Origin of the sequence: Streptomyces sp. NPDC050147 (assembly GCF_040660195.1) — a bacterium.
In the GTDB taxonomy this organism is placed as follows: domain Bacteria; phylum Actinomycetota; class Actinomycetes; order Streptomycetales; family Streptomycetaceae; genus Streptomyces.
The window spans coordinates 227,649-285,319 of sequence record NZ_JBFALJ010000002.1 but is presented as its reverse complement, the minus strand read 5'-3'; the positions used below and the strand labels follow the sequence as shown (position 1 = coordinate 285,319).

Below are 57,671 nucleotides of genomic sequence, written 5' to 3'. Positions count from 1 at the left end.
ACAACTTCCAAAATCCGGACAAACCGATCCGATATAGATGGTTGCGAAACGGACGTGTTACACATCTAACGGTCAACGGCGTCCGCATTCCGGACAGATGGCCCAGGAAAACCAGTTGCGGCGAGCCGGGCGGGAGACGACTGACGGCCGACTCGTGGCCCCTTCGGAGGCGGTTTCGCGGACGCGCGTAGATGCGCGGAGAGTCGCGACCACCCAGGGGCGGGGGAGAACCGTCACCCCCGAAGTCTGGGCCAGCGTAGTGCCGCTGAGGGCCGCGCAAGGGGGTAACCCCCGCAGACGCGCGAGAGGCCGGCCCCCGCCCCTCCCTGAAGAGGGGCGGAAACCGGCCTCAGATGCCGAATTCGCCGAGTGTCAGCGCGACTTAGCCGTGCTTGGCACGCGAGGCGCTGCGGCCACGCTGCTTGGCGTCCAGGACGACCTTGCGGATACGCACGGTCTCCGGGGTCACCTCGATGCACTCGTCGTCGCGGCAGAACTCGAGGGACTGCTCGAGCGAGAGCTTGCGGGCGGGCACGACGTTCTCGGTCGTGTCCGCGGAAGCCGCACGCATGTTGGTGAGCTTCTTCTCCTTGGTGATGTTCACGTCCATGTCGTCGGCGCGCGAGTTCTCGCCGACGATCATGCCCTCGTACACCTCGGTGCCGGCCTCGGTGAAGATGACACCGCGCTCCTGGAGGTTGACCATCGCGAACGGCGTGACCGAACCCGAGCGGTCCGCGACGAGCGAGCCGTTGTGACGGGTGCGCAGGTCGCCGAACCACGGCTCGTGCCCCTCGAAGATCGAGTGCGCGATGCCGGTGCCGCGGGTCTGCGTCAGGAACTCCGTACGGAAGCCGATGAGGCCACGCGACGGGACGATCCACTCCATGCGGATCCAGCCGGAGCCGTGGTTGGTCATCGTCTCCATGCGGCCCTTGCGGGTCGCCATGAGCTGCGTGATGGCGCCGAGGTGCTCCTCGGGCGAGTCGATCGTCATGCGCTCGATCGGCTCGTACGTCTTGCCGTCGATCTGCTTGGTGACGACCTCGGGCTTGCCGACGGTCAGCTCGAAGCCCTCGCGGCGCATCTGCTCGACCAGGATGGCGAGCGCGAGCTCACCACGGCCCTGGACCTCCCAGGCGTCGGGACGCTCGGTGTCCAGGACACGGAGCGAGACGTTACCGATGAGCTCCTTGTCCAGACGGTCCTTCACCTGGCGGGCGGTGACCTTGTGGCCCTTGCCGCCCTTGCCGACGAGCGGCGAGGTGTTGGTGCCGATGGTCATGGAGATCGCCGGCTCGTCGACCGTGATCAGCGGCAGCGCGATCGGGTTCTCGGGGTCGGCCAGGGTCTCGCCGATCATGATCTCCGGGATACCGGCGATGGCGCAGATGTCACCGGGGCCCGCCTTCTCGGCGGGCTTGCGGGTGAGCGCCTCCGTCATCATCAGCTCGGTGATGCGGACGTTGGACTGCGAGCCGTCACGCTTGATCCAGGTGACGGTCTGGCCCTTGCGCAGCTCGCCCTGCTCGACACGGCACAGCGCGATACGGCCGAGGAAGTTGTCGGCGTCCAGGTTCGTGACGTGAGCCTGGAGCGGGGCCTCCTCGTCGTACTCCGGAGCCGGGACGGTCTCCAGGATCGTGGAGAAGAACGGCTCCAGGTTCTCGCTGTCGGCCGGGACGGTGCCGTCCTCCGGCTTGGTCAGCGAGGCGACGCCGTCACGGGCGCAGGCGTAGACGATCGGGAACTCGATCTGCTCCTCGTCCGCGTCCAGGTCCAGGAAGAGGTCATACGTTTCGTCGACGACCTCGGCGATGCGCGAGTCGGGACGGTCCGTCTTGTTGATGCACAGGATGACCGGCATCTTGGCCTGGAGGGCCTTGCGGAGCACGAAGCGGGTCTGGGGCAGCGGGCCCTCAGAGGCGTCCACGAGCAGGACGACCGCGTCCACCATCGACAGGCCGCGCTCGACCTCACCACCGAAGTCGGCGTGGCCGGGGGTGTCGATGATGTTGATGGTGATGACGTCGCCGCCATCCTTGGGGTGGTACTTGACGGCCGTGTTCTTGGCCAGGATCGTGATGCCCTTCTCACGCTCCAGGTCGTTCGAGTCCATCATGCGGTCGTCGAGGGACTCTGCCGCGTGCGCGGCGAAGGAGCCGGCCTGCTTGAGCATGGCGTCGACCAGCGTGGTCTTGCCGTGGTCGACGTGGGCGACGATGGCAACATTACGAATGTCATGGCGCGTGGGCATACGAGCTGCGCTTCTCCCGGGAAGAGTGGATTGGCGGCGCGTACGGTCCGGTACGCGTGCCCTGCCGGGCAGAACACGCCACGGCCTCACCCCAGTCTACGTCCCTCACGGGGAGGCAGCCTCCGCGGGGCCCTCGCGGGGGGTTTGACCTGGGGGTTTACCGCTCATTCGGCGCCGGTGGACCGTCCCTGCGGACGTGGGGTGTCTCCTGGCTGCCGGCGGCCTCGCCGGAGGGGATGTACCCGGAGGGAAGTACAGGGAGGAACAAGACTCAGGTCAATGGTGGGAACGACCTTGCCCGCCGGCGTGGCCGACGGGCAAGAGAGTTGAGGGGAATCTGAGCCTGACCTGCGGCGGAGCTACTTCGCCGCGGGCTTGGCGCCGGCCTTCAGGAACCCCATGTCCTCGTAGTTCGGTGCCTGGAATCCAAAAGCGCCCGCGTTCGCGAGGTTCGTGCGCGCCGCCATCAGCTGCGGTCGCTGATAGAGAGGAATCGATCCTGCTTCGGCCCAGATGCGGGCGTCCGCCTTCTTGACCAGGGCGCGGTTCTCGTCCTCGTCGAGCTCCCCCAGCGCCTGATCGAACAGTTGATCGATGTGATCCGTGCCGACCCGCGTGTAGTTCTGCTCGACGTTCAGCGAACCGTCCGCGGCCGGCACCGGCTTGGCGAAGATCGGGCGCGCGTCCGTGGCGGGGAAGGCCGTCGCGGGCCAGGAGTAGAGGGCGAGGTCGTACTGACCGGAAGCGATGTGGTCCTTGAAGTAGCTCTCGTCGGCGACCTTCGCCGTCTCCGTACGGACCCCGATCTTCTCCAGCATCCGCGAGATCCGGTCGGCCACCGTCCGCAGCGACTCCGAGCCGTCACCGGACGGCAGGACGAAGCGGAGGGCGAGGGGCTCGCCGTCCTTCGCCATCGGGCCGCCCGCCGCCGCGGTGGCCGCGGGCGCCGCGGTGCCCTTGGGGGCGTACGCGCCGGGCGCCCCGCCCTTCGCGGCCTGCCGGTCGGCACGCTTCTCGGCGCGCTTCTCTGCACGCTTCTCGGCGTGCTGCTTGGTGCGCCCGCCCGGGTCCTTCTTCTTCTCCTTGTCCGCCTCGCGCGCAGCCGTCAGGGACGCCGCCTGACGGGTCAGCGCCGCCTGCTGGTAGGCCGCCGCCGGAGCGGGGGCGAGCACCGAGGTGCCGCCGTCGCCCGGCTTCTCGTCGTCCTCGCCGACGACGTACGTGCCGTCGTCACCCGAGTCCTCCGCCGAGTCGGAGCCCGAGTCCGAGTTGGAGCCCGAGTCCGAGTTGGAGCCCGAGCCGGATTCGGCCTTCGACTTCTTGGCGCCCGCCTCACCCCCGGCCGTCTTCCCCTTCGGCTCCTTCAGCGGACCGCCCGGCGTCCACCCCGCGTCGGCCAGCAGCGCCCGTGCCTCGGCGGTGTCCTGGTCGCCGAGGGCCCCGCTGTTGTCCGCGTACGCCTGCTGCCCGGCGAGGGCCAGGTGGCTGCCGACCGGCTCGGCGGGCAGGCCGAGCGGCGTAAGGACCGCCTTGGCGAGCTCCTCGCGGTCGAGGGCCCTGGCCACCGCACGCCGCACCCGGTCGTCGGCCAGCGGGCCGTCGGTGCCGTTGAGGGCGAGCTGGGTGTAGGCCGGTTCGAGGGACTTGCGGACGGTGTAGCCCCGCAGGCCCGACTGTTCGGTGGCGTACTTCTTGATCGCCTTGTCGGTCCGCCGGCGGGCCTGCTGCTCGGTGTGGGCCGCCTCCTCGTCGGAGCCGTGGGCGACCGCCCAGGAGCGCAACGCCTTGGCAGGGGTCAGCCGCGCCTCGGGGCCGTGCGCGAGCGGACCCTGGGTGCCCTTGTCGCGGGCGGCGTTCGCGATGCGCCGGGCCTCGGGGCCGTCGATCTCGGCGAGGTCGACCTGGCCCTCGGCGAGCGCGGCGGCACGCTTCTCGCGCGGCACCTCGCGCAGGACCAGCTTGGAGAGTTTCGCCGGCCTGCCCCACCAGCGCGGATTGCGCACCAGCGTGACCTCGTCCGCCTTGCTGTCGAAGTCCTGCACGGCGAACGGACCCGCGCTCACCTTGAGCCCCCGCCGCGCACCGTCGTTGAAGGTGTCGGGAGTGCCCATGACCTCCTTCGGGTACAGCGGCGAGAACAGCGAACGCCAGTCCGCGTACGGCTTGTTGAAGGTGACGCGCACCTCCAGGTTGTCCGCGCCGCGCTCGATCTTCTCGACGCGGTCGTAGCCCGCGTTGCGCGCCGTCCAGTACGCGCTGTCCTTCCCGGACAGGGCGCGCTGCTGCGCCGCGAAGTCATCGGCCCCGATCTCCCGGCCGTCGCTCCACACCGCCTGCTGGTTGAGTTTGTACAGCACGACCTGCTTGGGCTCGCGCTCGACGACCTCCGCGGACTCCAGGAAGTCGGTGTTCCGCTGCGCCCTGCCCTGCGCGTCGAGGCGGAACATCGACGGCAGGACGGCTCCCGCGATCCGTGACGTGCCCGCGTCCGCGTCCGACTGGAAGGTGTTGAGGGTCTCCGGCATCGAGTCGACGGCCCAGTTCATGGTCCCGCCGTCGGCGACACGGTCCCGGGCCGCGGGCGCGATGTCCTGGTCGGCGGTCGGGGCGCCCGCCTCGTCCTGGGAGCTGCAGGCGGCGAGGGCGGGCAGGGCTAGCACGCCCGTGGCGAGGAACACGGCAGATCTCAGTCTGGCGCGGTCTGGGGACATGACGGGTACCTCCGGGGCTCGCCCGGCCGCCCGCTACCAGGACCGGGCCGGGTTTGATCACGTTTGGCGGTATATGGAGCTGATCACATCTATCGACCCACTGAAGGGGACGGGACCCGGCGCCCGGGAGCGACACGGCGCAGGGGCACCAGATCCCACTCGTGCGGCCCAACCGCGCGTGACCGAGCGTAACGAGGGCCTCGGCCCGCGCCCCGACGCACGGCCGGGGCGGCGGCGTACACCCCGGCGCATTTCAGCGCGTACGAGCCGGGAATCCCTGCACATCCCTTCACAAGCCGGGATGTGACGCGCGACACTCGCAGGCGCATGAACGTTGCCGCCGCACCCCTGAAGTGAGGGCAAGTCATGGCTCTGCACGATGATCTGACGGCTGTTCAGCGATGCGTCGACGATCTGGTCCGCACCGTCGGCAAGCTGGAGCAGCAGGTCGGCGTGGGTCCCCAGGGTGGTCTCGCCGGGATCGACGTGCGCCGCGTCCGCATGGACGCCGACCATCTGCGCGAGAGCTTCGCGCTCCTGCGCGCGGCCGCCCCGGTCTCCGCCGCCCCGCCGAAGCGGCCGGACCTGGTCACCATCCCCGACGCCCCGTACGACAGCTCTCTGTGGACGGACTCGGACGACGAGGGCCTGGGCGCGAGCGACCGGCATGCCCCTTGAGGCGCCGCGTCCGCCCTGAGCGCCGCCGACCTGAGGACCGCCGATCTGAGGACAAAGGAGTGGAGCCTCGTTGGCCACTGGCACGGAACCCCATCTGAAAAGCGGTCAGGATCCCGGCGGCGTGCGGGCGGCGACGCGCGCCGCGATCAGCGCTGCCCATCTGCGGACCGACCGCTGGTGGCTTGCGCCCGCCGCGACCGCCGCCGGCCTCTTCGCCTTCATCGTCTACTCGACGTGGCGGGCCTTCGCGAACGCTGACTACTACGCGGCGCCCTACGTCTCACCGTTCTACTCGCCGTGCCTGGCCGAGAACTGCGAGCCGATGCGGTCGGGGCCCAACTGGGAGATCTTCGGCAGCTGGTGGGGCCTGTCCCCCGCCCTCCTCACCCTGATCTTCCCGCTCGGCTTCCGCCTGACCTGCTACTACTACCGCAAGGCCTACTACCGCGGCTTCTGGGCCTCACCGCCCGCCTGCGCGGTCGCCGAGCCGCACAAGAAGTACTCCGGAGAGACCCGCTTCCCGCTGATCCTGCAGAACATCCACCGCTACTTCTTCTACGCGGCGGTCCCCGTGGCGGGAATCCTCACGTACGACACCGTGCTCTCCTTCCGAGATGAGCACTACGAGTGGGGCCACATGGGTCTCGGCACACTCGTCTTCCTGGTCAACATCGTGCTGATCTGGGCGTACACCCTCTCCTGCCACTCCTGCCGGCACATCGTCGGCGGCAAGCTCAAGCACTTCTCCAAGCACCCCGTGCGCTACCGCATGTGGCAGTGGGTCGGAAAGCTGAACGCCCGCCACATGCTGCTCGCCTGGGCCTCCCTGGTGAGCGTGGCGCTCGCCGACTTCTACGTGTATCTGGTCGCGTCCGGCGTCTTCGACGATCCGAGGTTGTTCTGATGTCTCAAGTGGAGCGGCAGCAGTGGGACGTTGTCGTGGTAGGAGCCGGAGGAGCGGGCCTGCGGGCCGCGATCGAGGCACGTGAGCAGGGCGCCCGTACCGCCGTGATCTGCAAGTCCCTGTTCGGCAAGGCCCACACGGTGATGGCCGAGGGCGGCATCGCCGCCTCCATGGGCAACGTGAACTCCGGCGACAACTGGCAGGTCCACTTCCGCGACACCCTGCGCGGCGGCAAGTTCCTCAACCAGTGGCGGATGGCCGAGCTGCACGCGCGCGAAGCTCCCGACCGAGTCTGGGAGTTGGAGACGTGGGGCGCCCTGTTCGACCGCACGACGGACGGGCGGATCTCCCAGCGCAACTTCGGGGGGCACGAGTACCCTCGCCTCGCGCACGTGGGCGACCGGACCGGCCTCGAACTGATCCGTACGCTCCAGCAGAAGATCGTCTCCCTCCAGCAGGAGGACGAGCGCGAATTCGGCGACCACGAAGCACGGCTGAAGGTCTTCCAGGAGTGCACGGTCACCCGCGTACTGAAGGAGGGCGAGCGGGTCAGCGGCACGTTCTGTTACGACCGCGAGACCGGCCGCTTCTTCGTCCTCGAGGCCCCGAGCGTGGTCCTGGCCACCGGGGGCATCGGCAAGTCCTTCAAGGTGACGTCCAACTCGTGGGAGTACACGGGCGACGGCCACGCGCTCGCGCTGCTCGCCGGGGCCCCGCTCCTCAACATGGAATTCGTTCAGTTCCACCCGACGGGGATGGTCTGGCCACCCTCGGTGAAGGGCATCCTGGTCACCGAGTCGGTGCGCGGCGACGGCGGGGTACTGCGCAACTCCGAGGGCAAGCGGTTCATGTTCGACTACGTACCGGACGTCTTCAAGGAGAAGTACGCCCAGTCGGAGGACGAGGGCGACCGCTGGTACGAGGACCCCGACCACAACCGCCGCCCTCCTGAGCTGCTGCCCCGCGACGAGGTGGCGCGCGCCATCAACTCCGAGGTGAAGGCGGGACGCGGCTCACCGCACGGCGGGGTCTACCTCGACGTGTCGACGCGCATGCCCGCCGAGGTCATCCGGCGCCGACTGCCCTCCATGTACCACCAGTTCAAGGAGCTCGCGGACGTCGACATCACCGCCGAGGCGATGGAGGTCGGGCCGACCTGCCACTACGTGATGGGCGGTATCGCGGTCGAGTCGGACACGGCCGCGGCCAAGCGCGTACCGGGCCTGTTCGCGGCCGGAGAGGTCGCCGGCGGCATGCACGGCTCCAACCGGCTCGGCGGCAACTCCCTCTCCGACCTGCTCGTCTTCGGGCGGCGCGCGGGGCTGCACGCGGCGCGGTACGCCTCCGGACTCACCGGCGTGGACACCAGGCCGGTGATCGACGACGTCCAGGTGGACACGGCAGCCGCCGAGGCACTGCGGCCGTTCAGCGCGGAGGGCCCCGAGGACGGGGCCACACCGGAGAACCCCTACACCCTCCACCAGGAACTCCAGCAGACGATGAACGACCTGGTCGGCATCATCCGCCGCGAGGCCGAGATGGAACAGGCCCTGGAGAAGCTGGCGGAACTGCGGGTGCGGGCACGGCGGGCCGGTGTCGAGGGCCACCGCCAGTTCAACCCCGGCTGGCACCTCGCACTCGACCTGCGCAACATGCTGCTGGTCAGCGAATGCGTGGCGCGGGCCGCCCTGGAGCGCACGGAAAGCCGCGGCGGACACACGCGGGAGGACCACCCGGGCATGAACCGCGCATGGCGCCGCGTGAATCTGCTCTGCCAACTCACCGACCCTTCCGGCGGGTTGGCGGCGACGGACCCCGTGCGCGGCCAGATCGACCTGGTGCGGGTCACCACCGAGCCCATCCGAGACGACCTGCTTGCACTCTTCGAGAAGGAAGAGCTGGTCAAGTACCTGGCCGAAGAGGAGCTTTTCGAGTGAGTACCGCTACACCGCGTCCTTCGAGCACGCCGGATCCTTCGAGTACGTCGTACGACGCCCGGTTCCGGATCTGGCGCGGGAACGTCGAGGGCGGTGATCTGCAGGACTTCAAGGTCGAGGTCAACGAAGGCGAGGTCGTCCTCGACATCATCCACCGCCTGCAGGCGACCCAGACCCCCGACCTCGCGGTGCGCTGGAACTGCAAGGCGGGCAAGTGCGGTTCGTGCTCGGCGGAGATCAACGGCCGCCCGCGGCTGCTGTGCATGACGCGGATGTCGGTGTTCAGCCGCGAGGACGTCATCACGGTGACTCCGTTGCGGGCCTTTCCCGTGGTGCGGGACCTGGTGACGGACGTCGGCTTCAACTACAAGAAGGCGCGGGAGGTGCCGGCCTTCGTGCCGCCGAAGGGTCTCGGTCCGGGCGAGTACCGCATGCAGCAGGCGGACGTGGACCGTTCCCAGGAGTTCCGCAAGTGCATCGAGTGCTTCCTGTGCCAGGACACGTGTCATGTGGTGCGCGACCACGAGGAGAACAAGGCGGCGTTCGCCGGGCCGCGCTTCTTGATGCGGGTCGCGGAGCTGGACATGCACCCGCTGGACGCGGCGGCGGAGAACGGCATCGACCGCAAGCGGGCCGCCCAGGAGGACCACGGGCTCGGTTACTGCAACATCACGAAGTGTTGTACGGAGGTCTGCCCGGAAGGCATCAAGATCACGGACAACGCGCTGATTCCCCTGAAGGAACGGGCGGTCGACCGGAAGTACGATCCGCTGGTCTGGCTCGGGAACAAGATCCGGCGGCGCGGGGAGTAGGGGCGGTCTGGGGGTGATCCCCTAGACCGAAGACTCGGGATTTCCCCCATGGTCATGGGCGCGGGGCTGGATCAGCATGGAGGCATGAACTCCTTCTCGGCTGTGACTCGTTCGGCTCTGACCCGACGCTCGGTGCTCGGTCTCGCGGCGGCCGGTCTGGCGGCGACGATGCTGGCCGCCCCTACCCCCGCGCAGGCGGACCCCAGGGGCATCGCGGCGAAGCTCCCCGCGCCGACGGGCCCGCACCGGATCGGCACGGTGTCGACGCGCGTCGTCGACACCTCACGGCACGATCCCTGGGTGGAGTCCGTGCCGTACCGGGAGCTGATGATCAGCGTCTGGTACCCGGCGGCGGGAAGGCCGGGCGGCGCCGGACACCGCCTCGCTCCTTACATGTCACCGGGCGCGGCGGAGCGCTGGAGCGCGACATCGCCCCACGGCATCCCCAAGGACGCGATCGACTTCGCGGCCATGCGTACGCACGCGCGGGAGGGAGCCCCGGCCGACACGAGCAGAGGCCGACGCCCGGTCCTGCTGTACGCGGCCGGTGCCAATGACCCACGTACGTGGGGGACTAGCGCGGTCGAGGAGCTCGCGAGCCGCGGCTATGTGGTGGTGACGATCGACCACACCTATGAGGCGCCGGCCGTGCAGTTCCCCGACGGCTCGGTCAAGGACGACGCCCCGCTCCGTGAGGCGCTCGCGCGGGCGCAACAGGACCACGCGATGCCGGAACTGCTCAAGAAGGTCCTGGACGTCCGGGTGGCCGACTCGAAGTTCGTCCTGGACCGCCTCGGCTCACTGCCGAACGGCCTCTCCAAGGTCGTGGACCAGAAGCGGGTGGGCATGCTCGGCCAGTCGGCGGGCGGTATCGCGGCCGCCGAGACCATGTACGAGGACGGCCGGGTCAAGGCAGGCATGAACATGGACGGCACCCTGGAGAACAATCCGGAACCGAACGGCACGAACCTGACACCGGTGGCCCGGCACGGCCTGAGCGGCCCGTTCCTCCTCATGGGCAGGCAGGGCAGCGACCGTACGACGGAACCCTCGTGGCGCGCGTTCTGGTCCCACTCGACCGGCTGGAAGCGGAACCTGACCCTGCGGGGTTCGAAGCACCAGACGTACACGGACCTCGCCGCGCTGCTCCCCCAGGCCGGAGTGGACCGGCAGGTCATCGAGAAGCAGCTCGGCACGGTCGACCCGAGCCGCGCGGTGGCGGCGCAACGGGCCTACGCGACGTCATTCTTCGACCGCTGGCTGCGAGGCAAGGACGGCCACCTGCTCGACGGGCCTTCGGCAAAGTACCCGGAGGTGGAGTTCGCGGGGTGAGGCACCGTCTCGCTGCGGGCGAACGGGCCGCGGCCTACGCTCCCGGGATGGGGATGACTGACCGACTGATCGCCTTGCTCGTATCCCACTCGGCCCCCCGGTCACATCAGAACCTCCCCCCGCTCGCGCACCTCCCAAGACGGTCATACGCTCCCAAATGTGACGCCGCCCTCGCACATAGCCGTGCGGGCGACAGCGGTAGCCGTCGCACTGGTCACGTGGTGCCTGCTGCTCCTGTCCGCCCCCGTGGCACACGCCGCCCCGGCCGACGACCCGGTCACGCTCTCCCGTGACGGCCAGATCACCGACAAGGTGGGAGCGCTCGGCGACCGCGAGGGCGCCACCGAACGGGCTCTCGACCAGCTCTACGACGACCGCGGGCTTCAGCTCTTCGTCGTCTACGTGCGGGACTTCTCCGGGCGCGGCGCGCAGGACTGGGCGGACATCACCGCCGAGCGCAACGGGCTCGGCCTGGACGACCTGCTGCTCGCCGTCGCCACGCACGACCGCCAGTACGCCTACTCCGCGGACGTCGATTCCCGGCTCACCGAGGCCCAGCTCCAGGACGTGGCGACCACCGCGATCAAGCCCGCGCTGCGGCAGAACGACTGGGCCGGCGCGGCCATCGGCGCCGCGAACGGCTACAGCGCGGTCCTGGCAGGTCAGCCCGTCCCGACCCCGACGCTCACCCCGGGAGCCGCCGATCCGGGCGGCGACGGCAGCGCCGGCGTGTCGGCCTCCGGTGACCTCGTCCTGCCCATCGTGGCGGTCGGTGCCGCGGGCGCCCTCGCGGCGGTCGCGTACAGCCGCCGCAAGCGGCGGACCGAGACGCGTACGACGCCCGGCGGCCAAGGCGGCTGGGGCGCAGGGGCGGCGGGCGGGGCCCCGCTCCCGGAGCTCGACAAGCGGAGCAAGCAGCTCCTGGTGGAGACCGACGACGCGGTCCGCACCAGCGCGGAGGAGCTCGGTTTCGCCACCGCTCAGTTCGGCGACGAGGCGGTACGTCCCTTCACGGACGCCCTCGCGTACGCACGCTCCGAGCTGACGACCGCCTTCAAGCTGCGCCAGCAGCTGGACGACGCCTACCCGGAGGACGACGCGACGCGGCGCACCATGCTGGACGAGATCGTCGCGCGCTGCACCGAGGCGGGCCGCCGTCTCGACGCGGAGGCCGCGGGCTTCGACCAGTTGCGCGCCCTCGAACGCGACGTCACGGGGGCGCTCGACCACGCCGAGCGGATCTTCCGGGACGTCACGGGCCGCACCACCGCCGCCGAGACCACCCTCGGCAAGATCCGCGAGCAGTACGCACCGACCGCGTCGGCGCCCGTCGTGGGCCACGTGGAGCAGGCCAAGGACCGCCTCGTCTTCGCCACCACGCACCTGAACGAGGCCCGCCAGGCCATCGACGCGGGCGACAACGGCAAGGCCGCCGTCCACCTGCGTGCCGCCGAAGGCGCCGTCGACCAGGCGGGCACGTTCGTGGACGCGGTCGACCGGCTCGCCGCCGAGCTCGCGCTGGCCACTCAGAAGCTTCCCGCCGCTCTCACCGAGACGGAGACCGACCTCGCCGAGGCGCGCGGCCTCCTCGAAGGCACCATGCCGGGAGCCGCCACGGCCGACCTGCACGGCCGTATCGCCCGCGCTCAGACGGTGGTCGCCGAGGTCCGCAGGACGATGGCGGCGGGCCCGCACGACCCGATCGACGCCCTGCGCCGGGTGGAGGAGGCCGACACGGTCCTGGACGAGTCCCTCAAGGGCGCCCGCGAACGCGAGGTCACAAGCCGCCGCGCCGCAGCCCTCCTCGGCCAGGCCCTGCTCACCGCGCGCAGCGCCGTGGGAACGGCGGCGGACTTCATCGACACGCACCGGGGCGGGGTGGGCAGCGAGGCGAGGACCCGGCTGGCCGAGGCCCAGCGGCACCTCTCGGGCGCGGAGGCCGCCCAGGACACCGATGCCTCCGCCGCGCTCGCCGAGGCCCAGCAGGCCGACGCCCAGGCCCGGCAGGCACGGCAGCTCGCCGAACGCGACGTACGCGGCTACGGCAATCCCTACGGAGGCGGTGGCGGGCGCGGTGGCGGCATGGGCGGCGCGGTCCTCGGCGGCATCATCCTCGGCGAGCTCTTCGGAGGCATGGGCCGCGGGGCGGCCGGCGGGGGCTTCGGAGGCGGCGGCTTCGGCGGAGGCGGGCCCGGAAGCTTCGGCGGCGGCGGGACCCGGGGGCGGATGGGCGGGGGCGGGAGGTTCTGAGACCGGCACAAGACGCGGCCCGCGCGACGGCCTTTCGTACGTCCCGTAGAGCCCTCGTACCCCCTCCCTGGAGCCCTCGTACTCCTGGCAACCCGCAAAGAAGGAGCCCCTCATGACCAAGCAGACCATCCTCGGACGCGTGGCCCAGCTCGCCAAGGCCAACATCAACTCCCTCCTCGACCAGGCCGAGGACCCGCAGAAGATGCTCGACCAGCTGATCCGCGACTACACGAACAACATCCGGGAGGCCGAGGAGGCGGTGGCGACCACGATCGGCAATCTGCGGATGCTGGAACTGGACCACAAGGAGGACCGGGACGCGGCCGACGAGTGGGGCACGAAGGCGGTGGCCGCCAGCAAGAAGGCGGACGAGTTGCGCGCCGGCGGGAGCGCCGTGGAGGCCGACAAGTTCGACGGGCTCGCCAAGGTCGCGCTCCAGCGGCAGCTGCAGTGCGAACGGGAGGCCAAGGACGCCGAGCCCACGATCGCCGCGCAGAGCGAGGTCGTCGACAAGCTGAAGTCGGGCCTCGACCAGATGAAGATCAAGCTGACCCAGCTCCAGTCGAAGCGCGATCAGCTGGTCGCGCGTGCCAAGACCGCGCAGGCGCAGAACCAGATGATGGACGCCGCCCAGAGCATCGATGTGCTCGACCCGGCCAGCGAGTTGAGCCGCTTCGAGGACAAGGTGCGCCGCGAGGAGGCCCGGGCGCTGGGGAAACAGGAGCTCGCCGCGTCCTCCCTCGACGCGCAGTTCGAGCAGTTGGACAGCATGGGCGACGAGGCCGAGGTCGCGGCCCGCCTCGCCGCCCTCAAAGCGACCACGTGACCGGGGCGCCCAGAGCAGAGACCGGGGCGCTCAGAACAGGCTGAGCAACGCCTCCGCCGCGTCCATCGGCTCCACCCCACTCTGCGGCAGCGGCATCTCGAACCACACCGTCTTGCCGCGTGGCGTCCTGCGCGAGCCCCACGCGGCGCTCAGCAGGCCGACCAGTTGCAGCCCGCGACCGCCCTCGTCCGTGTCGCGCGCCCGGCGGCGGCGCGGCTGGACGAGGCCCGCGTCCCACACCTCGCACACCAGGCTGCGGTCGAGCAGCAGACGCAGCCGGATGTCCCCTTCGCCGTACCGCAGGGCGTTGGTGACCAACTCGCTGACCAGCAGTTCCGTCGTGTCGCAGAGGGGTTCCAGGTCCCAAGTGCGCAACTGCTCGCAGGCCAGTTCCCGCGCACGGCCCACCGACTTGGGGTCGCGCGGCAGCGTCCAGTCACCGACGGCTTCGGCGGGCAGACCCTGGATGCGGGCCATGAGGAGTGCGATGTCGTCCTCTCCGTGGTGGGTGTCGAGGGTGTTCAGGACGTGGTCGCAGACGTCCTCCAGGGCGGGCGCGGGGTCGTCGAGCGCCCGTACGAAGGCGTTCAGGCCCTCGTCGAGGGGATGCTCGCGGGATTCGACGAGCCCGTCCGTGTAGAGGGCGAGCAGGGCGCCCTCGGGCAGTTCGACCTCGACCTCCTCGAAGGGCTCACCGCCGACGCCCAGCGGCATGCCGGGCGGCACGTCGAGCATGAGCGGCGATTCGCCGGGCTCGACGAGCACGGGTGGCAGGTGCCCCGCGTTGGCGAAGGTGCAGCGGCGCGTGACGGCGTCGTAGACCACGTAGACGCAGGTGGCGAGGTAGACCTCCGCGAGGTCCGTCCCGTTCGCGGAGCGCGTCTGCCGGGCCGCTCTCGTGGCCTGCTGGGTGCCTGAGGGGTCGCCGAGGCCGCGGGCGATCTCGTCGAGCGCGGAGAGGACCTCCGCGGGCTCCAGGTCCAGGAGCGCCAAGGTGCGTACGGCGGTGCGCAGTTCGCCCATGGCCACGGCGGCGCGCAGGCCGCGTCCCATGACGTCGCCGACGACCAGGGCGGTGCGGTGGCCGGGCAGCTCGATCACGTCGAACCAGTCGCCGCCGACCTCGGTGGCCGCGTTGCCCGGCAGATAGCGGCAGGCGATGTCCAGGCCGGACGCCTCTGGGTCGTCGGGCGGAAGCAGGGACCGTTGCAGTATCAGCGCGCGTTCGTGCTCGCGGCGGTAGAGGCGGGCGTTGTCGATGCAGACGGCGGCGCGCGCGGCGAGCTCGACGGCGAGGGAGCGATCGCGTTCCCCGAAGGGCTCGCTCCCCTTCGTGCGGGAGAACTGCGCGAGGCCCACGACCGTGTCGTGGGCGACCATCGGCACGGCGAGCGTCGACTGGACCAGTCCGCCGGTGAGCCTGCTCGCGGAGCCTTCGTCGGCCGCCGAGACGAGTCGCGTCCTTGCCGTGCGCAGGGCGTCGGCGCAGGGCGAGGTGAAGGGGAAACGGTGCACGGCGCCCACGTCGACGGGGCGGCCGCCGTCCGGGAAGGGTGCGTCGGCGACGGCGCTCGCGAAGGCGACGCGGCGCAGTTCGGCGCTTCCGTCGGCGAGGCCGGGAGGCGTCTCGTCGCCGTCGAGCAGCCCTTGGTAGAGGTCTACGGAGGCGAGGTCGCAGAAGCCGGGGACGGTGACGTCCAGGAGCTCGCGTGCGGTCGTCTCCAGGTCGAGGGAGTTGCCTATCCGGGCGCCCGCTTCGTTGAGCAGGGCGAGGTTGCGGCGGGCGTGGGCGGCCTCGCGTGCGGCGGCGTGCCGCCGGGTGACGTCGGTGCCGAGGCCCGCGATGCCGATGGGGCGGCCCGAACCGCTGTGCACGCGGTAGAGGTTGATCGACCAGTGGCGGCGTTCGTTGCTGCCGGGGGCGGGGCCGACGATCTGCATGTCCGTGACGGAGTCGCCGGTCTCCAGGACGCGCTTGAGGGCGGCGGCCATGCGGTCGGCCTCGTGCCGGGGCAGATAGTCGTGGACCGTGCGGCCACGGTGATCCTCGACGCCGCCTCCGAAGACCGCGGCGAAGCGGCGGTTGGCCCGCTGCACCTTCAGGTCCGTGCCGAACAACAGGAAGCCGAAGGGAGATTGGCCGAAAATGGCCTGCGAGGCGGCGAGGTCCGTTTCTATCTGCCGCAGCGCCCGTACGTCGACGACGATGCAGACGGCGGCCCGCTCACCCTCCTCCGTCTCGGTCGGCATCACATAGACCTCGGCGATCCCTTCGGAGCCCCTGAAGGGCTCCGCGCCGGATCCGCCGGATCCGCCGGGCCCGTCAGCCCCCTCGGGCCTCGCGGGCGCCCGGAAGGGGACGGAGCCGGTCCACTCCCTGCCGTCCAGGATCTCCGCCATCTTGCGGTGCCCGCTGCTGCGCAGCTCGGAGGGGACGAAGGCCTCGATCGGGTCCCTGCCCACGGCGTCCTCGGCAGCCACTCCGAACAGCCGCTCGGCCCGCAGGCTCCACTGGTCGATGAGACCGTCGGGGCCGATCGAGAACGAGGCCACCTTGATGTAGTCATAGATCGAACCGGGTGGACTGCTCTGCCACATCACGTCATCCGCAGCTTCGCCCCTAGCGTCACCCGACGGCCCGTCCTGCTCCGTCGCCTTCGCTGGTATCTCGCTCACGCGAACCGTCCCCTCCAGCTCACCACGTCCGGCACCGGTCACCGGATGCGGCTGCCCGCAGTATCCAGCACTACGGAGCCACGCCACACGGCGTTCACGATCACAGCACGGACTCAACCCTTTTTGGCCCGTGCCCGTCTTGTGTCCGTCTCACGCTGCCAGTCTTCTAACCCGGCAGCACCAGCTCGAACCACACCGTCTTCCCCGTCTTCCCCGTTCTGCCCTGCCGTGTCCCCCAGCTCCGCGACGCGCGGGCCACCAACTGGATACCCCTGCCCCCCTCGTCCTCGGGTGCGGCGTCGCGTTCCTGAGGCGGGTCGGGGAGCGGATCGGAGACCTCTACGAGGAGGGTGCCCAGCGGCCCGGCCTGGCGCACGAGCCGTACTCCGATGGGGCCGGACGCGTGTCGCAGGGAGTTGGTCACCAGTTCGCTCACGAGGAGGACGGTGATGTCACCGAGGCCGGTGAGGCCCCAGGCTCCGAGCTGCTTGCGGACGACAGCACGGGCCATGCGCACGGCGCTCGGGGCCGCGGGAAAATCCCACTCGGCGCAGTCGCCTTCGGTGTCGATCACGCCGATCACTTCCAGACCAGCAACAGCGGACCCTTGTCCGGTTTCATGGGGTTAATGGGCACATACCCGATATCCCTGCGGAATTACCGCTTAACTGGGCGCACTGTGGCACGAACGGCGTATGTGGAGCTCCGCGCGGGGAAGCGAGACCCCTCACGCTCCCCCGGCCAGGGCCCTAGCGGCACTCGATCGCGGCCACCACCGCCGGGACGTCCGCGTCCAGCCACTCCACCGACCAGACCTCGTCCGGCGAGAGCCAGCGCAGTTCGTCGTGGTCCTGCAGGGGCTCGGGGGCTCCGGAGAGGAGCTTCACCGTCCACACCCACAGGACGTACCCCGGCTTGAGCGGCCACTCCCCGGGCACTCTGGCGACCGGCTCCGCGGCGACGCCCAGTTCTTCGCGCAGCTCCCGCGCCAGGGCTTCCTCGGGAAGCTCGCCCGGCTCGACCTTCCCGCCGGGCAGTTCCCAGCGGCCCGCGAGCTCGGGGGGTGCGCTGCGCCGTGCGGCCAGCAGGCGTCCGTCGTCGTACAGGGCGGCGCCCACCACGATCCGTTCCGTCATGCGGCGGAGCCTATGCGGTCAGTGCGCGCTGCCGTTCTGGCTCAGCTTCTCCACCCAGTACAGCTGCCGGTGGCCGTGGTCGTCGAGGCTGTTCGCGATCTTCTCGGCCTCGGCCTTCGTCGCGTACCTGCCCACCCGATAGCGGTTGCCATTGTCGTCCTGACGTATCACAAACCAGGGCAGCACGGCCGTTCCGTCATTCATCGCGCCCCTCCGCTCGCCACCCCGGCGCGCGCCACGCCTCGATCAGTAAGGAAACAGCAATCCGCATATGCCCGAGCCTACGCCCGACCTTTACTCAGCGGATACGACTTTGCACAAAGAGGTACGCAATTGGCCACCGCCGAGGGGGCGCACTTTGTCGGGTGCGCCCCCTGGTGTCATCGGTTCGCCCGGTGCGGGGCCCGCGTCAGTCGGCGGCACGCACCGTCGGCATCGGCATGAGCACCGGCGCACTCGACGGCGACGTACGGCAGACGTCGCCGCACTCCGCGTCCAGCGAACAGCAAAGGGAGCAGATCGGGCCCGCCTGCACCGGGCAGTCCGCGATGTCGGGGAGTTCGTACGCCGTCTCGCAGACGCCGCACGCGTGCGTGGCCGTCACGTCGGGGACGTGGACATGCGGTCCGTTCACCGGGTTCGGGCGCGCCAAGTAGTACGTGCCCTTCGTCGCCCAGGCGATCAGCGGGCACAGGACGACGGCGAGGCCGGCGGCGATGAACGTCGAGAAGGCTTCCGCGTACCGGCCGAAGAGGCCGAAGAAGGCCAGGATCGACACCACCGACGCGATCACCATCGAGCCGAAGCCCGCCGGGTTCACCGCGTACAGATAGGCCCTCTTGAACTCGATGTACGGAGGGCTCCAGCCCATCCTCTTGTTGATGACGAGGTCGGCGGCGACCGCCACGATCCACGCGATGCCGACGTTCGAGTAGAAACCGAGCAGCTTGTTGAGGGCCGCGAACATGTTCATCTCCATCAGCGTCAGCGCGATGGCGAGGTTGAGGAAGATGTACCAGACCCGGCCCGGATGCCGGTGCGTGATGCGGGAGAAGAAGTTCGACCAGGACAGCGAACCGCTGTAGGCGTTGGTGACGTTGATCTTGACCTGGGAGACGATCACGAAGAGGGCCGCCGCGGGCAGCGCGAAGGACCCGAGCCAGGGTTCGAGGGCCTCGATCTGCGGGGCTATCGGTTCCAGGGCGTGCGTCTCGCCGACGGCTTCGAGGGCCGCGAACGCCAGGAGCGCGCCGCCCAGCTGCTTGGCCGCGCCGATGACGACCCAGCCGGGGCCCGCCGCGAGAACGGCCAGATTCCAGCGCCGCTTGTTCTCTTCGGTCTTGGCCGGCATGAAGCGCAGGTAGTCCGCCTGCTCGCCGATCTGGGCGATGAGCGAGAGCGCGACGCCCGTGCCGAGCCCGAAGGCCACCCAGGAGAAGCCGCCGCCCGCGCCCTCGGTGCCCCCGAAGGAGCCGAAGGCGCCCCAGGTGTCCGGTGCCTCGAAGGCGAGCACCACGAAGGGGAGCACCATGCCGACGAGCCAGATCGGCTGCGTCCAGGCCTGCACCTTGGCCAGGGCGCCCATGCCGCGGAAGACGATCGGGATCACGATGAGCGTCGTGACCAAGTAGCCGATCTCCACCGGGAGTCCGACGGCCTGGTGCATGGCCTGGGCCATGATCGAGCCTTCGAGCGCGAAGAAGATGAACGTGAACGAGGCGTAGATCAGCGATGTCAGCGTCGAGCCGAAGTAGCCGAAGCCCGCGCCCCGGGTCACCAGATCCATGTCGAGGCCGTACTTGGCGCAGGCCCGCGCGATCGGGATGCCGGTGACGAAGATGATCGTCGCGGCGCACAGGATCGAGGCGAGTCCGCTGGTGAAGCCGTAGGTGAAGACGATGGAGGCCCCGATCGCGAAGTCCGCGAGGTAGGCGATGCCGCCGAGCGCTGTCGACGCCACCATCGTCGGCGACCAGCGCCGGAAGGAGTGCGGCGCATACCGCAGGGAGTAGTCCTCGCGGCTCTCGTCGGCCGCCATCTTCGCGTAGCTGCGCCGGGGCGGTGGTGCGGCGGCGTCGGCGTCGCGGGTGGCCGTATCCGTCATGTGGGTTCCTGTCGTCCGACCGGGTTGCGGGTACGGGCGATGAAGTTAGGAGCCGTACATGACAAGTCGTCGCAGGGCCTGATTGCTCCGGCGTTACGGAAGTCGAGCGGGCGTTAACTCGCGATCACGGCGGGTGGACCGGCCCGTCCGGATTCCGGGCGCACGCCGGAGCGCTCGGTCACCTCACCGGCAGGTGGTATGCGATCCGGTACCGGTCGGCGGGAACCACGATGTCGGCCGTCTCGACCGGCTTGCCGGAGGCGAAGTACGTCCGCTGCACGACGATCACCACATGGCCCGGGACACCGCCGAGCGCCATGAGCTCCTCCGCAAGCCCCGGGCGCGCGCCGACCTCCTCCGCGACGTTGTCCACGACCACGTCGATGGCCGCCATGCGCTCGACCACTCCGCAGCCTCCCAGCGGCCCCTCTTCGGGGAGCATCACCGGAGTGCGTCCGGTGACGGCGAGGGGCTCCCAGGAGGTGGAGAGCATCATCGCCTCGCCCGCGTCGCGGTAGACGTACTTGGTGCACATCACGCGGTCGCCCGTGCGGATGCCGAGACGCTCGGCGATCGCGCTGCCGGCCTCCACCTGCTCGCTGCGGGACTCCCAGGTGCCGCGCGCGCCGTCCTGGGCCTGCTCCTGACGGAACGGCGTCGAGCCGCCGGAGGCCCGAAAGCCGGTGCGCACCACGCGGCGTGGCACGGGCAGCTCGCGCACGTAAGTGCCGGACCCGGAGCGGCCTTCGACCAGCCCCTCGGCCATCAGGACCTTGCGGGCCTCCAGGGCGACCGTGTCCGACACCCCGTACTCCTCGCGGATCCTGGCCTGCGAGGGGAGCCGGGTGCGCGGCGGCAGCGAACCGTCGACGATCTTCTTGCGGAGATCACCCGCGACACGCAGATACGCCGGCTGTTCACCGAAAGTCACTGGCCACTCCCATCAGGTTGACAGACAGCAACAGCCTGGCAACCGTGGGTTGTTGGCCGCAACCCAAGGCCAATGAATCACTCGAAGTGATGATTTTGGACTCCGCAGGTCTTTACGCAGGGGCTTTCCGCGGCTATAGCGATCACATTCCCGCAGTGCCCCCGGGCGCGGATCAGGCGCTCCCGCCCCGGACGGCGAGGAAGCGAGAGATCGCCGAGCGCGCGATCTGACTCCCCCAGCCGCCCCAGTTCACGTCGAAACAGTGGTCCGCCCAGGGCAGTTCGACATACGTCGCCCGCGCCCCCGCCGCGTCGAGGCGCCGCGCCAGCTCACGCGCCTGCGCCACCGGCACCGCCCGGTCCGCGCTGCCGTGCAGCAGGAGCGTGGGCGGCACGTCCGTCCGCACGAGCTTCGCGGGCGAACCGAGGCGGTAGCGGGCGGGGACGGACTTCGCCGAACCGCCCATCAGGCGCGGGATCATGGGGTCGCCGCGCAGTGCGGTCCCCGCGATGAGGCGTCCCATGTCGGTCGGCCCGTAGAGGGAGATCACCCCGGCGACCGAGCTGTCACCCACCGCGCAGGAGGCCGGGACGCGGTCGTCACCCTCCGTATAGGCCGCCGCGAGCGCGAGATTGCCGCCCGCCGAACTCCCCGCGAGGACGAGGCGGTCGGGATCGACGCCGAACACGCGCGCGTGGCGGCGCACCCAGCCGACGGCGCACTTCACGTCGCCGATCTGGTCGAGCTGGGTCACCCGGGGCGCGAGCCGGTAATCGATGTCGAAGACCGACCAGCCCCGCGCGTTGAACCAGCGGTTCCATGCGGGGCTCTGACCGCGATGCCCCTTGTTCCAGCCTCCCCCGTGCACCCAGACCACGGCCGGGTGACGCACCCCGTCCCGCTTCGGCAAGGTCCACAGGTCCAGCTTTCCGCGCCGCTCGCCGATGCGCGCGTAACGGCTGGTGCGCTCACCGTCGGGAGCCTTGGCGTAGTTGACGCCCTCGAAGTAGGCGCCGGGGGCGAGCGGTTGGCCCTGCTCCTCGGCGGTGCGGTACGCGGCGGCGTACGGCATGACGCCGTACACGAGCGCGACGAAAGCGGTCAGTACGGCCGCTCCGGCGCACCAGGGATACCGCCGCCCCGCGGCCACCCCCGCGACCAGGCCGATGACCGCGGGCGGCACGAGCACGAGCCCCCAGGAGGTGACTGCCGCCGCGACGAGCACCAGGAGCGGGATGCGGGGGAGCGGGGCCGCGACGAGCACGGCAAGGGCGGCGTTCAGGAGAGCGACGACGACGAGGAGCCCGCGGCAGAGGTGCGCGACGCGCGAAACCCCGGGCCCGTTCCGGTCTTTGCGGCTACCTCTTCGGGGAGAGTCCGACGCCGCGGGCCTCGGTCTGCGCCGGCCTGCGACGGTCGGCGTCACGACGGTCGTCACACCGAAGAACTATCACAGAACCGGACAAAAACCCCTTAGGGTGAGCGGCACCGTCTTCGCCGTCTTCGCCGTCTTCGACCGCCCCTTCGGATTCCTCGCCGTCCACCGCACCTCATGCCTCGTCCTCGCGGCGGGCCGGGCCACCGACCCGGAGCCGTACCGCGAGGACGAGAAGGGTTCACTCAGAACTCAGAACCCAGAACTCAGAACTGCAGCCCCCAGGAGTCGATCTTGCCGACATCCCGTGCCGCGTTGTCGCTCACCCGCAGCTTCCACGTCCCGTTGGCCGTCTCCGACGACGCGTTCACCGAGTACGTGGTGTTGATGTCGTCCGAACTGCCGCCGGTCCCATAGCCCTTCAGCGTGTACGCGCTGCCGTCGGGCGCGATCAGCTGCACCTGGAGGTCACCCACATAGGTGTGCTGGATGGCGACCGGCACGCTCAGGGCGGCGGGCGCGGAACCCGGGACGCCGCTCACGGTGACCGGTGATTCGACCGTGGCGTTGTCGTTGATCGCGAAGTCGGTCGTGTTCTCGAACTTGGGACCCGGGGGGTTGGTCGAACCGGGGCCCACGTTCAGGAGGCGGTTGGGCGAACCCGTTCCGGGGCTGGTGACGACGCCCGTCGAGGCCGCACTGACCAGCGCCGAGGAGACCTGCGCCGGGGTCGCCGCGCGGTTGTCCGCGAGGTAGAGCGCCGCCGCGCCCGCGGTGTGCGGGGACGCCATCGACGTACCGGAGATCGTGTTCGTCGCGGTGTCGCTGCTGTTCCAGGTCGAGGTGATGGAGGAGCCCGGCGCGAACAGGTCGAGGACGCTGCCGAAGTTGGAGTAGCTCGCCTTGGCGTCGGTGCTCGTGGTCGCGCCGACCGTGATGGCCTCGGTCACGCGCGCGGGGGAGCGCGTCGAGGCGTTGACGGATTCGTTGCCGGCCGCGACGGCGAAGGTGATGCCGGATGCGACGGCGTTGCGTACGGCCGTGTCCAGGGCGCTGTCGGCGCCGCCGCCGAGCGACATGTTCGCGACGGCGGGCTTGACCGCGTTCCGGGCGACCCAGTCGATGCCGGCGACGACCTGCGCGGTGGTGCCGGAGCCCTGGTTGTTCAGGACGCGCACGCCGACGACCTTCGCCTTCTTGGCGACGCCGTGCAGGGTTCCGGCGACGGTGCCCGCGACGTGCGTGCCGTGGCCGTGGCCGTCCTGTGCGGTGTTGTCGTTGTCGATGGCGTCATAGCCGTAGGAGGCTCGGCCGCCGAAGTCGCTGTGGCTGATGCGGACCCCGGTGTCGATGACGTAGGCCGTGACGCCCTCACCGGCGGAGTCCGGGTAGGTGTAGGAGTTGTTCAGCGGCAGCGTCTTCTGGTCGATGCGGTCCAGGCCCCAGGACGGCGGGTTCGGCTGGGTGGCGTCGACCGTGAACGTCCGGTTCTGCACGACGGAATCGACCGCCGGGTCCGCGGCGAACTTCCTCGCCTCGGCCGCGGAGAGCTCGACCGCGTAGCCGTTGAGCGCCTTCTTGTACGTGCGCTTGATCTCGGCGCCGTACTCCTCGGCCAGCGCCTTGCCCGCCTTGGAGCCCGCCTTCGCGGCATCCTCGTCGAGGGTGACTATGTAGCTGCCCGGTATCGCGCCGGGGGCCCCGGCGTTCTCGACCGTACCTTCGGCCTGCCCCGGCTGAGCGTTCGCGGGGAGGGCGGAGACGACGCCGAGGGCGAGGGCCGCGACCGCTGTCGCGCTGATCCCGGCCAGTCTTCGGCGGTTATGACGCATCACTGCCATCTGAGGGGTCCTCCTCAATAGGTGGTGCGCTGGTGGGGGGTGGTGCTGGTGGTGCCAGTGGTGCCGGTAGTGCCCACACGGCGGCAAGGCAGGGACATGTCAATTCCACTGCGGTCTGCCTGCTCTCACCTTCGTCGGGACGAAAGATTGGCGGATCCATAGGAATCCCACAAGGGTCAGTACCGGACGCAACATGACCGCCACGCACCCGTCATGACACATGCGCCCCAACCGCCCCAACTAGCCTGCGCGCATGACAGCATTGCCGGACTGTTTCTGCCCGACCGACGGAACGCGTGTCCCCGCGGGCACCCTCGCCTGGTGCTGCCCCGTCTGCCGCGGCCCGCTCGACCTGGACTTCTCCCCCAATCCCGCGCCGCTGAAGTCGTTGAACGGAAGGGTCAATTCACTGTGGCGGTACGCGGAGTCCCTGCCGCTGCCCGCCCCCGCTTTCTCGCTCGGCGAGGGCCGCACACCCCTCGTACCGCTGGATGGCGCGATCTCGGCCAAACTCGACTTCCTGATGCCGACGCTCTCCTTCAAGGACCGCGGCGCGGTCATGCTCGCCGCGCTCGCGCTGCGGCTCGCCCCGGAGCGGGTGATCGCCGACAGCAGCGGCAACGCGGGCACGGCGGTCGCCGCGTACTGCGCGCGAGCCGGGCTGCCCTGCACGGTGTACGTCCCCGAGGGCACGTCACCGAAGAAGCTGGAGCAGATCGACGCCCACGGCGCGCGGCTCGAAGTCGTCTCCGGTGAACGCGAGAAGACGGCATGGGCGGCCCGGACGGCCGCCGACGAACCGGGCACCTTCTACGCCTCGCACGTCCACAACCCCTACTTCCTGCACGGCACCAAGACGTACGTCCATGAGCTGTGGGAGGACTTGGACGGCCGACTGCCGGACGTACTGGTCGTGCCCGTGGGCAACGGCACCCTGCTGCTCGGCGCGGCCCTCGCGGTGCGGGAGCTGCACGCGGCGGGCCTGATCGCGAAGGCGCCCACGCTGTACGCCGTGCAGGCCGCCGCGGTGGCACCGCTGGCCGAGGCATGGCGCGCGGGAGCCGACGAGCCGCTGGGCACGACCCCGGCGGCGCCCACCCTCGCGGAGGGCATCGCGATTCCGCGCCCGCCCCGAGCCCGGCAGATCCTGCGGGCCGTACGCGGGTCCGGCGGCGGCTTCCTGACGGTCTCGGAGGAGCAGCTCCGGGCCGCTCAACTGGATCTGGCGGGACGCGGGTTGTTCGTCGAGGCGACCGGGGTGGCGTGCTGGGCCGCCGTACGCGACGGAGCGCTCGGTGAGCGGACCGCCGTGGTGCCGCTGTGCGGGGCGGGCCTGAAATCAGGACTGGCGGGCGTTTGAGCGACTCCCGAACTGGGCTCGTGCACGCGGGAGTTGACTGAACCGGTCGATGGTCACAGCTCTGCCCGTGAATGGCCCGGAGGCCTGCCCTGAGCTGGGCTCTGGCCGTACGCTTGTCGCCACCATCGATTTGACGGTGCCGCACCATCGATACACATGAGTGCTGACTGCTGACTGCTGGTGGCGATCGGGAGGTCACGGGGGTGGAAGGGCGCAGCCCTGCGAGGGTTCGCAACGAATTGGTCGCCGACATCGTCGACGTACTGCAGGAATCGAGCACGGTACGACAGGAGAACAGCGCCGACCTGTGGGTGCGCATGCTGGGCGACGAGCTGGAAGCCCCGGTGGAGCCGCTGCGCAACGCGGCGCTGCGGCCGTGGCTGCTGCAACTGGTGGAGCGCTGCTCACAGCTGCCGGACGGCCTTTCGAGTCTGGTGCGCTGCCTGCAGTACCTGGAGCAGCAGTCTTCCGCCGTTCTGTCGCTGCGGCGTCTCGTGGACGAGTGGGAGGCCGTGGAGTTCTTCGACGGCGCCGACCTGCATCCCTTGCAGCCGGTCCTGCGGGACATGCGCTCGTCCGCCGGTCTGGCGACGCTCGCGCGGCGGGCCAGCCGGTCACGTACCCAGGAATTGCCCGCGTGGTGCGACACGGGATGGGCAGTCTTTCTACGACTGGCCGGCGACAACACCGCCGCGAAGGAACTCCCCGTCAGCATGGCGTTCCTGGCCCTGGCCGCCGAACGGCTCGTGGAGGACGGACAGATGGAGGCTGCGGAGGACCTGCGGCGCTGGAACCGCCGACAGGCCAGGACCTGGGGGCTCGAGGAGCAGATCGCCGACTGGCAGCGCAGCGGCATGGCCCAGCAGGCCCCGCCGCCCATGGTGCCCGCGTATCTGATGATCCAGTTCGAGCCCGACGGAGTGGACCCCGACCGCTATTTCCTCTCCCACTGGCGCCAGTCGGACGCCGAGGGCTGGCATCCCGTGCCCGGCGAGACCCTGCATGTGCACCGCGACGACCTGCCCGCCGAGGTCGAGGTCCTCATCGAGCAGACCGAGGAACGGTGGGCGGACCTGAGGCAACCGGTCGTCCTGGAATTCATCCTCCCGTGGGAATTGCTGGGGGAGCCCGTGGAGTGGTGGCACAAGGAGTCCTCCTCCTCGTCACCGATCCCCCTCGTGATGGATTACGCGGTTCTGATCCGCTCCTTCGAGCGCCTGCGCAAGGCCGCCTGGCACCGCCCCTGGCACAAGAAGTGGCGTCAGCTCAAGGAGCAGCCCGCCGACAGCCACTCGTACTTCAACCCTCCCGGCCAGTCGCACTTCCACCTGGAGCGCGAACTGAAGGAGGACGACCACGCGGTCTGTCTGGTGCTGAGCCGGCCGCCGGGAACCGACTGCCCGGCCAGCCACCAGGAGTTCATGGCGGGGCTGCGGGCGGGGGTGCCCGCGATGATCTGGCACCGCGGTGACTGCGGTGACCCCGCGTTCAAGGAAGCGGTCGCCGAAATGGTCCAGGACAGAGGCCTGTCCAGCCTGGTGACGCGCGCCGGAAATTGGCGCAAGGAGGCTCTGGCGCTGGGCCCCGAGGGCTGGGACAACCACGTGGGACGCCATCTGGCGATCCTGCTCGACGATCCGGAACGCAGACCCGGCCCACCCGGCCCCGACCGTGCGCCGGTGACGAGTTGAACGGGCCCGTCGGCCACAGGTCCGTGAACCTCCCGCGTACGGCGAGAGGGGGTGCCGCGCCGTGAACGAGCCGGCCTCCGCCGCCGTGCGGCCGCTTCCCGCCGGGCGCACGCGTGTCCCAGCCGGGCGCACGCGTGTGCGGGCAGGGCGGGCGCACATGCCGTCCGGGCGCACGCGGCGGCACCCCGGGGGCACTCCGCATGCCGCCGCGGGCGCGGCTCTCCCCGCCGAAGGCGTGACTTCTCACACGATTTCCGTGCGCCCCGGCCCATGCCGCCGTACCCCCTTGCTTGCAGTGCGGGCGCGCTGTCACGCTGCGCTTGTGGATGTCACGCACGCCCGCGCTCTGCGGGACTCCGCACAACTGTCCAGGCCGCCACGACGCCTTGAGGGCGCATATGCATGACGACGGAGGGCAGCGGCAGGGACCGGCCACGCGGGCACGACATGAGGCCGCGTCCGTCCTCGGCCGTCTCGGGCACGCCCGGCCCGGCGGACCGGAGCGCGCCGAAGCGGTCCTCGTCCTCGACAGCCACCTGACCATGAAGGTGTGGGACCAGACGGTCGACGACCTGGTCGGCGAGCTGAAACGCCAAGGGGACTTCGCGCGCGTACGCGTCCTGCGCCTGCGCGGCACCGACGAGACCGACCCCGCACGGATCGGCCCCGAGGAACCGCTCGGCGGCGCCGGAGACACGCGCCGCGTGATCCTCGTCCTGACCGACGGGCTCGCGGCCGGCTGGCGGTCGGGCGCGGTCATGCCCCTGCTGCGCGCCTGGGGCCGCACCTGTCCGGTCGCCGTGGTGCACGTGCTCCCCCAGCAACTGTGGTTCCGCACGGGTCTCGACGTCTGGCGGGTGCGGCTGCGCGCCGAGCATGCCTGGGCGGCCAACAGCGAGCTCGGCTGGGAGCTGCGCGAGGCCCCGGTGGAGTCGCGCGACCCGGACGAGCCGGAGGCCGAGACAGGCACGGTCCTGGTGCCGGTCCTCGCTCTGACCAACCGCTGGGCCGAGGCCTGGACCCAGCTCGTCATGGGCCCCGAGCCGCGATGGCTGGAGATGTCCGCCATCCGGGCGCGGGAGTGGAAACGCCGGCCCGACGCCGCGCGCGCCCTGCCCTGGACGGACGACGTCCCCGACCCGCGCAGCACGGTGCCCGCATCGGAGCGCGTGTCGGACTTCCGCGCCGGAGCCTCGCCCACGGCCTTCACGCTGGCGACGCGCTTAGCCGCCGTACCCCTGAGCCTTCCCCTCATCCGCAAGGTCCTGGAGACCACCCCGGGAGCGGGCCCGGTGCACGCGTCGGAGCTGCTGATGAGCGGCCTCGTCCGGCCGAGCGGGACCCAGGGCGACGAGGTCACGGATGTGGCGTTCTCCTTCGCCCCCGACATCCGCGAGGAGCTGCTGGCGCTGGGCCGCCGCAGCGACACGGCACGCATCCTGCACGACGTACGCGCGCTGTTGGCGGCCGACGCGACAGGGGCCCCCTCGCCGCTCCCCTCCCCCACCGAACCCCTGGACACCCTGGCCATGCCTCGGGTGAACAGCCGCAATATCGACTTCCTGCGCGTGGAGCTCGCCGCGCTGAGGGCACTCTCCGGCCGCTTCATGCAGCGCGCCGCCCTGCTGGCAGGGGTACTTGGCTGGCACGATCGTCGGTACGCAGTCAGCCTGGAGAAAACCGGTGGAACCCCCGTCTCCCGGCCCCATCCTGAAGGAGCATTGGTGATGTCGACTACGCCCCAGCAAACGATCGAGGGGGACCGCACATCACTGCCGCGCGTCTGGGGAAACCTGCCGCCCCGCAACCCGAACTTCACCGGCCGCGCGGAGCTGCTCGAACTGCTCGGCGAGCGTCTGCGGGAGGGCACGACCACGGTTCTGCCCGAGGCGATTCACGGCATGGGCGGCGTGGGCAAGACGCAGCTCGCCATCGAGTACGCGTATCGCCATCAGGGTGAGTACGACATCGTCTGGTGGATTCCCTCCGAGCGGCCGGGCCAGATCGGTCAGGCCCTCGTGGAGCTGGCCGGGCGCCTGGGCCTGGAGACCAGCACCGAGGCGAACATCGCGGGTCCCGCGGTGCGTGAGGCGCTGCGCGAGGGACGGCCCTACTCGCGCTGGCTGCTGATCTTCGACAACGCCGACAACCCCGAGCAGGTACGCCACTACTTCCCCACCGGGGGCAACGGCACGATCCTGGTCACCTCCCGCAACAGGCGGTGGGGCCTCGTCGGCGGCTCACTCGAAGTGGACGTCTTCACCCGCGAGGAGAGCAAGGAACTCCTGCGCCACTCCGGGCCGCCCCTCCAGGAGGACGAGGCGGACCGTCTCGCCGAGGCGCTCGGAGACCTCCCGCTGGCCCTGGAACAGGCCGCCGCGTGGCGTGCGGAGACGGGCATGCCCGCTTCCGAGTATCTGCGCCTCTTCGAGAACAAGCGGACCGAACTCCTGGAGACGTCCCCGCCCCCGGACTACCAACTGCCGGTCGCGGCTGCCTGGAACGTCTCCCTGGACCACCTGGAGACCCGCAGCCCCTCGGCCCTGCGTCTGCTGCAGCTCTGCTCGTACTTCGCCCCGGACCCGATCTCGCGGTCCATCTTCTCCGGCCTGGGCAACAGCAGCATCTTCCCCGAGCTGGACGCGACGCTGAACGACCCGATGCGGCTCGCGCGCGCCATAAGGGAAGTGAACCGCTACTCCCTCGCCCGCATCGACCACCGTACGAACTCCATCGAGATGCACCGCCTCGTGCAGCTCGTCCTGAACAACCGCATGTCTCCCGACGAGCAGGCCCGGATGCGTCACGGGGCCCACACCCTGCTGGCCGCCGCCGACCCCAAGTCCCCGGTGTCCCCGGCCAACTGGCCCCGGTACGCGGAGCTGTACAGCCACGTCATCGCGTCCGACGCGGTCAAGTCGGACCAGCCCTGGGTGCGCCAGCTCGTCCTGAACGTCGCCCTGTACCTCTATCACTGGGGCGACCACGAGGTGGCGCTCGACTTCTCCGAGCGGGCCTGGGTGACCTGGCGGGAGGTCTTCGGCGAGGAAGACCAGATGACGCTCATCATGGGGCAGAAGCTGGGCTTCTTCTACTGGAGCGTCGGCCGCCACCGCGAGGCCGCGGCACTGGTCGCCGAGATCAGGGCGATCTACGAGCGCACGGCCCCGCCCGACCGTGAGGACTCCCGGGAGGACGCGCTGGACGCGATCAACTTCGAGGCCGCCGTGCGCCGCGTCGAAGGAGACTTCGCCCGCGGCGCCGAGCTGGACGCCACGGTGTACGAGCGGGCACGCAGGGCCTTCGGCGAAGAGGACCCGACCACCCTCAACACCGCCCACAACCTCGCGGTGAGCCTGCGCCTGATGGGGAACTACCGCGAGGCGTACGAACTGGACCAGCAGACCCTGGCGTTGAAGCTGCGCGTCCTTGGCCAGGACCATCAGCAGACGCTGCACACCGAGCTCAACGTCGCCATCGACATGCGTGAGACGGGGGACTACGTCGGCGCGCGCGCCCGCCATGAAGCCGTCATGATGGCCTATCGCGAGGTCTTCGGCCGGGGCAACCCCGCCGCCATCGGCACGGTGCGTCAGCTCAGCGAGGCGTGCCGCAAGGAGGGCGACCACGCCAAGTCCCTGGAGCTGGCCCTCGATGCCAGCTCACGCTTCACCCGCCGGTACGGCGACAACCACCCCCAGTCGCTCTCCGCGGCCCTGACGCTGGCCATCGCCCTGCGCGAGAACGGCGACCTCCAGGCGGCGCGTGAGCGGGGCGTCAAGGCCTGCCAGGGGTACCGCGAGATCTTCGACCCCAGCCATCCTCACGTGCTGGCCGCCGACATCGACCTCGCGGTGACGTTGCGTCTCCTTGGGCAGCCCGACGAGGCGCGCCGCCTCGACGAAGCGGCCCTCTCCTCCCTCACCGAACGGCTCGGTCCGGCCCATCCCATCGCCCTGGCCTGCGCCATCAACCTGGCCAGTGACCTGGCCGCGCTCGACGACCACGCCGCGGCCCGCTCGCTCGGCGAGGAGACCCTCGAGCGCTGCCGTGCCACGCTCGGTGAGAACCACCCCACCACGCTGGCCTGCGCCATCAACCTGGCGATGGACCTCGTCGCGGTGGGCGAGGAGGCCGACGGAGCCACCTTGCGGGCCGACACCATCGCGCGGATGGAGAGCGTGCTCGACGAGCCCCGGCTCCGCTCGGAGACCGCGGCCGCGCACCCGGCCACCGTCCAGGCGAAGGCAGGACAGCGGGCCAACTGCGACATCGACCCGGTACCACTGTGACGCGCGGCGGCGGGGGCCCGCGCTCTGGCCGCGGGCCCTGCCCTCCAGCCGGACGGCAGGGCTTCACAGGCACGGCCTAGTCCTTGACGGTCTCGTCCCGTCCCAGCCACGCCGCCAGCTCCACCGGATCGGCCCCCTGCCCCGTGGCGCGCTCCAGCGCGCTCTGTACGGCGCAGGCCCGTTCCGGGCGGTGGCGCAGGAGGCGGGCCGCGTCCTGGTGCTCGGCCGCCCCGGCCAGGGCCCTGCCCAGCCCCGCCCAGTCGGCGGACGTGGCCTCCTTGCCCATGAGTTGGGTGACGAAGGCGTCCCGCGCCCCACTCAGGTCGCCCCGCGCCAGCAGCAGGTCGGCGGCGCGGACGCCCTCGATGCCGCTGGGGTCGGCCGCGGGGGCGCCGAGGCGGTAGCGGGCCAGGACGGCCGCGGTGTCCAGGTAGCGGGTATCGGCCTCCGGAACGAGTTCGGGCCGCGCGGCGAGCGCGGCAGGCGGCAGGTCGTCCCCTCGCCGCCAGGCCCGCACGGCCTCCTCCACGGCCGCGGCGGACGGCCGCAGATGGTGCGCACGCCAGCGGGCGCGGTGGTCGGCAGCCACCTCTTCGGCCAGCGCGAGTTCGGTGGGCGGCACCGGCTCGGCCATCCACTGTTCGCACCGCCCGCGCAGTGTGCCGAGGAGCCGCCGTCCCAGGGGGGTCAGGCGTTCGTGGCGGTGGACGAGATCCACGGTCGACGACACTTGGGCGCGCCACAGCGCGAATTCGAAGTGGGCCATCGGGGCGTACGCGGCATCGGCCGCGTGCCGGTGGACGGACCAGAACCGGGCGACGCCCGCGAAGGCGTAGATCCCCTGGAGCAGGCCGCTCAGGGGCCGCGGATCGTCCCGCCAGGGGGCGTAGAAGAGCTGCTCCGGCGCTCCCCGCGGGGCCGTCGGCTCACTCAGCGGCCCCAGGTGGATCAGGCCGCCCAGCTTGGTGTGCTGGAACTCGTGCACCAGCGTCGCGGCGAGCTGGGCGACGTCGTCCGGCCGCGAAGCCATGACACCGCCGAACGCGTCCCCGGCCGTGACGCTGTGCGGCCGGTATCTCTCCCTGGCCGGCGTGGGGGCCAGGGACATCAGCCCGACGCGCATCGCCTCCGCGCTCTGAGGCTCGTCGCGCCGCAGGATCTTCCACGCCTCGGTGAGCAGGTCCTGCCAGGTCCGCGCCTCGGCGGCGGACAGCAGGCGGGGCGGGCTCGGGTGCGGGAAGGTGCGGTAGGGGTCCAGCTCGTCGAGCACCAGGAGCTTCCCGGGCCCCGTCGGCTCCAGCTCCAGGCGGCGCACCGCGTGCCAGCCCGGCGCCCCGCGGGACCACTCGGGTCCGGCTTTCACCGTCTCCCGGCCCGCGGTGATCCGCAGACGCCCCTGCCGCGCCTCGACCTGGGCCATGCCCCACGGCTCGGCCGCGTCCGTGAGCACCGCGCAGCCGAGGGTCGGCAGCGGCACCCAGCCTTGGCGGACCGGGACGGTGAGGGAGAAGTCGAGGCCCGCCCGGACGGCAGCAGCGGCGGCGAGCGCCGACAGGTGTCCCACGACCACCCACAGGGGCGCGTCCTCGTAGGCGGTCGCGCCCCGCAGCCTGCGCAGGGCGAGCGACAGCCACATGCCGGTGTGCGGGCACATCAGGGTGTCCTCGAACGCCTGGGGCGCGCGCTGTTGGGTGCGCGCGAGCAGGGTCCAGGCCGCCCGGTGCGACATGGGGACCGTCCCCGCGGGCTGCGCCGGGTCACCCTCGCTCAGGCCGTCGGCGAGGGCCCGCAGCAGCAGCAGACGGCGGCTGCGCTCGGCGGTGAGGAGCTCCTCCACGGCCGCGCTGCCGCCGTCGCCCCGCGCGAGGGCGAGAACGCCGGGCGCCGAGAGCCGGTGGAACGCCAGGCCTGCCGTTGCCGAGCGGTTGTCCGGCACGGCTGCTCCACGCCTATCCGACATGGAGGCTCCACGGAGCGGTGACGGCCGCGTCCATGTCAGTCGAAGCGGGAGGGGCTGTACGACATCGTGACGGCGCGGGCGTCGTCGATGTGGCGCAGCAGGGGTTCGAGCGACCCCGCGATGGCACTGCCGTCCATGGAAAGCAGCGCTTCAAGAGAAACCCCCGAGAGATCTACGAGATCGGACTCGACGGCAGGCATCGATTGCTCCACGGCTGCCAAGTCCCCCTCCGTGATTCCGTGCATGCGCCATCCCTTTCCCCCTCATGATGACCCAGCACGGCACGCTGCGAAACCCCGCGTCCGAGCCGTGCCCGACATCAAGTCAGCTGTATCGCTTGGCCAGTTGAGCTGCCTCACGGTCGACACGGGCCACTTCCGTGGACTGCCCCTCCAGAAGCCGGACGGTCTCCAGGAGCTGATCGAGTGTGCCTCGATAGCGGAGGCAGGTGTGCACGATGCCGTAAATGTCCATCCTGAGCCTGGAGTCCCTCGGCCGGTTCGCGGCGACCTCCGCGTCGATGCTGGCGAGTACAAGACCCAGGCCGCCCGCGTCCTTCAGGGACGGGATCTCCACCAACGCGTCGACGAGCCCCATGAGTTCACGTAACGGCAGGTCGGAGGGGAGATGCGCCAGGCCGGCAGGCGCCGTGGGCCCTGCCGGGTCAGCTACGGAAGGGAGCGCTCCACGCAGCGGAAGCCCCGCCTCCCTGTGCAGGTGTTCCAACTCGGCCGAGGAGAGCGCGCCGTACCACTGCTCCACCCTGCTCGCCGCGAGCCGCCCCAGGCCGTCCGAACGGTGGTGGGCGCTGATCACACCGACGACGGCACCGCAGGACCAGACCACCGCGCCGGACATCCCCTCCCAGGGCGAGCGCTCCGGTTCGGGGTCCGCGCGCGGCGCGAGAACGGCCAGTTCGAGTGTGCCCTCGCGGCGGTTGGACAGGGCGGAGACGGTCCCCGCGACATGGCAGGAGTCGCGGTACTGGCTGGGGGCGCCGTCGTCCAGGAGGCGCATCCTGTCGTCCCGCAGCTTGAAGCGGGGAAAACCCATCGCGCTGACGGCGAGCACCACATCGGACTCGGGCACGGCGCCGTAGCGGGGGGTCTCGACGGCCGCACACCGACCCGGGGGTGCGGTCGTGATCTCCAGGAGCGCCAGGTCCACCGCCTCGGAGAACAGCACGACGCGTACGTCGGCGCTCCACTCCCCCGGCAGATCGGCGTCGAAGCGCACCCGCAACGACGCCACAGGGCCCGCGACCACATGTGCGGCCGTCAGCACGGACCTGTCCCCCACGCGGTATCCGGACCCGCGCCGTCCGGGCGATGCGCCCGGCCTCTCCACCAGCACCTCGGCGACCCGCGCCGCCTCAAGTCCCGATCCCGCCATGGTGGCCGGGCTCAGCGCTCGCGTGCGGCCCGGTCACCCCTGACCCAGGGCCGCTGATCGGTGCCGCGGACGCGGGGTTCCAGGCTGAGGGTGACGCGGTGGGTGGTGGTGCTCGCCTGCTGGCCGGAGGCACCTGCCTCGACGACCCAGAAGCGGATCCTGCCGTCCGCGCCGGCGGACCGCTGTACCGCGAACTCCGCCTCCAGCTGTACGGCACCCAGTTCGAAGCGCAGTTCCTCGTCCTCCGCCGCGGCCATGGCGGCGGCCAGTTCCCCACGTAACTGCGCGATCATCTCGGCGAGTTCAATCACGCGGGGCCTCTACCCCCGGCGTGTCGCCCCCACACCGCGGAGGCGACCCGGATTTGTCGGAAAGGATGTGCGGCATCCCAGCCCGAATGCGGTATTCGGGTGAATTTTTACGAACCGGTGAAACCGGCGGTTTCCTCCACACCGTCAACTCGTTTGCAGAGTGCAGGGCCAGAAGTGCCTCTCGGCTCCCATCCCTTCGCCAACAACTGATGTAGCACCCCGCCTCCACCAGGCTGTTTTCATGGGCCGGCCTTGGACCGTCGCTTCGACTCCAGGGTCGGCTTTTCCACTGCTCAGAGGAAGACGAATACATTGCGACAGGTCATTGGTAAAGGAATGCTCGCGACCGCGGCCGCGACCAGCATCCTCTCCCTGTCCGGCTCGGACGCGTTCGCCGCGGACGCGGACGCGGTAACGGCGGGTTCGCCCGGAATCTTGTCGGGCAACAGCGTGCAGGCCCCCGTGGAAGTCCCGGTGAACGCCTGCGGCAACACCGCGAACGTGGTCGGCGCGGCCAATCCGTCGTTCGGCAACAAGTGCGCGAACACAGAGTCCGTTCCGAAGGCGCACACGCACGCTCCGGAGCGAGTGGCGCCGCAGGAGCGGCAGGCCCACGGGGGCGGCGGATACGGCCACACCCACTCGGGCGCGCACCACGGCGCCCAGTCGACGGCCAAGAGCCATGTCAGCCAGTCGCCCGGCATCCTGTCGGGCAACAACGTGCAGGCGCCCGCGCACGTACCGGTCAACGCCTGCGGCAACACCGTGGACGTGGTCGGCCTGTTCAACCCGGTCATGGGCAACGGCTGCGCCAACGAAGGTGACGCGCCGACGCCCCCGCACCACGAGACGCCTCACTCGCCCAAGTCGCCTCCCCGGAGCGCCGAGCCGCCGGCGGACCGCGCCGTCCCGCCGACGGAGGCCGACAAGCCGCGGCACGTCGCGTCCTCGACCGACGGGCAGCTGCCCCGGGCCGCCCACGAGGAGCCCAGCGCCTTCACGCAGCTCGCCGAGACCGGAAGCGACGTGGACTACCTGGCCGCCGCCGCGGCGAGCACCGCCCTGCTGATCGGCGGGGGGATCCTGTACCGCCGCGGGCGCGCCACATCCCGGCGCTAGGCAAGGGACCCGGTAGGCCCGGGCACGCCGCTGGTGGGGAAGAGACGCGCGAGGGTCTCTTCCCCACCAGAACGGAGGGGAGGGCCGACGGGTGGGTTGCCGACCTACGGCGAGGACGCCGACGGCTGGCGGAGGGCAACCAGGCCCGTCCCATGCCGACAGAGTCCACCATCCGGTGGCGTCACGAAGAACCGATTCACCCGTTCGCCGACGGCATCACCTGATTGAGTTCCCGGCGAGCATGATCGCCGCTCAGCGCCCGACGACGGCGCCCTTGGGTGTGCGGCGAACCCGCTCGCCGACCGGCGCCGGAACCGCGGAGCCCACCGGCCCGCGCCGCAGGCTCCGTCGCACGCCCCCCACCAGCCGCCCCGCCGTGAAGGACGCCCCGTGCACGAAGCGCATGGCCGGGCCGAAGCTGGCCGCCGTCACCAGGCCCGCGAGGAACAGGCCGGGGTACGAGGACTCGAACGCGGTGGAGACGCAGGGCTCGTCGGCCGCGTTCACCGCCAGGCTGCCTCGCACGTCCGGGGCGAGCAGGCCAAGGCGTGCGCTCGTGGCCCTGAAGCCGGTGGCCGCGATGACGTGGTCCGTCTCGAAGTCCGGGCGTCCGCCCGAACCGTCCACGGCCGCGAGCCGCACCCGGCCGGACGAGAGCGACGCCGTGGCGACCTCGTGGCCGAGCAGCACCTCGACGCGTGACTCGACCCGGTCGCGCACCCACCAGGCCCCCGCGGGGCCGAGCGCCGACGCCGAGACGCGGGCACGCGTGGCCGCCGGGAGCCGCCGGAAGCCGCCCGGCGCCTGCGCGTAGAACCAGTTGCGCCACCCGCAGCCGAGGCCGCTGTGCGGAGCGCGGGCGGACTCCCACCAGGGGCGCTCCAGCGCCGGGGGCACGCTGTTCCAGTTCAGCTGGTGCGCACGGGCGAGCATGCGCACACGCGTTCCCTGCTCGGCGAGGAGCGCGGCGGTCTCGAGAGCCGCCTGGCCCCCGCCGATCACCGTGACGTCCCGGTCGCGGAAGCGGTCGAGGTCCCGGTGGTGGCTGCTGTGCGAGACGTGCTCCGTGCCGAGCCCGTGCAGCGCCGCGGGGATCTCGACGAAGGGGATGACGCCGACGGCCAGGGCCACCGTGCGGCCACGGATGGCCTGACCGTCATCGGTGACCACCTCGAAGCCCCCGGGGCAGGCGCCGACCGATGTCACCATGCGTTCGTCGACGACGGGTACGGCGTACTGGGCGAACCAAAGGCCGTACGAGGCGAACGTCTCCACGGAGATCGGTTCGCCGTGCCTGGCCCGCATCCCGTTGCGCTCGCAGTACGCGGCGAGGCCGTAGCGGCGCCGGGGGTCGGAGAGGTTCGACGCCCAGGGCTCGGACTTCAGGAACATGCCTCGGGGCATGTGGTCGCGCCAGGACGCCATGGGTCTGCCGAAGACGCGTACGTCGAGTCCGGCGTCGGCCGCGTGGGACGCGATGGAGAGCCCGTAGGGGCCGGCTCCGACAACCAACAGGTCATACATCAGCAACTGCTCGCTCTCTCGTCATCGGTACGGGCGATATCGGCGCGGCCGGAACCGTCGGCCGCGCCCGCCTGGCGCACGCCCGCCTGGCGCACCATCCGCACCCGCACCTCTTCCTCCGGCGGCCCGGTAGGGCGTACCGACCGCCTCAACCGCCCGAGCAGCCGCCGCGTGACGTGCCGGCACCACAGCGCCCACATGGCGCGCGCGGGAGCCATGTCGTCCCGGGCGTGCCAGGCCAGCTCGCGGCGGTGCGACGCGGTGGAGGCGGGCCCCGCCGTCAGCAGGGTGCGCACGGCGGCCAGCGGGGAGTAGTTCTCCACGACGAACGACCGGCCCGCGAGGACGGCGGCGGCCGGCAGCGGGCGGTGCGTCATGTCCAGGTGCTGGGCACGCACCACGTCCAGGCCGTCCCCGTCGGCGAACAGCCGGAACTGGGCACCGGGCCGCGGGTTGAAGTCGAGCAGGCAGTGCTCGCCCGTCGCGGCGTCCACCCGGAAGTCGAGGTCGAAGATCCCCCGGTAGCCGAGGGTGTCGACCAGTTGCTCCACGCGGGAGCGCAGGCCGGGGTCGGGCGTCCACTCGCCCACCGCCGTCAGGCCCGCCCCGCGGGGCCAGGAGCGGTGCTTGCGGCCGGAGCCGCCGCCGCGCACCACCCCCGCCCGGTCGACGTACCCATGGACGAACCAGTCGCGGCCGGGGCCGTCGGGCAGGAAGGCCTGCAGCAGGAGGCGGCTGCCCGCCTCCTCGCTGCGCCGGTAGAGCTCCTGGGCCTCACCCGCCGACCGCACCAGGACCGTGCTGCGCAGCTCCGTCCCGGCGGGGACCAGCCACGGGTGGCTCCACTTCGCCACCACCGGAAGACCCAACTCGCGTACGGCGGCGGCTGCTTGGCCCACGGATTCCGGCAGGAGCGTCACCGGGTGCGGGATGCCGGCCGAGGCGCACACCTGGGCCAGCGTCGCTTTGTCAGCCACCCGTTCCGCGAGGCCGCTCGCCTGGTCCGGCAGGAGATAGGTGGCGGCCAGTTCTTTCTGCAGGCGCCCGATCGCGAGTGCGCCCGCGTCGTCCATCGGAATGAGCACGGCCGGTCTGCCCACCCGGTGGGAAATGCGGCGCAGTACGGCGGCGATTTCCTGGAGCGGGGCGCCCGGCGGCGGCGGTGGGTGTGTCTGGTGCAGATAGCGGGATCTGCGCACCGGGCTGTCCGCGGAATCCGCGGCAGCTACATGAACCTCCACTCCCGCACGGCCCAATGACCGAACAGCTCCGAGCGTTCCGTGGTGAAAAGGGTTCCGGTCGATTCGCAGCAGAACCGCGGGGACCCGAGTGTCGAGAGTCAGCACCGCCAAATCCTCTCAATTCGATCCGCCATGCGGGCGGTGGGCACGCCCAAAGGATTAGGTGCTCGATTGGCGCAATAGAAATACATATGACTGAGCGTCAGTGGATGAGGAGCAGCATGAGGAGCGACCATGGCCTTGCAGAGACACCGGATCACCAGTAGACGGCCCGCGTTCATTGCCACCGGAATCGTCATGGCGGCAGCGCTCGCCGTCGGACCCGGCTACGCGTGGGGAGCCGGTCAGGCCCCCGAGCCACCGGTCGGGCCGCCGGCAGCCCCGGCCCCGTCCCCCTCGCCTTCCCTGCCGTCTTCCCTCTCGCCTTCCCTGCCGCCGTCCGCCTCGCCGTCCCCCTCCACCGCCGCCGGGCATCCCGCGTTCGGCGCCTACCTCACCTACGGGCCGCAGGGCGTGGAGCGCATGGCCGAACTCAGCAAGTGGCTGGGCGGCGCCGAGCTGCGCGTGGGGCACACCTACCTGCCGGGCGACCGGTGGAGCAATATCGAGGGGGCGCCGAACTTCCTGGAGAGCTGGGCGCAGTGGCGGCGTGCGAAGGACGACCGGCTCTTCGTGCTCAACGTCCCCATGATGGAGCGCAACGAGGACCGCGTCGGCGACCGGGAGGTCCGTTCGCTGCTCCGCCGGGGCGCCGCGGGCGATTTCGACGAGCATTACCGCGTCCTCGCCGAACGGCTCGTGAAGCTCAAGGTGCCGGACACCGTGGTGGTGCTCGGCTGGGAAATGAACGGCACGACGTACACCCATCGATGTGGTCCCGACCCGGAGGCCTGGAAGAGGTACTGGAAGCGCATCGTCACGACGATGCGTTCGGTGCCGGGTCAGAAGTTCAAGTTCGACTTCGCACCGAACAGGGGCCGGGACGCGATTCCCTGGACGCAGTGCTATCCGGGTGACGACGTCGTGGACATCGTCGGCATGGACTCGTACGACCAGCCGGCGGGCATCGATTTCGCCGAGCAGGTCAGCGAGCCGTACGGGCTCAAACAGCACGTGGAATTCGCCAAGGCCCATGGGAAAGAGATCTCCTATCCGGAGTGGGGCCTTTTCCGTAACGGCGACAACGAGGAGTACATGCGGAAGATGCTCGCCTGGATCGACGAGCACAAGCCGCTCTACAACACCGTCACCGACTACTGCCCGCACGGCGTGTGGCAGTGCGGGAACAATCCCAAGTCGTCCAAGGCCTACCGGACGCTGCTCTTCGGCCGTACGGGCACCGAGCCGACCGTGCCTGAGCCGACGAAGCCCACGAAGCCCACGAAGTGTTCCCCGCTCAACCTGGGCGACTGGGTCGAGTACTTGCTCGGCGGCAAGCTGTGCATGCGCCTCGACTGGTACAAGCGGCCCTGATGAGGAACCGCTCAGGACCGCTCCTGGCGTTCCCGCGGTCCCTGGCTTTCCCGCGGTCCCTGGCTTTCCCGCGACTCCTGGCGTTCCCGGCGCCTGCGCAGGAACTCCTTGCCGCGGCTGCGGGCGGCCGCGTCCCAAGCGGCGGCCCGCAGCACGGGGGCGGTGCGCCTGCGGGCGAGCAGCAGCCGGTGGTTGGTGACGGCCTCGGGGCGCCAGTGGTGCTTGTACGGTTCGTTGCCGCGCAGGAGGCTCAGCACCCGGTCCCGGTCGCCCTCGGCGTGTTCCGCGCAGGAGTTGAGGAGCATCGTCGCCACGTCCACCTTCCGCTCCCGCAGCCGCGGATGCGCCCCGTAGAGGTAGCCGCCGACCAGGTGGGGCGAGAGCAGGGTCAGGTCGGCGGCCACCACGGCTCCGTCGAGCCGGAACTCGGTCACCACCGCGTCGCCCGCCCTGACCATGAGGCCGACCGACCTGATCAGATGCTCGGAGAACCGCGGCCGCAGGTGCTCGGAGGTCACCTTGCGCCCCTGCCACTGGAGTTGGTGCAGATGAAGGAGGGTGCGCACCGAGGCGTCCACCTCGTCGTGCCCTACGATCCGCCGCTCGACGCCCAGCGCGCCCATCTTCCGGATCTTGGCGCGCGCCCGCTGGGCCCGCGGCGCGGGCAGCCGCCCGAGCAGCTCCTCCATCGACGCCGCGGGCAGCTCCAGACAGAGCGAGTCCACGAGGCGGAGCCGGGGTCCGCGCCAGCGTTCGTAGATGCGCTCCACGGCGGCTCCCGACCGGACCTCGCGGAAGTCGATCAGTGCGCCGCGGGCCAGTTCCGCGAGGCCGTCGGCCAGCGCGCCGGCGGCCTCGTCGGCGCAGGCGTCGTCGATCAGCACGTCGGTGAAGTCGGAGATCGCGCCGCCCAGCGGCACGAGCGCCGGGAGCGGCAGGTACGCGCGCATCAGCGGCGCCGCGGCGACGAGCTCGCCGTCCCTGCGCACGAGGACGACGCGGAGCCGTCCGCGTGTGCCGTAGGAGAGCCACCAGGAGTGCAGCCACGCATGGCTCTGGAACGGCGTCGCTGTCCGGCATCTTCGGTGCAGCCGCGCCCAGGACGCCGAGAGGTCCGCGAATTCCGCCTCGTCCGTGCAGAGCTGGACTGTCAGGGCACCGTCCGTCACCTCCATCACCTCTCCCGGTTGAGGTCGGCGGAGTGCGCGGGGCCCGGTACCGGGGCCGACGGCCCGTCCTCGTCGCGGCGGGGGCGCACGAGGAGGGCGAGTCCGCCGAGCAGTCCTCCCGCGCATGCGCCCACCAGGGAGGTCATGGGCGCCGTCGCCGACGCGGGGGCGGCGGGCTCGACCGCCCGGGAGAGCTGCAGGAGGCGTACCCGCGTGCTGTCCTTGGTGTGGTTCGCGTTGTTGGTCAGGGAGCGCGACACGGCGTTGGCGATGTCGGCCGCCTTGCCGGGCTTGGCCGCGGTCGCCGAGATGGAGATCATCGGGGCGTCGGGAGAGGTGGCCGCCTGGACGCTCTCGCGCAGCGTCTGCGGCGAGACGCCCGACTCCACCTGGGCGTCGCCGAGCACCGCGAGCTGTGTGGCGACGCGTCCGTACGCGGTGGCGAAGCCCAGGGCGGCAGTGGGGTCGGAGTTCTTCTGCGGGACGGCGATCACGTAGCTCGTCGCGGTGTACTCGGGTGTCTTGACCGCGCCGTACAGACCGCCGGTGAGGGCGCCGAGCGCGGCGCCCGCCGGCAGGAGCCACCATGCGGGCAGCCGTTTGACGCGGGCCAGCATCGGGGCCGCGTCGGCCGGGCGGAACCGCCTGCTGAGGGTATCGGTCATCAGGAACTCACTCTCGGGGTCGAGCCGGAGGCAGCTGCCTCGTATACGTGCATCAGCTGTGCCGCGCTGCGGGTGATGCTGTAGTGGTGGGCGGCCTCCGGGGCGAGGCGCGGCCGTGGCCCCGCCGACCGGGCCCGCAGCAGCGCCCGCACGAAGGAATCCGGGTCGCCCGTGACGCGCTCGGCTCCCGTCGCCGCGTCCGGCGCCAGGTCCTCGACGGCGGGACAGCGGACGTAGAGCACCGGCAGACCGGCGGCGAGACCCTCCACGACGGCAAGTCCGAAGGCCTCCTCGGGCGACGGCGAGGCGAGGACGTCCATGGCGGCGAGGAGCGCGGGGAGGTCGGCGCCGTGCTCGGACAGATGAGGCCGCTCCCCGGTGAACAGCACCCGCTCGCCGAGCCCCAGTTGCTGCGCCGTCGCCCGCAGCCTGTCCTCGTCGGGGCCGCCGCCGACCAGCAGCACGCGTACGTCCCGGGGCAGCGCGGCCAGGGCGTGCAGCAGGACGTCGAAGCGTTTGCCGGGGGCGAGGCGGCCGACCCCGCCGACGACGAACGCCTCGTCCGGCAGCCCCAGTTGCCGGCGTACGGCGACGCGGCCTCGGGGGTCGAAGCGGAACCGCTCCACGTCGATGCCGTTCGGTACGACGTGGATGCGCTGCCGGGGCACTCCCCACCGGCTGAGCCGCTCGGCGACGGACGGGGAGACCGCCACCGTGGCCCGCCCCAGGCGCTCGCCCGTCAGGTACAGCGCGCGGACGCCCGCGGTCAGCGGCCGTCCCTCCATCTGCGAGTCGCCGAGGGAGTGCTCGGTGGCCACGACGGCGCGCGTCCCGGCCAGGCGGGCGGCGATGCGCCCGTAGAGGCAGGCGCGGAACAGGTGGGTGTGTACGAGGTCGTACGCGCCCCCGCGGACAAGCTTCGTCAGGCGGGGCAGGGCGCCCAGGTCGCGGTTGCCGGACATGCCCAGGTGGACCACGCGCACTCCGTCGGCCGCCAGGCCATCGGCGACCGGTCCTGGATTGGTGAGCGTCACGACGTCACAAGTGGCGGGCAAGTGGCGCAGCAGGAGCCGCAGTTGCTGCTCGGCGCCGCCGACGCCGAGGCCGGTGATGATGTGCAGGACTTTCACGCGCCCGCCCCCGCTCCACGGACCGCGCGACGCCGCAGCCGGTTGAGACGCAGCTTCAGCTGAAGCCGCAAGGCGGTGTCGTCCTGCCCGATGTGGACGCGCGGCAAGGCGTGCACACCGGTCAGCGGTCCCGGGGAGATCGCGCACGCGTAGCGGTAGCCCGCCGCCCGTACGGACTCCACGACGCGCTGGTCGATCGTGCCGTACGGGTAGCAGAAGCCCTCGACCTCGCGGCCGATGAGGTCGCGGAGGGCGACCCGGCTGCCGCTTGTCTCCTGCCACAGCAGCCGGTCGTCCGCCTGGGTGAGGTCGACGTGCGTGAGGCCGTGCGAGGCGACTTCCATCCCCTCGGCGGCGGCGTGCCGGATTCCCGCCGCGTCGAGGAGCGGTTTGCGCGGGCCCAGCGGGTCCCACGCGTTGTCGCCCGCGAGGCGGCCGGGGAGCACGAAGACGGTGGCGTCGAAGTCGTAGTGGTGCAGGAGCGGCAGGGCGTGGTCGACGAAGTCGGTGTATCCGTCGTCGAAGGTGAGGCCGACCAGATCACGGCCCTCGCCACGGGCGCGCGCCGTGAGGAGGCGCGACATGCTCACCCCGCGCAGGCCCTGTCTCCGTAGCCAGCGAAGCTGCGCGGCGAGGCGTTCGGGCGTGACGGTGATCTCGTAGGGGTCGTCCGCGCAGGTGTCCACGGAGTGGTACATCGCCACCCACATCGGCGCTTCGGGCAGCCAGTGCCGCACGCGCCGGGAACGGGGGGTCTCACCGAGTGCTGTGTCAACGGACATGCGTGAGCTTTCGTGTGGCGGATGTGACGGAGCGGAGGACCGGCTCGAAGGCCTGGGCCTTCAGGGCCCGGAGCAGCAGCAGGAACACGGCGACGACGGCCGCGCAGCCGAGGACGAAGCCGACGGCCGGTGCGTCGACGGTGCTCGCGAGGGCGGTGCCGCACCCGGTGGCGCACACCGCCGCGGTCACCGGCTTGACGAGTTCGCCCACCACCTCGCGGACCCGGATCGGCACATTGCGCGGACCCATCCCGCACAGCAGCACGAAGGCCGCGACGCTGATCCCCGCCGCGTTGGCGAGCGCGATGCCGCGTACGCCCCACAGGTCCACCGCCCAGCTGCCGATCCCGGCGGTCGCGGTGATCCCGACCGCCATCGCGCCCAGCGGGAACCACGTGGCGCGCCCGCCGGAGAAGTAGGAGCGGACGAGCGCCCCCACCAGCGTGTGGCCCAGGAGCCCCAGGGCGTACACGCGCATCACGGCCGCGGTGGCGACGGTGTCGTCCGCGGTGAACGCTCCCCGCTGGAACATGAGCTGGATGAGCTGCGGCGCGCAGGCGATGACCACGGCGGTGCCGAGCAGCACCACGCAGCCGGCCAGGCCCAGGTCCCGCTCGACGCGCGACCTGGCGCGCTTGACGTCGCCTTCGGCCAGGGCGCGCGCGACGACGGGCATCGTGACCGTACAGAGCATCAGGGAGAGGGTCATCGGCACCTGCGCCACTTTCTGCGCGTAGTTGAGGTGCGAGATGGCCCCCGAGGGCAGTGAGGACGCCAGAAAGCGCTCGATGAGCACCTGCGACTGCCGGCACAGCGCGAACAGCAGCACGGTCGCGACGAGGGTGCTGCCCATCAGGGCCGGGACCGAGGGCCCCACCGCACTCTCGTCGGGCGCGTCCGCCGGGTCGCGGGTGAGCCGGCGCCAGAGCGAGGGGGCCTGGACGAGCACCATGAGTACGCCGCCGACCGCGACGCCCAGAGCCGCCGCCCGGACGCCGTAGCGGGGGGCGAGGACGAAGACCGCGGTGATGATGCCGATGTTGTAGAAGACGTAGATGCCCGCGGGGGCCACGAACCGGCGGTGGGCGCGCAGGGCCGCGCTGCAGTATCCGGCGAGGCCGAACGTGAAGACGCAGGTGGCCGTGAGGAGCGTGCAGTCCACGGCGAGACGCGGGTCGGGCAGCCCTGGCGCGAGGACCTCCACCAGGACCGGCGCTCCGGCCATCAGGATCAGCGTGACGACGCCGGAGGCCAGCACGAGGCGGGGCAGCGACGCGGCGACCAGGGCCCGGACGGGGTCGCGGCGCGCGCCCTGGCCGCGGCGGGCGAGCGCCATGCTGAAGGCGGGTACGAGGGCGAACGCGAGGCCGTCCTCGATGAGCAGGGTGGTGGCCACCTCGGGGACGGTCCACGCGACGAGAAAGGCGTCGGTCTCGGAGCCCGCCCCGAAGAAGTGGGCGAGCGCCTGGTCGCGTACGAGTCCGAGCACCGACCCGGCCACGGTGAGGACCGCGGTGACCAAAGTGGCCTTGGCGAGAAAGCCGTTGGAGGGGTCGGAGCCCTTGACGGGCCCCGCCTCGGTCGCCGGAGCGGGCGCCTTGCCGGCCGGACCGGCGTCCACGGGGTGGGTCGCGGAGGTCATCGCGGGGCCTCCCCCGGCACCGGCGAAGGCACCGGCGCCTGCGCCCGCACCGGCGCCGTGAGGGCGCGGCCGGCCAGCGCCCACCACGCCACGAGCCCGAGCATCACGGCCGTGAGCACCGTCGAAGGCCCGCCGATGTCGGCGTACGAGAAGTCCACGAGCTGCCGCACGAGCAGCCCGCACGCGACGAGCCCGCAGTCCGCGCCGACGCCCCCGCGCACCCGCGTCAGCCGCCGCAGGCCGAGCAGCAGGAAGGCCGCCCAGCTGCCCACCAGGGTGCACAGGCCGAGCAGCCCCTGCTCGCCGAGGACGAGCAGATACATGTTGTGCGGGGAGAGCAGCGGCTGACGGTGGAATCCCGCGCCCGCGCCCGCCGTGTCGCTGGCGGAGGAGAGGGCCAGCGAGGCGTGGCTGTCGCGGTGGTCGGGGAAGGCCTTGAGCCCCACGCCCGTCACCGGCTGCTCGCGCCACATGTCCACCGCCGCGGCCCACATCGTGTACCGGTCGGTGACCGACTGGTCGGGGGCGTCGGTCACCTGCGTGATGCTGGCGATCCGCTCCTGGAGCAGCTGCGTGCCGATGCCGAACCCGCCCACGAGCACGACGGCGGCGGCCGCCACCACGGCGAGGGACCGCAGCGCGTTCCGCACTCCCGCGAGGCCCAGCTGCGCACCGCAGGCCACGACGGTGGCGATCCAGGCGCCGCGGCTGAAGGAGAGCGCGAGCGGAACCACCAGGAGCAGCGCGCAGACCAGCGCCGCCTGACGCTGCTTCGGGGATGCCGGGCGGAGCGCGAGCGCGAGCGCGCACACCACTCCGTACGACACCACGGTCGCCATCCCCATGACGTCCGTCGCGCCGAAGGTCCCCACGGCCCGGACGTCCGAACCCATGTAGCTGGCGCCCGTGCCCGTGACGTACTGATAGACGCCGATGGAGCCCTGGAAGAGGGCGAGGCCGATGAGGGACCAGGCCACCAGGCGGAAGTCACGGCGGTCGCGCACGAGCGTCAGGACCGCGGCCGGTACGAGGACGAAGATCTGCAGATAGCGCGCCAGGCCGGTCATCCCGGCGGTCGCGGTGCTCGCGCCGACCGCCGCGACCGCGATGCCGATCACCGGCAGACCGAGCACGACGGCGGCGGTCCGCGTCAGCGGCCGGCGCGCGCCGCGCACGGTGCGGGCCACGCACCAGAGCACCAGCAGGGCGGAGGCCGCGTCGGCGATCGTGCCGCCCGAGGAGCCGCCGTCGCTCGGCGCCACGGGGAGCGCGAGCAGGGCGACCACGGCCATGACGGGCAGCACGGGCCCTCCGCCGCGCAGTGCCGACGACAGTGCGGCGGCCGGTGAACCGGCGGGGAAGAGCGTGATCGAGGCACCGTTCACGCGGGTCAGCTCCCCGTCGGACGTACGAGGGAGGCGGCGGTGCGCAGCAGGATGCAGAGGTCCTGCCAGAACGACCAGCTGTCGATGTAGGCGTTGTCGAACCGGCACCGGTCCTCGATCGAGGTGTCGCCCCGCAGTCCCTGGATCTGGGCGAGCCCGGTGATGCCGGTCGGCATGCGGTGGCGCTCCCCGTAACCGGGATAGGTCTGGCTGAACTTGCCGACGAAGTAGGGGCGTTCGGGCCGCGGGCCGACCAGGCTCATGTCGCCGAGGAAGACGTTCCACAGCTGGGGAAGCTCGTCCAGGGACGTACGGCGCAGGAACTGGCAGAACCGGCTCATCTGCTGCTCGCCCGCGACGCTCCACCGGGTCGCGGCCTCGTGCGGGTCGGCGGGGCGGTGGGTGCGGAACTTCAGCAGGGTGAACGGCCGCCCGTCCTTGCCGATGCGCTCCTGACGGAAGATCACTCCGGGGCCGTCGGTGGCCCGCAGCACAGCGGCGCACGCGAGGAGCAGGGGGCTGATGAGCAGCAGCAGGACCCCCGAGGTGACAAGGTCCAGGGCGCGCTTGGTGACGCTGAAGTGCCTGCGCCGCACGGGCACGAGCGGCCGGCACGGGAACCCCGCGAGCCGCCCGGATCTCGCCTGGCGCCCCGGCGCGTCGTAGCCCGGCGGCTGCGTCGCGTCGACCGCCCACACGTCGCAGCCCGAACCGCTCAGCGTCCGCAGCCACTCGATCTGCTCGGGACCCGGCGTCGGCCCGGCGACCAGGACGGTGCGTACGGCGTTCTGGATGACCGCGCGGCGCAGCTCCTCGATGGTGGAGAGCACCGGCAGTTCGGCGCCCTCGGACTCGGTGCGCTCGGCGGGCGCGTCCCCCACGATGCCCACGGGCCGCACCCCGGCCTGCGGATGGCGCAGGACCGCCTCCGCCACGCGCCGCGCGACGGCGCCGGGACCGACCACCAGGGCCGGGCGCGGCTGCCGGAGCGCCGCTCTCCGTGCCCACCAGTACAGGGCGCCGCGGCCCGCGCAGCACAGCACGCTCTGGAGCGCCGCCGCCGTGCACAGGGTGGTGAGGGAGAGCGGGCTCAAGGCGGCGGCGCTCGCGGCCAGGAGCCCTGCGGCGCACCAGCTCATCAGGGCCTGCCAGGCCAGCGAAGGGAGTTCGTCGAGGGCGAAGGGCACGGCGGTCGGGCGGTACAGCGCGGCGCGCGCGTTGAGGCCGGTCACTGCGGCGAGCAGCAGGGCCACCAGAAGGGGGTGGCGCTGCGGATCGGTGAGCAGCACGGTTGCCAGGAGGGCGGCGCTGCAGTCGACGGCGAGCAGGGGCAGGGCCGAGGAACGGCGTGCCGAAGCCCTCCATTTGATGCTTGTCCTGCGGCCGCTCCCGCTCCCGCGGGGAGGGATGACCGAGGCGGTGGTGATGGCATGGTCGGCCGCCCGTGGCTGCGCGGCAGGGGCGACGGTTCGTTCCGCACTCACGGGTTGATGGACTCCCTGCACTTGATGGGCCCCACGCCAAGGAGTTCGCGGTACACGGCCGCGACAGCGTCCGCGGTGTGCCGCACATCGTGGGTGTTCGATACGTGGCGGTGCGCCGCACGGCCGAGGGCTTCACGCAGGGGCGGATCGCCGAGCAGCGCGACGAGGGCACGCGCCAGTGCCGCGGGGTCCTCCGGGGGGACCAGGCCGTGGGGCGCGAGTCCGGGTGGCAGGCTCTCGCGCGCGCCGTCCACGTCGGTGACGACCACGGGCCGGGCACAGGCCATCGCCTCCAGGGGTACGAGTGCCATGCCCTCCCACCGGGAGGGCAGGACCACGAGGTCGGCCGCCTGGTACCAGGGGGTGGCGTCCTGGACTCCTCCGACGAACCGCACGGATGCGGGCGCGCGTTCGCGCAGCCCGTCCTCGTCGGGTCCGTCTCCGACGAGGACGAGCCGGGCGAGCGGCATCCGCTCGGCGACCGCGGTCCAGGCCCGCAGCAGGACGTCCTGTCCCTTCTGCCGGCACAGCCGCCCCACGCACACCACCAGAGACTCTTCCTGTGCCAGCCCCAGGGCGGTGCGCGCCGCGTGCGCGGCCACGGGACGGAAGCGCTCGACGTCCACGCCGTTCGGGATGACGGACCAGCGCGCGTCGATGCCGGAGCGCTGCCCGGTGAGCCGCTCCGCCTCGCTGACGCAGACGACGTGCGTCGCCCAGCGGGCCCCGAAGCGCTCCCAGCGCCGGGCGAGCCGCGCGGTCACGCCGCCGACGGCCTCGAAGGACCAGGCGTGCGGCTGGAACACCGTGGGCGCCTTGCCGCGCAGGGCGAGCCGTGCGGCGAGCCCGGCCTTGGCGCTGTGCGCGTGCACGACGTCGGGCCGCAGCTCCTCGACGATGCGGGCCAGGCGCCGCACCTCGCCCGGCAGCCCCGGCCCCGGGGCGCGGGTCGCCGGCCACCGGTGGGGGGCGCGTCCCAGGCCGCGCACGGCATCCGGCAGCCGGCCGCTGTCCGGACATGCCACGTCCACCCGCATCCCGGTGGACAGCTGGGACTTCACCAGGTCGGTGACCACGCGGGCCACTCCGCCGTCGACGGGCTGGGCGACATGAAGGACGCTCAGCCGGGGGTCATTCGGTGACAGTTGCATGCACGGCGCCTTGCTCAGGGGGAAGGTGGTGCGCTACCGCTTCGCGTCCACAGCGGCGAAGAGCACACCGGCCCACGCGGACTCTCGCTGCGAGGCGAGTCGGATGAGCAGGCCCTCTCGCTCGGCCTTGGGGCCCCCGTCGAGGGGGAAGATGTCGGAGTCGTATCCGAGCGTGTTGGCGTACGCGGGCGTCCTCGCGCTCTGCCTGCCCGGCTCGCTGATGGTCGAGTTCATGACGTCGCGGGCGGGGTTCGCCGCGTCGGAGAGCCGCACGGGCCTGCCCCGGTCGGTCGACACGGTGAGCGTGTCGCCGGTCGTGCCACGGTCGCCGTTGTACGTGACCATGCCCACGCTGCCCTTCGCGCGGGCCGGAACGGGCATGCCGCCCAGGCGGACCGCACGGCTGCGCCCGCGTGCGTCGAAGGAGTCGAAGCCGTCCCACACGGCCAGGTGCCGCAGCGGCGCGGCCTCGTCCTCGTACGCGACGACCAGTGTCCAGCCACCCCACGCGCCGGCCTCGGAGTGCCCCCGTGCCACGTTGACCTGCGCGACGGTGTAGAGCCCCGCGCCGCTGGTCCTGACGAGGGGCGTGACGTCGGCCGATGCCTGGAAGGCGTCCGCCCCGTTGGCCGTGCGGTGCCCGACGAGGGTGTCGGCCCGCACCTGCCGGTAGCTGCCACCCTGTTCGGCGATGAGGACTCGGCCGTTGTCCCCGGGCCGCTTCTGCTCACCGACGCGGAGATTGCCGCCCCAGTACAGACGCGCGTAGGAGACCCGGGAGCCCGATGGGAGCCGGACCTCTCCGCGGCTGGAGTTCGCGCGGTCGGCTACCGGCTTCCGGCACGTGATGACCGTGTTGGCCGCGCGGGTGATCCCGCCGTGCTGGAGGGCGTGATAGCGCTGCGCGAACTCGATGCTCGCCGCTTCGGCGGCTGGGGGCGCGGCCACGGCGGGGCCGCCCGGCGGGGCGACGACCGCGAGGAAGAGGGCGCACAGCGTCACGCGACGCGGAAGGGAGCCCAGGGAATTACGCATGACCGGCGTTGCCCTTTCGGGAAAGGTCCGAACCAGAAGGGAGATTAAATGCGACAGTCACACTCGACTCGTAACTTCCCGCACTTGTTCATTCAAATGGCTTCAGGAGAGGGCAACACTAGCCGCTTTCCGCATTAATCCATGAAGGCTGACAAGTGTGTCGGACCCGTGTACGGCCGCCATGTCCCCGAATGGCAGCCGCTTGGTTGCGGTCGGTGCCCACCGCTTTCACGGTTAACACAAGATCCGACACATCGTCGAAGGGAAACTTCATGCGCGCTCTGCCCGTACGGCGTATCGCGACCACCGTCCTCTGTGCCTCACTCCTCGTCGGGACGGCCGGGCCCGTGGCCGCTGCCGAGAGCGACTCCCCCCGTGGCAGCGCCCAGGAGGCGCCCCGCGCGCCGGACTCCGAGACGGCCGCACTGCTCGCCCAGGTCGAGACCCTGCGCGAGGCCGGTGGCGTGCTCACCCCCGTCACCGATCTGCTCACCGCGGTCCTGGAGGCCGACCAGGGCCGGCTGCCCGCCGAGGAGGCCGAGAAGCTCGCCGCCCCGGCGAAGGAGGCCATCAGGAAGGCCTCGGCCGGGGCCCCTAAGACACTGCCGGACGACGACACGCCGGCGGCCGACCCGAAGGCCGGCGTTCTCGACGCGGTGTTGGCCTCGGTCGACGCCCTGCTCAAGGCGGCCACCATCGGCGGCGACACCGCGGTGCCAGGCGCGGGGTCAGGCGTCGTGTCGGATGAGGAAACAGACGCGGGAACAGGTGAGGACACAGACGCGGGAACAGGCACGGTGCCGGGCGTGGTCACCGGCCTCGTCAACCTTCTCGCCGCCACGCTCGTCGGCGGAGACCTCCCGGCCCCCAGCCTGGCGGGACTGCCGTCCATGCCGGAGACGCCGGGGCTGCCGGAACTGCCGGGGCTGCCGGAGCTGCCGGAGCTGCCGCAGGAGGACGGCGTCGCCGAGGAGTCCGCGCTGTCCTGAGGCCCTGTCAGGGCAGCACCCGTCGCGTCGCTCTTCCGGGCGGCGCGACGGATTTCTCACGTGTCCATCTCATACGAGAATGAGACACCGTCTTCGTTCGGGTGGGTTCCGGGAATTTCCGCCGTACAGAGTTTCCGCCGCACACGGTGCTCGTTAGCCACGGCGAAGTGAAAACCCCCTCTGGCGACCGCCCCGTCGCCCACGAAAGGAACACGATGAAGCCCCTGAAGGCTGCCGCCGTTGTTGCCGGATCCATGGTCCTCGCTGGTGCCGCCGCGCCCGCCTTTGCCGCCGACCTCAACAACCTGAACGGTGCGCTGGACACGATCAGCGGCAAGTCGGCGACCTCCGAGGCATCCCCGCTCGCCGCCAACACCCGTGAAAGCGAGAAGAAGGATCCGGTCGTCAAGGCCGTGGCGGATGCCGCGAAGGGCCTGCACCAGCAGGGCGGCGCGGGCAAACTTATCGGCGGGCTTCCCCTCGGGAAGTAGAACTCTTCCTTGCCGCTGTCGGCAACCAATGACTTCCCGCAGGGCTGCTGCCACGAGCAGACGGCGAATGGCAGTAAGGGCCGTTTCCGCAGCGCGTTCTGCGGAAACGGCCCTCAGTTGTTTCCCGCCTCTGCCACTGCCGTGAGGACTGCAGCGATGCACACCAAGACGCCTTTGCTCGACCCCCGTGAGCTCCCCCGTAAGCACGAAGCCCCCGCGAGGGGCGTGGCCGCTCCAGCGGACGGCGCCGAAGGGAGCCGTGCGTTCGCGCTGCTTCTGGTGATCACGGGTGCCGCGGGGCTGCTCGCGGCGTGGGTCATCACGCTGGACAAGTTCAAGCTCCTTCAGGACCCGGACTTCACTCCGGGGTGCAGCCTCAACCCGGTGGTCTCCTGCGGCAACATCATGACGAGTGAGCAGGCGTCGGTCTTCGGGTTCCCGAACCCGATGCTGGGTCTCGCGGCGTACGCGGCCGTGATCTGCGTCGGGATGAGCCTGCTGGGCCGTGCGCGCTTCCCGCGGTGGTACTGGCTGACGCTGAACGCGGGCACGCTCTTCGGCGTCGGCTTCTGCACGTGGCTGCAGTACCAGTCGCTGTACGAGATCAACTCGCTGTGCCTGTGGTGCTGCCTGGCCTGGGTCGCCACGATCATCATGTTCTGGTACGTCACGTCGTTCAACGTGCGCAACGGCTTCCTGCCCGCGCCCTCCTGGCTGCGTACGTTCTTCAGCGAGTTCACCTGGGTCCTTCCGGTGCTGCACATCGGCATCATCGGCATGCTGATCCTCACGCGCTGGTGGGACTTCTGGACCAGCTGACAGCGGCAGAACCGGGCATCACGCGCAAGGAGACATCCTCAGTGGTCGAACGAGCAGCGGGCGGCGGCCAGGGCGCGGGACGGTTCACGCGCCGGGCCATGACGCGCAACCTCATCGGAGTCGCCGTCGCCGCCGTGTCGGCGCAGGCCGCCCTCCAGTGGTGGTCCCGACACCCGGCAAAGCACCCGCCGGCCGACGACGTCGGTGACGGGGCTTTCGACGAGATCTACGAGGGCCGCCACCTTCGCGGGTCGAGAGCCGCCGCGGGACATCAACACGCGGGCGCCGCCTGGGACATCACCGTCGACGGGCGCCCGCTGCACCTCATGCGGCGCGCCGACGGCGGCTATCTGAGCATGATCGACCACTACCAGTCGTATCCGACGCCCCTCATCGCAACCCGCAGGGCAGTGGACGAACTCGGCCCCGGCCGCAGGCTGCGCGGTAGCGGCGCCTGACCTCTGCCCCGCCACATCGGACCCAGGAGCGACCCCGAGTGGCCTACATCCGCAAGAACCAGGCGCGGCTCACCAGCGCCGAGAAGCGGCGCTTCGTCAACGCGCTGCTCGAGCTCAAACGCAAGGGCGAGTACGACGAGTTCGTCCGGACGCACATCACGTACTACGTGTCCGACGGGGGCAGCGGCCTGCGGGTGGCACACATGGCGCCCTCGTTCCTCCCCTGGCACCGCAGATTCCTCCTGGAGTTCGAGCGGGCCCTGCAGCGGGTGGACCCCGCGGTGTCCGTCCCGTACTGGGACTGGACGGTGGACAGGACGCCCGGTGCCTCGCTCTGGGGCGGCGGGTTCATGGGCGGCAACGGACGGCGCTCCGACCGGCAGGTCATGACAGGACCGTTCGCCCGCACGAACGGCGTCTGGGTCATCAAGGAGGGAGAGGCGGACGGCGATTTCCTCATGCGCGACTTCGGTCGGCCGCGGAACCCGATCGAGCTGCCCACCAAGGCGCAACTGGCCTGGGCCATGAACGACCCGGTGTACGACACACCGCCCTGGGACTCCACCTCCACCGAGGGCTATCGCAACAAGCTCGAGGGGTGGACCTCCGCCACCGGCAACGACAGGTGGCGCAACCACAACCGCGTCCACCGCTGGGTCGGCGGGCACATGCTCGGCGGTGCGTCGGTCAACGACCCCGTCTTCTGGCTGAACCACGCCTTCGTGGACCTGCTGTGGGACCGCTGGCAGGCACGGCACCCCCGCTCCGCGCCCTACCTGCCCGAGCGGCAGCCGAAGGCCGGCCACGGCCCACAGCACGGTCGTATCGCCGCTCGCTACGAGGCGATGCCGCCGTGGGACGCGAAGCCGGACGAGTTGCTCGGCCATCGCGGCATCTACCGCTACGCATGAGACTTCGCCCCGCCGAGCGGCGGCTCGACGAGGCGAAGCGATCAGGACCCCCATGGGCCAACGGTGTCATCCATGGCCGCCGGGGGAGGTCAGCCGCCGTAACCGCCGTGTCCGTGGTCACCTTCGGCGTTGACGCACGTGTTACCGGACGCCGGGTTCAGCAGGCCGATGACGTTCACCGTGTTGCCGCACACGTTGACCGGGACGTGAACGGGGACCTGGGCGACGTTGCCCGAAACGACGCCGGGCGAGCCCACGGCCGCAGCTTCGGCGCCCGCGTCCGCCATGGCCATGCCGCCGCCACTGAGCACCACGGCGCCCGTACCGAAAGCGACAGCGGCTGCCTTCGCGATGCGAGACATCACGTTCTCCTTAGAATTGACGAGTACCGCCGCACGTACGCGGCCGTACTGTCCCTGCAACGGCGCCACCGGCCACAAGTAACGGCCTGCGACCCTCCTGCCGGACGGCACAAAGGGCCGGGACTACCCGGCCGGGGGAATCCCCGTCCCGGGTATCGGCCGAACGGGTGTAAACGCGCCGAAGGCCCGGGAAAGCGCCACTAGCATCCGCGGACATGACCTCTTCCACTGCCGTAAAGCCAGAGCAGCAGGGTTCCCTTCTGGGCACCCTCGTCATCATTCCGTGGGCCAATGAAAGCGCGTCCGATTCTGACGGCCAAGTGACGCCGTTCCTGTTGGTGTGTTCCCGAGGGGACGGCCGCGACGGGCCGGAAGCGGGCTCGGAGGCCCTGAGGGCCGAGCTGAAGAAGGCCGGTCTCTCGGTCGGTGGCGGCGTGAGCGACCTTACGCGGGAGACACGCAGTTCCATCTCGCTGCTGGTGGAGGCCGAACAAGCCGTACTGAGCCTGCCCTTCCTGCATGTCCAGTGCCCGGTCTCCCAGCAATGGCAGCAGGCGGCCTACGAGAGCGGCACGGCCTATCTGATCTGCGCAACGCGCCCGTGGCCGGAGGCTGTTCAGGGAAAGGCGGTCGGCGCGGAGCAGTTGCGCGCGTTCGTCTCGGACGAACAACTGGTGCCGACCAGTGCGCGCTGCCTCCTGCCGGTGCGCAGGGTGCGTGTCTGACTCACGGCTGGGGCGTACGAAGATGCGTCGCCCCGACTGCGTGAGCGGTTCAAAAAAGACTGTGCCCCGAGAGGCGGAGGGAAAGCCCTCCGCCTCTCGGGGCGTCACAGCCTCGCGTCACAGCCTCAGTGGTGGACCGCGCCCAGAAGCGGAAGCGCGGGGGCGGAAGAGTCGTCCTTCACCTCGGACTTCTGACGGATCTCGTTGCACTGGAAGGTGCGCGCCTCGTCAAGGACCTCGATGGTGATGACGTCGATGTCCTGAATGGTCGGGCAGACATCGCGAATGATCTCGATGCTCTGCGAGTAGTGACCGTGGACATCCTCATCGGCCATGGCCGGAGTGACTACCGTGCCGGTCGCCGCCAGGGTCAGAATCGACCCGGCCAGCACCTTCTTGTTCTTGGAATTCATTACGCTGAGCGCTCCTTCCCGGATGATAAAAGCACCCGGTCTGGGTGCCGACGCCGGACTCAACCGGCCTACAGAATCAGAGGTTGCGCGGGCGGCACCCCTTTCACCCGTTCGCTTCCTCGCGACGCTCAACAGTGCGATTCCGCTACGTTCAATAAACGTATCAATGCAGCAACCGGGTGATGATTGCCCTGTCGGAAGAACATCACCACCGGGCGCCGCGTTATTGATTTTGCTGGCGCACTCACTGGGAGACGCCCACATATGCTTAGAAAGGCAGACACACCATGAGTGTGAAGAAGATCGTTGCTGGTTCCGTGCTGACGCTTACCGCCACCGGAATCGCTGTCACCCCGGCCATGGCCGACGAAGAGGTGCACGGCCACTACTCGCAGAACATCGAGATCATCGGCGACGTCTGCCCGACCATTCAGGACATCGACGTCATCACCATCGAGGTTCTGGACGAGGCGCGCACCTTCCAGTGCAACGAGATCCGTCAGGGCTCGAAGGTCCACGACAGCTCGTCCGCCCCCGCGCTGCCGCTCCTCGGCCAGGTCGTGAACAAGTAGAACTCCTGGGCGCCCGTTGTTGCGCTCTTGAGCACCTTTTCATAAAGGGAAGATGGGCCCCGAGCCGACGGTACAGCCGCGCGCCTCGGGGCCCATTTTTCCATGTATGCCGAAACGCCCGCCGGTTTCGCCACCGTTGCTGCAAAAGAGTGAATGACCTTGAGGGGCGAAACCACGGCAACGGCAAGACAGTTAGAGGGGCTGTCGGCGCTTACGGAAAGCGTCGCAGCTACTGGACGCAAGGAAGGCACACAAGAATGAACGCCAAGAAGATTCTCGCCGGCTCGATGCTGACGCTGACCGCCACGGGAATGGCCGTTACCCCGGCCATGGCCGACGAAGAGGTGCACGGCCACTACTCGCAGAACATCGAGATCATCCGTGACATCTGCCCGACCGTCCAGGACATCGACGTCATCACGATCGAGGTTCTGGATGAGGCGCGTGCCTTCCAGTGCAACGAGATCCGTCAGCACTCGAAGGTCTACGACGACTCCGGCGCCCCCGCGCTGCCCATCCTTGGCGCCGTGATCGACTGACGTCGAAGCAGTCCAGCAGTAGGCGAGTCCTACGACGGCCCCGGGGTCGCTGTCTCCACAGCGGCCCCGGCGTTTCATGTGGGCTCAGCCCCGCACTACGGCATGGTGGCCACGACCGACGCGTACGACAGGCCGGCGCCGTAGCCGAGCAGCAGGGCCGTGTCACCAGGCTTGGCCTCGCCAGAGGCGAGCACGGCGTCCATGGCGAGCGGGATGGAAGCGCCCGAGGTGTTGCCCGCGGTGACGATGTCCTTGGCGACCCGCACGCCCTGCGGCAGGCCGATGCGCTTCGCCATCGCGTCGATGATGCGGACGTTGGCCTGGTGCGGGATGAAGACGTCCAGGTCGGCGGGGGTCAGGCCCGCGGCGTCCAGGGCCTGGGTGGCGACCTCGGCCATCTCGTAGACGGCCCAGCGGAAGACCCGCTGCCCTTCCTGCCGCATCCACGGGAACTCCTGGCCGGGCGCATCCCTGAGCACGTCCCACGGGGCGGTCTGCTCGATCGCGTCCGCCTGTGAGCCGTCCGAACCCCAGACCGCCGGACCGATCGCGGGGACCTCGGACGGGCCGATCACCACGGCGCCCGCACCGTCCCCGAAGATGAACGCGGTCGAGCGGTCCTTGAGGTTCAGCAGGTCGGTCATCCGCTCGACGCCGACGACCAGGACATGGCCGCCGCGGCTGCGGACCGCGTCCGCCGCGAGCACCACTCCGTGCACGAACCCGGCGCAGCCCGCCGACAGGTCGAAGGCCGCCGCGCCCCGCGCCCCGACGCGGTGCGCGATCTCCGTCGCCACGGCCGGAGTCTGCTTGAGG

The 57,671-nt window shown here is 70.9% G+C and carries 48 protein-coding genes (1 of these 48 only partly in view); 20 read left to right on the top strand and 28 right to left on the bottom strand.

Annotated features, from left to right (window positions below; translation table 11 throughout):
* Positions 1–382: 382 nt before the first annotated feature.
* The gene (gene typA / locus AB0I94_RS04930; protein ID WP_363307993.1) at positions 383–2,257 is read right to left on the bottom strand and encodes a translational GTPase TypA; all 1,875 of its coding nucleotides are present in this window, start codon (positions 2,255–2,257) and stop codon (positions 383–385) included.
* Positions 2,258–2,616: 359 nt separating this feature from the next.
* A complete protein-coding gene (locus tag AB0I94_RS04925; protein WP_363307992.1) occupies positions 2,617–4,968 on the bottom strand; it encodes an ABC transporter family substrate-binding protein in 2,352 nt (783 codons plus the stop codon).
* Between the two features lie 366 nt (positions 4,969–5,334).
* Here AB0I94_RS04925 and AB0I94_RS04920 point away from each other — a divergent pair, with 366 nt between their 5' ends.
* The 7 genes from AB0I94_RS04920 (at position 5,335) to AB0I94_RS04890 (ending at position 13,707) form a co-directional block, all read left to right on the top strand.
* The gene (locus tag AB0I94_RS04920) at positions 5,335–5,646 is read left to right on the top strand and encodes a hypothetical protein (RefSeq protein ID WP_363307991.1); all 312 of its coding nucleotides are present in this window, start codon (positions 5,335–5,337) and stop codon (positions 5,644–5,646) included.
* 70 nt (positions 5,647–5,716) lie between these two features.
* The gene (locus AB0I94_RS04915; protein ID WP_363307990.1) at positions 5,717–6,550 is read left to right on the top strand and encodes a hypothetical protein; all 834 of its coding nucleotides are present in this window, start codon (positions 5,717–5,719) and stop codon (positions 6,548–6,550) included.
* Positions 6,550–8,487, top strand: coding sequence for a fumarate reductase/succinate dehydrogenase flavoprotein subunit (locus tag AB0I94_RS04910; RefSeq protein WP_363307989.1), 1,938 nt, complete (start codon positions 6,550–6,552; stop codon positions 8,485–8,487). The genes AB0I94_RS04915 and AB0I94_RS04910 overlap by 1 nt, the downstream gene beginning before the upstream one ends.
* On the top strand, positions 8,484–9,299 hold the full coding sequence (locus tag AB0I94_RS04905; protein WP_363307988.1) for a succinate dehydrogenase/fumarate reductase iron-sulfur subunit: 816 nt from the start codon (positions 8,484–8,486) through the stop codon (positions 9,297–9,299). The genes AB0I94_RS04910 and AB0I94_RS04905 overlap by 4 nt, the downstream gene beginning before the upstream one ends.
* A gap of 84 nt (positions 9,300–9,383) precedes the next feature.
* Positions 9,384–10,631 (top strand): hydrolase, encoded by a 1,248-nt coding sequence (locus AB0I94_RS04900; protein WP_363307987.1) that lies wholly within the window; start codon positions 9,384–9,386, stop codon positions 10,629–10,631.
* Between the two features lie 210 nt (positions 10,632–10,841).
* A complete protein-coding gene (locus tag AB0I94_RS04895; protein ID WP_363308299.1) occupies positions 10,842–12,881 on the top strand; it encodes a TPM domain-containing protein in 2,040 nt (679 codons plus the stop codon).
* A gap of 112 nt (positions 12,882–12,993) precedes the next feature.
* Complete coding sequence (locus AB0I94_RS04890; RefSeq protein ID WP_363307986.1) at positions 12,994–13,707, top strand: PspA/IM30 family protein; 714 nt, start codon at positions 12,994–12,996, stop codon at positions 13,705–13,707.
* Positions 13,708–13,737: 30 nt separating this feature from the next.
* Here AB0I94_RS04890 and AB0I94_RS04885 read toward each other — a convergent pair whose 3' ends face one another.
* The 8 genes from AB0I94_RS04885 to AB0I94_RS04850 form a co-directional block, all read right to left on the bottom strand.
* A complete protein-coding gene (locus AB0I94_RS04885) occupies positions 13,738–16,383 on the bottom strand; it encodes a SpoIIE family protein phosphatase (RefSeq protein WP_363307985.1) in 2,646 nt (881 codons plus the stop codon).
* A 166-nt stretch (positions 16,384–16,549) separates the two neighbouring features.
* Positions 16,550–16,966 carry an ATP-binding protein gene (locus tag AB0I94_RS04880; RefSeq protein WP_363307984.1) on the bottom strand — a complete coding sequence of 139 codons (417 nt, stop codon included), beginning with the start codon at positions 16,964–16,966 and terminating at the stop codon, positions 16,550–16,552.
* Between the two features lie 166 nt (positions 16,967–17,132).
* Entirely contained in the window at positions 17,133–17,519 is a 387-nt protein-coding gene (locus AB0I94_RS04875; RefSeq protein ID WP_363307983.1) for a (deoxy)nucleoside triphosphate pyrophosphohydrolase, read from the bottom strand.
* A gap of 18 nt (positions 17,520–17,537) precedes the next feature.
* Positions 17,538–17,723, bottom strand: coding sequence for an SPOR domain-containing protein (locus AB0I94_RS04870; protein WP_363307982.1), 186 nt, complete (start codon positions 17,721–17,723; stop codon positions 17,538–17,540).
* Positions 17,724–17,928: 205 nt separating this feature from the next.
* On the bottom strand, positions 17,929–19,623 hold the full coding sequence (locus AB0I94_RS04865) for a hypothetical protein (RefSeq protein WP_363307981.1): 1,695 nt from the start codon (positions 19,621–19,623) through the stop codon (positions 17,929–17,931).
* A 178-nt stretch (positions 19,624–19,801) separates the two neighbouring features.
* Positions 19,802–20,554, bottom strand: a complete 753-nt coding sequence (locus AB0I94_RS04860; protein ID WP_363307980.1) for a GntR family transcriptional regulator — start codon at positions 20,552–20,554, stop codon at positions 19,802–19,804.
* 172 nt (positions 20,555–20,726) lie between these two features.
* Complete coding sequence (locus AB0I94_RS04855; RefSeq protein WP_363307979.1) at positions 20,727–21,992, bottom strand: alpha/beta hydrolase; 1,266 nt, start codon at positions 21,990–21,992, stop codon at positions 20,727–20,729.
* A gap of 203 nt (positions 21,993–22,195) precedes the next feature.
* The gene (locus tag AB0I94_RS04850; protein ID WP_363307978.1) at positions 22,196–23,770 is read right to left on the bottom strand and encodes a S8 family serine peptidase; all 1,575 of its coding nucleotides are present in this window, start codon (positions 23,768–23,770) and stop codon (positions 22,196–22,198) included.
* 253 nt (positions 23,771–24,023) lie between these two features.
* On the opposite strand from AB0I94_RS04850, the gene AB0I94_RS04845 reads away from it, so the two are divergent.
* The 3 genes from AB0I94_RS04845 to fxsT all read left to right on the top strand — a co-directional run bounded on the left by AB0I94_RS04845 (position 24,024) and on the right by fxsT (position 31,113).
* On the top strand, positions 24,024–25,130 hold the full coding sequence (locus AB0I94_RS04845) for a threonine synthase (RefSeq protein WP_363307977.1): 1,107 nt from the start codon (positions 24,024–24,026) through the stop codon (positions 25,128–25,130).
* Between the two features lie 239 nt (positions 25,131–25,369).
* Positions 25,370–26,821 (top strand): hypothetical protein, encoded by a 1,452-nt coding sequence (locus AB0I94_RS04840; protein ID WP_363307976.1) that lies wholly within the window; start codon positions 25,370–25,372, stop codon positions 26,819–26,821.
* Positions 26,822–27,219: 398 nt separating this feature from the next.
* On the top strand, positions 27,220–31,113 hold the full coding sequence (gene fxsT / locus AB0I94_RS04835; RefSeq protein WP_363307975.1) for an FxSxx-COOH system tetratricopeptide repeat protein: 3,894 nt from the start codon (positions 27,220–27,222) through the stop codon (positions 31,111–31,113).
* A gap of 76 nt (positions 31,114–31,189) precedes the next feature.
* Here the strand turns inward: fxsT and AB0I94_RS04830 are convergent, their stop codons facing one another.
* The 4 genes from AB0I94_RS04830 to AB0I94_RS04815 form a co-directional block, all read right to left on the bottom strand.
* Positions 31,190–33,073 (bottom strand): HEXXH motif domain-containing protein, encoded by a 1,884-nt coding sequence (locus tag AB0I94_RS04830; RefSeq protein WP_363307974.1) that lies wholly within the window; start codon positions 33,071–33,073, stop codon positions 31,190–31,192.
* Between the two features lie 35 nt (positions 33,074–33,108).
* Positions 33,109–33,318, bottom strand: coding sequence for a hypothetical protein (locus AB0I94_RS04825; RefSeq protein ID WP_363209049.1), 210 nt, complete (start codon positions 33,316–33,318; stop codon positions 33,109–33,111).
* 79 nt (positions 33,319–33,397) lie between these two features.
* Positions 33,398–34,465 carry a trypsin-like peptidase domain-containing protein gene (locus tag AB0I94_RS04820; protein ID WP_363307973.1) on the bottom strand — a complete coding sequence of 356 codons (1,068 nt, stop codon included), beginning with the start codon at positions 34,463–34,465 and terminating at the stop codon, positions 33,398–33,400.
* An 11-nt stretch (positions 34,466–34,476) separates the two neighbouring features.
* Positions 34,477–34,776 carry a trypco2 family protein gene (locus tag AB0I94_RS04815; RefSeq protein WP_363307972.1) on the bottom strand — a complete coding sequence of 100 codons (300 nt, stop codon included), beginning with the start codon at positions 34,774–34,776 and terminating at the stop codon, positions 34,477–34,479.
* 336 nt (positions 34,777–35,112) lie between these two features.
* On the opposite strand from AB0I94_RS04815, the gene AB0I94_RS04810 reads away from it, so the two are divergent.
* A complete protein-coding gene (locus AB0I94_RS04810; protein ID WP_363307971.1) occupies positions 35,113–35,895 on the top strand; it encodes a chaplin in 783 nt (260 codons plus the stop codon).
* A gap of 252 nt (positions 35,896–36,147) precedes the next feature.
* Here the strand turns inward: AB0I94_RS04810 and AB0I94_RS04805 are convergent, their stop codons facing one another.
* Entirely contained in the window at positions 36,148–37,419 is a 1,272-nt protein-coding gene (locus AB0I94_RS04805; protein WP_363307970.1) for an NAD(P)-binding domain-containing protein, read from the bottom strand.
* Positions 37,419–38,765, bottom strand: a complete 1,347-nt coding sequence (locus AB0I94_RS04800) for an ATP-grasp domain-containing protein (protein ID WP_363307969.1) — start codon at positions 38,763–38,765, stop codon at positions 37,419–37,421. The genes AB0I94_RS04805 and AB0I94_RS04800 overlap by 1 nt, the downstream gene beginning before the upstream one ends.
* A gap of 129 nt (positions 38,766–38,894) precedes the next feature.
* Between AB0I94_RS04800 and AB0I94_RS04795 the strand changes: the two genes are divergently transcribed.
* Entirely contained in the window at positions 38,895–40,133 is a 1,239-nt protein-coding gene (locus tag AB0I94_RS04795) for a glycosyl hydrolase (RefSeq protein WP_363307968.1), read from the top strand.
* Positions 40,134–40,144: 11 nt separating this feature from the next.
* On the opposite strand, the gene AB0I94_RS04790 is transcribed toward AB0I94_RS04795, so the two are convergent.
* The 9 genes from AB0I94_RS04790 to AB0I94_RS04750 all read right to left on the bottom strand — a co-directional run bounded on the left by AB0I94_RS04790 (position 40,145) and on the right by AB0I94_RS04750 (position 50,576).
* Entirely contained in the window at positions 40,145–41,308 is a 1,164-nt protein-coding gene (locus tag AB0I94_RS04790) for a GNAT family N-acetyltransferase (protein ID WP_363307967.1), read from the bottom strand.
* Positions 41,308–41,967, bottom strand: a complete 660-nt coding sequence (locus tag AB0I94_RS04785; protein WP_363307966.1) for a lipopolysaccharide biosynthesis protein — start codon at positions 41,965–41,967, stop codon at positions 41,308–41,310. The genes AB0I94_RS04790 and AB0I94_RS04785 overlap by 1 nt, the downstream gene beginning before the upstream one ends.
* Positions 41,967–43,097: a glycosyltransferase gene (locus tag AB0I94_RS04780; RefSeq protein ID WP_363307965.1), complete on the bottom strand. Its 1,131-nt coding sequence runs from the start codon at positions 43,095–43,097 to the stop codon at positions 41,967–41,969. The genes AB0I94_RS04785 and AB0I94_RS04780 overlap by 1 nt, the downstream gene beginning before the upstream one ends.
* The gene (locus AB0I94_RS04775; protein WP_363308298.1) at positions 43,094–43,807 is read right to left on the bottom strand and encodes a polysaccharide deacetylase family protein; all 714 of its coding nucleotides are present in this window, start codon (positions 43,805–43,807) and stop codon (positions 43,094–43,096) included. Before AB0I94_RS04775 ends, AB0I94_RS04780 begins: the two co-directional genes overlap by 4 nt.
* A 61-nt stretch (positions 43,808–43,868) precedes the next feature.
* The gene (locus AB0I94_RS04770; RefSeq protein ID WP_363307964.1) at positions 43,869–45,521 is read right to left on the bottom strand and encodes a lipid II flippase MurJ; all 1,653 of its coding nucleotides are present in this window, start codon (positions 45,519–45,521) and stop codon (positions 43,869–43,871) included.
* Positions 45,518–46,813: an O-antigen ligase family protein gene (locus AB0I94_RS04765; protein WP_363308297.1), complete on the bottom strand. Its 1,296-nt coding sequence runs from the start codon at positions 46,811–46,813 to the stop codon at positions 45,518–45,520. Before AB0I94_RS04765 ends, AB0I94_RS04770 begins: the two co-directional genes overlap by 4 nt.
* 98 nt (positions 46,814–46,911) lie before the next feature.
* Positions 46,912–48,390 carry a sugar transferase gene (locus tag AB0I94_RS04760; protein WP_363307963.1) on the bottom strand — a complete coding sequence of 493 codons (1,479 nt, stop codon included), beginning with the start codon at positions 48,388–48,390 and terminating at the stop codon, positions 46,912–46,914.
* Positions 48,387–49,541, bottom strand: a complete 1,155-nt coding sequence (locus AB0I94_RS04755) for a glycosyltransferase (protein WP_363307962.1) — start codon at positions 49,539–49,541, stop codon at positions 48,387–48,389. Before AB0I94_RS04755 ends, AB0I94_RS04760 begins: the two co-directional genes overlap by 4 nt.
* Before the next feature lie 33 nt (positions 49,542–49,574).
* Positions 49,575–50,576, bottom strand: a complete 1,002-nt coding sequence (locus tag AB0I94_RS04750; RefSeq protein WP_363307961.1) for a DUF3344 domain-containing protein — start codon at positions 50,574–50,576, stop codon at positions 49,575–49,577.
* A gap of 272 nt (positions 50,577–50,848) precedes the next feature.
* Here AB0I94_RS04750 and AB0I94_RS04745 point away from each other — a divergent pair, with 272 nt between their 5' ends.
* The 5 genes from AB0I94_RS04745 to AB0I94_RS04725 all read left to right on the top strand — a co-directional run bounded on the left by AB0I94_RS04745 (position 50,849) and on the right by AB0I94_RS04725 (position 54,244).
* Entirely contained in the window at positions 50,849–51,565 is a 717-nt protein-coding gene (locus AB0I94_RS04745) for a hypothetical protein (RefSeq protein WP_363307960.1), read from the top strand.
* A gap of 215 nt (positions 51,566–51,780) precedes the next feature.
* The gene (locus AB0I94_RS04740; RefSeq protein ID WP_363307959.1) at positions 51,781–52,056 is read left to right on the top strand and encodes a hypothetical protein; all 276 of its coding nucleotides are present in this window, start codon (positions 51,781–51,783) and stop codon (positions 52,054–52,056) included.
* Positions 52,057–52,212: 156 nt separating this feature from the next.
* On the top strand, positions 52,213–52,875 hold the full coding sequence (locus AB0I94_RS04735; RefSeq protein WP_363307958.1) for a vitamin K epoxide reductase family protein: 663 nt from the start codon (positions 52,213–52,215) through the stop codon (positions 52,873–52,875).
* A 98-nt stretch (positions 52,876–52,973) separates the two neighbouring features.
* The gene (locus AB0I94_RS04730; protein ID WP_363308296.1) at positions 52,974–53,333 is read left to right on the top strand and encodes a tyrosinase family oxidase copper chaperone; all 360 of its coding nucleotides are present in this window, start codon (positions 52,974–52,976) and stop codon (positions 53,331–53,333) included.
* A gap of 38 nt (positions 53,334–53,371) precedes the next feature.
* Complete coding sequence (locus tag AB0I94_RS04725; RefSeq protein ID WP_363307957.1) at positions 53,372–54,244, top strand: tyrosinase family protein; 873 nt, start codon at positions 53,372–53,374, stop codon at positions 54,242–54,244.
* A gap of 89 nt (positions 54,245–54,333) precedes the next feature.
* Here the strand turns inward: AB0I94_RS04725 and AB0I94_RS04720 are convergent, their stop codons facing one another.
* Positions 54,334–54,606, bottom strand: coding sequence for a chaplin (locus tag AB0I94_RS04720; RefSeq protein WP_363307956.1), 273 nt, complete (start codon positions 54,604–54,606; stop codon positions 54,334–54,336).
* A gap of 215 nt (positions 54,607–54,821) precedes the next feature.
* Between AB0I94_RS04720 and AB0I94_RS04715 the strand changes: the two genes are divergently transcribed.
* Positions 54,822–55,331, top strand: a complete 510-nt coding sequence (locus tag AB0I94_RS04715; RefSeq protein ID WP_363307955.1) for a DUF5949 family protein — start codon at positions 54,822–54,824, stop codon at positions 55,329–55,331.
* 125 nt (positions 55,332–55,456) lie between these two features.
* Here AB0I94_RS04715 and AB0I94_RS04710 read toward each other — a convergent pair whose 3' ends face one another.
* On the bottom strand, positions 55,457–55,744 hold the full coding sequence (locus tag AB0I94_RS04710) for a hypothetical protein (RefSeq protein WP_363307954.1): 288 nt from the start codon (positions 55,742–55,744) through the stop codon (positions 55,457–55,459).
* A gap of 287 nt (positions 55,745–56,031) precedes the next feature.
* Between AB0I94_RS04710 and AB0I94_RS04705 the strand changes: the two genes are divergently transcribed.
* Positions 56,032–56,316, top strand: a complete 285-nt coding sequence (locus AB0I94_RS04705) for a hypothetical protein (RefSeq protein ID WP_363307953.1) — start codon at positions 56,032–56,034, stop codon at positions 56,314–56,316.
* Between the two features lie 257 nt (positions 56,317–56,573).
* Entirely contained in the window at positions 56,574–56,855 is a 282-nt protein-coding gene (locus tag AB0I94_RS04700; RefSeq protein WP_363307952.1) for a hypothetical protein, read from the top strand.
* Positions 56,856–56,950: 95 nt separating this feature from the next.
* Here AB0I94_RS04700 and AB0I94_RS04695 read toward each other — a convergent pair whose 3' ends face one another.
* On the bottom strand, positions 56,951–57,671 hold the 3' portion of the coding sequence (locus tag AB0I94_RS04695; protein WP_363307951.1) for a beta-ketoacyl-ACP synthase III. It continues 281 nt past the right edge of the window; only the last 721 of its 1,002 coding nucleotides appear in the window; its start codon lies beyond the right edge, outside the window; it ends in the stop codon at positions 56,951–56,953.

Excerpts from the sequence above, each read along its gene's own strand:
- AB0I94_RS04790 (WP_363307967.1), bottom strand. The coding sequence starts at position 41,308 with ATGGAGGTGACGGACGGTGCCCTGACAGTCCAGCTCTGCACGGACGAG.
- AB0I94_RS04700 (WP_363307952.1), top strand. The coding sequence starts at position 56,574 with ATGAACGCCAAGAAGATTCTCGCCGGCTCGATGCTGACGCTGACCGCC.
- AB0I94_RS04870 (WP_363307982.1), bottom strand. The coding sequence starts at position 17,723 with ATGAATGACGGAACGGCCGTGCTGCCCTGGTTTGTGATACGTCAGGAC.
- AB0I94_RS04845 (WP_363307977.1), top strand. The coding sequence starts at position 24,024 with ATGACAGCATTGCCGGACTGTTTCTGCCCGACCGACGGAACGCGTGTC.
- AB0I94_RS04890 (WP_363307986.1), top strand. The coding sequence starts at position 12,994 with ATGACCAAGCAGACCATCCTCGGACGCGTGGCCCAGCTCGCCAAGGCC.
- AB0I94_RS04775 (WP_363308298.1), bottom strand. The coding sequence starts at position 43,807 with ATGTGGGTGGCGATGTACCACTCCGTGGACACCTGCGCGGACGACCCC.
- AB0I94_RS04720 (WP_363307956.1), bottom strand. The coding sequence starts at position 54,606 with ATGTCTCGCATCGCGAAGGCAGCCGCTGTCGCTTTCGGTACGGGCGCC.
- AB0I94_RS04750 (WP_363307961.1), bottom strand. The coding sequence starts at position 50,576 with ATGCGTAATTCCCTGGGCTCCCTTCCGCGTCGCGTGACGCTGTGCGCC.
- fxsT (WP_363307975.1), top strand. The coding sequence starts at position 27,220 with ATGCATGACGACGGAGGGCAGCGGCAGGGACCGGCCACGCGGGCACGA.
- AB0I94_RS04770 (WP_363307964.1), bottom strand. The coding sequence starts at position 45,521 with ATGACCTCCGCGACCCACCCCGTGGACGCCGGTCCGGCCGGCAAGGCG.
- AB0I94_RS04925 (WP_363307992.1), bottom strand. The coding sequence starts at position 4,968 with ATGTCCCCAGACCGCGCCAGACTGAGATCTGCCGTGTTCCTCGCCACG.
- AB0I94_RS04730 (WP_363308296.1), top strand. The coding sequence starts at position 52,974 with ATGACGCGCAACCTCATCGGAGTCGCCGTCGCCGCCGTGTCGGCGCAG.
- typA (WP_363307993.1), bottom strand. The coding sequence starts at position 2,257 with ATGCCCACGCGCCATGACATTCGTAATGTTGCCATCGTCGCCCACGTC.
- AB0I94_RS04745 (WP_363307960.1), top strand. The coding sequence starts at position 50,849 with ATGCGCGCTCTGCCCGTACGGCGTATCGCGACCACCGTCCTCTGTGCC.
- AB0I94_RS04920 (WP_363307991.1), top strand. The coding sequence starts at position 5,335 with ATGGCTCTGCACGATGATCTGACGGCTGTTCAGCGATGCGTCGACGAT.
- AB0I94_RS04850 (WP_363307978.1), bottom strand. The coding sequence starts at position 23,770 with ATGGCAGTGATGCGTCATAACCGCCGAAGACTGGCCGGGATCAGCGCG.
- AB0I94_RS04865 (WP_363307981.1), bottom strand. The coding sequence starts at position 19,623 with ATGACGGATACGGCCACCCGCGACGCCGACGCCGCCGCACCACCGCCC.
- AB0I94_RS04805 (WP_363307970.1), bottom strand. The coding sequence starts at position 37,419 with ATGTATGACCTGTTGGTTGTCGGAGCCGGCCCCTACGGGCTCTCCATC.
- AB0I94_RS04825 (WP_363209049.1), bottom strand. The coding sequence starts at position 33,318 with ATGCACGGAATCACGGAGGGGGACTTGGCAGCCGTGGAGCAATCGATG.
- AB0I94_RS04795 (WP_363307968.1), top strand. The coding sequence starts at position 38,895 with ATGGCCTTGCAGAGACACCGGATCACCAGTAGACGGCCCGCGTTCATT.
- AB0I94_RS04810 (WP_363307971.1), top strand. The coding sequence starts at position 35,113 with ATGCTCGCGACCGCGGCCGCGACCAGCATCCTCTCCCTGTCCGGCTCG.
- AB0I94_RS04735 (WP_363307958.1), top strand. The coding sequence starts at position 52,213 with ATGCACACCAAGACGCCTTTGCTCGACCCCCGTGAGCTCCCCCGTAAG.
- AB0I94_RS04910 (WP_363307989.1), top strand. The coding sequence starts at position 6,550 with ATGTCTCAAGTGGAGCGGCAGCAGTGGGACGTTGTCGTGGTAGGAGCC.
- AB0I94_RS04830 (WP_363307974.1), bottom strand. The coding sequence starts at position 33,073 with ATGTCGGATAGGCGTGGAGCAGCCGTGCCGGACAACCGCTCGGCAACG.
- AB0I94_RS04705 (WP_363307953.1), top strand. The coding sequence starts at position 56,032 with ATGAGTGTGAAGAAGATCGTTGCTGGTTCCGTGCTGACGCTTACCGCC.
- AB0I94_RS04755 (WP_363307962.1), bottom strand. The coding sequence starts at position 49,541 with ATGCAACTGTCACCGAATGACCCCCGGCTGAGCGTCCTTCATGTCGCC.
- AB0I94_RS04715 (WP_363307955.1), top strand. The coding sequence starts at position 54,822 with ATGACCTCTTCCACTGCCGTAAAGCCAGAGCAGCAGGGTTCCCTTCTG.
- AB0I94_RS04900 (WP_363307987.1), top strand. The coding sequence starts at position 9,384 with ATGAACTCCTTCTCGGCTGTGACTCGTTCGGCTCTGACCCGACGCTCG.
- AB0I94_RS04765 (WP_363308297.1), bottom strand. The coding sequence starts at position 46,813 with ATGGCCGTGGTCGCCCTGCTCGCGCTCCCCGTGGCGCCGAGCGACGGC.
- AB0I94_RS04710 (WP_363307954.1), bottom strand. The coding sequence starts at position 55,744 with ATGAATTCCAAGAACAAGAAGGTGCTGGCCGGGTCGATTCTGACCCTG.
- AB0I94_RS04740 (WP_363307959.1), top strand. The coding sequence starts at position 51,781 with ATGAAGCCCCTGAAGGCTGCCGCCGTTGTTGCCGGATCCATGGTCCTC.
- AB0I94_RS04820 (WP_363307973.1), bottom strand. The coding sequence starts at position 34,465 with ATGGCGGGATCGGGACTTGAGGCGGCGCGGGTCGCCGAGGTGCTGGTG.
- AB0I94_RS04785 (WP_363307966.1), bottom strand. The coding sequence starts at position 41,967 with ATGACCGATACCCTCAGCAGGCGGTTCCGCCCGGCCGACGCGGCCCCG.
- AB0I94_RS04875 (WP_363307983.1), bottom strand. The coding sequence starts at position 17,519 with ATGACGGAACGGATCGTGGTGGGCGCCGCCCTGTACGACGACGGACGC.